The sequence below is a fragment of the Staphylococcus sp. AS1337 genome (genome assembly GCF_051408735.1).
Classification (GTDB): Bacteria; Bacillota; Bacilli; order Staphylococcales; family Staphylococcaceae; genus Staphylococcus; species Staphylococcus xylosus_B.
On record NZ_JBOIHZ010000009.1, the window covers coordinates 1 to 57,671 of the forward strand.

The window sequence follows — 57,671 nt, forward strand, 5'->3', positions numbered from 1 at the left end:
TTCCCATGCCGAACACAGAAGTTAAGCTCTTTAGCGCCGATGGTAGTCGGACTTACGTTCCGCAAGAGTAGGACGTTGCCAGGCAATTAAATTATTCCACAGTAGCTCAGTGGTAGAGCTATCGGCTGTTAACCGATCGGTCGTAGGTTCGAGTCCTACCTGTGGAGCCATATGGCCCCGTGGTCAAGCGGTTAAGACACCGCCCTTTCACGGCGGTAACACGGGTTCGAGTCCCGTCGGGGTCATTACATATTTGGAGGATTAGCTCAGCTGGGAGAGCATCTGCCTTACAAGCAGAGGGTCGGCGGTTCGAACCCGTCATCCTCCACCATTTTTAATTAAATAGTACGGAGGGGTAGCGAAGTGGCTAAACGCGGCGGACTGTAAATCCGCTCCTTCGGGTTCGGCAGTTCGAATCTGCCCCCCTCCACCATTTATGGGCTATAGCCAAGCGGTAAGGCAATGGACTTTGACTCCATCACGCGCTGGTTCGAATCCAGCTAGCCCAGCCATTAGAGCCATTAGCTCAGTTGGTAGAGCATCTGACTTTTAATCAGAGGGTCAGTGGTTCGAGCCCACTATGGCTCACTAGTAAGCACTTCTCACAAGAGAAGTGCTTTTTTTATATAAAATTATATTTCACTTTTAAAATAAATACTTATGTTATTTACTCAATTTTGCTTATATAAAGTAATAATATAAGCATGAAGTACAAATCCCTATTACAAATCCCTATTATAGTTAGAACTTTGAATAAAGTTTGTTTTTTTATTTATACATTTTACTGTTTAGTAAAATAATAAAAATCGATACTAAAAGGATTTGTTTTGAATGATAAATCACTATATTGATTTTATATGTAAAAAGACTGAAATGAAGAGAAAAAGCTATTTTAACAACGCTTGAAATGTTAATGTCTTTAGATTATTCTAGAAACATATAACAACAAAGGGGTTTTAAAAATGAATAAAACAGTAGAAATTATTGGAGTACCAGCAACATTTGGGCAAAGGAAATTAGGGGTAAACCTTGGTCCAGATGCGATTCGATATGCTGGAATTGAGGACCGTATTAAAGCAATTGGTCTATCTGTTAAAGATTCTGGTAATATTGCAGTACCTAAATTAGATTTAGAAAAGTTTAATTCAGAGCAAGAGGGCTTACGTAATATAGAGGAAATCATAGAAACATCAAATATATTAAGTGATGCGGTATCAACTAGCATTGAACATAATCATTTTCCATTAGTGCTAGGGGGAGACCATTCAATTGCAATTGGTTCTATATCAGGTGTTAGTAAGTACTATGAGAATTTAGGTGTTATTTGGTATGATGCACATGGCGACTTAAATGTACCTGAAGAATCACCTTCAGGAAATATTCATGGTATGCCGTTACGGGTGCTTGCAGGTGATGGTGATGAGCGTTTGGTTGATATTTCGGATTATTCACCGAAAGTTAAACCTGAAAATATTGTGCTTATTGGTATGAGAGATTTAGATGAGGGCGAAAGACGCTACATAAAAGAACATAATATTAAAACGTTTACGATGGCTGAAGTTGACCGATTTGGTATTAAAAAAGTGATTGAAGAAACAATAGCTTATTTAAAACCTAAAACAGATGGCATTCATTTATCACTTGATGTTGATGCCTTAGATCCTGTTGAAACACCAGGAACAGGTACTAGAGTGCTTGGAGGTTTAACGTATAGAGAAAGTCATTTTGCATTAGAGTTGTTACATAATTCTAATCTCATTACTTCTATGGATTTAGTGGAGGTTAATCCACTAATCGATCATAATAATGACACGGCAGAGCAAGCAGTAGGTTTAGTAGGTAGTTTCTTCGGGGAAACATTACTATAATTCAGTTGAAATTATGTCTATAACATAGAGAAATAAGCCAAGTACTTAACTACAATGTAATATTGGAATAGCTGACTGCTATCAGAAAGTATTTTTTATGTTTTGTGTCAGTCAGTTTTGTTGGGGCGAGATAATGAAATCATATTTTTAAAATATGATTTCAATTTCGCTCCTTTTGATTTTGCTAAAAATTTAAATACTAAATATGACAGTTAGTGTTATGATTGGTATAATATATAACATGGGAACAGATAACCGGAGGAGATGTTATGGAATTATCCAACTTTTTTGATAACTGGAGTACAGTTAAAATAATTGCAAGTGTACTCGACTTACTCATAGTATGGTATGTACTTTATCTTCTCATTACAGTTTTTAAAGGTACCAAAGCCATTCAACTATTAAAAGGTATTGTTGTAATAGTAATTGGTCAACAATTGAGTAAAATGCTGAACTTAACAGCTACATCCCGTCTTTTTGATTTAGTTATTCAATGGGGGGTGTTAGCTCTAATCGTGATATTCCAACCAGAAATTCGCCGTGCCTTGGAACAACTTGGTAGAGGTAGCTTATTTAAACGTTATTCAACGAATTTAAATAGTGATGAAGGCAAGTTAATATCTTCTGTATCAAAAGCAGTACAATATATGGCTAAACGCCGTATAGGTGCATTGATTGTATTTGAAAATGAAACAGGGTTACAAGATTATATTGAAACAGGCATCGCAATGAATTCAGAAATATCACAAGAACTATTAACAAATGTTTTTATACCAAACACGCCATTACATGATGGTGCAATGATAATTCAAGAGAATAAGATTGCTAGTGCTGCGAGTTATTTGCCGTTATCTGATAGCGCTAAAATTGCTAAAAGTTTAGGGACAAGACATAGAGCTGCAGTAGGTATATCAGAAGTATCAGACGCTTTTACTGTTATCGTTTCAGAAGAAACTGGATCTATTTCTGTTACGTTTGACGGTAAATTAAGAAAAGATATTTCAAACGAAGCATTTGAAGAATTATTAGCTGAACATTGGTTTGGTACACACTTTCATGAGAAAGGTGTGAAGTAATATGTTAGAAAGTAAATGGGGATTGAGATTAATCGCCCTTGTGTTAGCCCTTGTGTTTTTCCTATCAGTTAACAATATGTTTGGAAATATATTTAATGCTGATAACTTAGGCCAAAAGTCTTCCGAAACGATTCAGGAAGTTCCGGTGCAAGTTAAGTATAATAATAAATCATTATATGCTAGTGAAGTGCCTGATAAAGTTGATGTGGAAATTTCAGGTCCTCAATCACAGGTTTTAAAAGCTGAGAATGGTGAAAATATTAAAGCAGTCTTAGATTTAAGTGGTGAAAAAGCAGGAAAGCATACGACGCAATTCCAGGTCAATGGATTGAATAAAGACATTGATTATAGTGTTAAACCGAAAGAGGCCACTGTAAATCTTGAAGAACGTGTGAGCAAAACATTAAAAGTAGAACCGGATGTAAGTAATAATGACTTAGATTCAGACTATAAAATTAGTGAGCAAAGCGTTTCACCAGAGACAGTTAAAGTGACTGGTGGACAAGATCAAATTGATAAAATAGCATATTTAAAAGCAACATATAAAAATAAGAGTAAAATTGCTAAAAATACTACAGATGTAGCAAAAATTACTGCGTTTGATAGAAATCTTAATAAAATTGACGTTTCAATACAACCGAATGAGGTAAACTTGAGCGTTAAGGTAGAAGATTATAGTAAAAAAGTTAAAGTAAAAACAAAAGCAGTAGGATCATTATCAAATAATCGTGAATTAGACAATATAAGTTTAGAAGATGAAGAAGTAGAAATTTATGGTAATAAGGATGACTTAGAAGATATTGATGAAATTACTGCAAATGTAAATTTAGATAATATCTCAGATACTACTGAAAAAAATGTGAAGTTTAAAGTACCTAAAGATGTGACAAAAATTAATCCAAGTGGTACTACAGCTAAAATTACAGTTAAATAGATTTGTATAAATAAAGGAGATATAAATAATGGCAAAATATTTTGGTACAGATGGCGTAAGGGGAGTAGCAAATAAAGAATTAACACCTGAACTTGCGTTTAAACTAGGGCGCTATGGCGGCTATGTTTTAGCACATAATAAAGATGAGAAGCACCCTAAAGTACTAGTTGGTAGAGATACTCGTGTTTCAGGAGAGATGTTAGAATCTGCTTTAATTGCAGGACTAATTTCCATCGGCGCAGAAGTTATGCGTTTAGGCGTTATTTCAACGCCAGGTGTAGCATATTTAACACGAGAAATGGAAGCCGAATTAGGTGTCATGATATCTGCTTCTCATAACCCAGTTCCAGACAATGGTATTAAATTCTTTGGTTCTGATGGCTTCAAATTATCAGATGATCAAGAACAGGAAATAGAAGAATTATTAGACCAAGAAAATCCTGATTTACCTCGACCTGTTGGCGAAGATATTGTACCTTACTCTGATTATTTTGAAGGTGCACAAAAATACATTAGCTATTTAAAATCAACTGTTGATGTGAACTTAGATGGAATGAAGATTGCATTAGATGGTGCAAATGGTTCTACATCTTCTTTAGCACCGTTTTTATTCGGTGATTTAGAAGCTGATACAGTGACAGTTGGCTGTAAACCAAATGGTTATAATATTAATAAAGATGTTGGTTCTACGCATCCTGAAACATTAGCTAAAGAAGTTGTCGAATCAGAATGTGACTTTGGTTTAGCTTTTGATGGTGATGGTGACAGATTAATTGCAGTAGACGAAAAAGGTAATATTGTCGATGGTGACCAAATCATGTTTATTATTGGTCAAGCGATGAGCAAAAATCATGAGTTAAATAATAATATGATTGTTTCTACTGTAATGAGTAACTTAGGGTTCTATAAAGCTTTAGAAAACGAAGGTATCCAATCTAACAAAACTAAAGTTGGAGATCGCTACGTTGTAGAAGAAATGAGAAGAGGTAACTACAATTTAGGTGGAGAACAGTCAGGCCATATTGTATTAATGGATTATAATACGACTGGAGACGGTTTGTTAACAGGTGTTCAACTAGCTAGTATTATAAAAATGACTGGTAAAAGTTTAAGTCAACTTGCAAGTCAAATGAAAAAATATCCACAATCATTAGTTAATGTTCGTGTAACAGATAAATATCGTGTGGAAGAGAATATTGATGTGCAAGAAATAATGACTAAAGTAGAAGTAGAAATGAATGGTGAAGGTCGTATTTTAGTAAGACCTTCTGGAACAGAACCATTAGTGCGAGTAATGGTTGAAGCATCAACTGATGAAGATGCGCAGCGATTTGCCAATACAATTGCTGATGTAGTTCAAGATAAAATGGGATTAGATAAATAGTTATTAATTAAATATAATCAAGACCTAAATATTTAATTCAAGTCGCCCAGCACATCATATAAAAACGATGCGCTGGGTTATTATTATTGTTTTAAAACATAAATTAATAAACATTTAATTATGTAAAAAAGCAATAGCTCAGACTGTCGACAGATTCTTTGACTTTGTTGCAGTTTTTTATTCACGTTTCCCACGGACACTGCCTAAGTCTGAAGTATTTGGCTAGTGCTCTTCCCACAGTAGTCGATCCAAATATTACACTGAAAAGAGTATAGTATATATAAATTAAACAGTGGTGGCGTTTACTATGTTGAATAACTCAATTGATATAAGTAGAACTTTGCTCTAAAAGACCCATGCTATTTTGAAAAATAAATATACAAATATAAATAAACAAACCTTAGGTGATAGTTGAACTGACCCCAAATAACGGGAATAAAATAAAAACACTTTCGTTGAATTCATTTAAAATGAATCATACGGAGGTGTTTTTTCTATGAAAATAATGTCTTATTCAATAGAAACAAAATATAAAACTATTGAAATGAAAGAAGATGGATATACTGTAAAAGAAATTATGGAAGCATTAAATATCAAAAACAGAACACAGGTAAAAACTTGGTGGTAATGGTATAAAAATGGTGAAACTTATAGATTTTATCAACAAAGAGGCAAGCAATATGCTTATGGCAAAGGAGTGGAAGAATTATCAGAAGTAGAACAATTAAAGTTAGATAATAAGAAAAAAGATATTGAATTAGATATTTAAAAAAAGTACAAGGAAGTGGTACCAAAAGTAATTGTAGAATTAGTTGATCAATTAAAGCATAAGTATTCAATCAGAATGATACTGGATGTTTTAGAAATACCTAAATCGACATACTATAGATGGAAACATAAGAACAATGAAAAAGATAAAGTGACTCAAAAGGTTATTGAATTATGTGAAGAAAATAATTTCACCTACGGTTATCGCAAAATTACAGCATTGATTAATCAATTGTATTCAGTATCAATTAATCATAAAAGAGTTCATAGAATCATGCGAGAGTATAATCTGAACTGCCGAGTTAGACCTAAAAAATCTAAAAAAATTGGTGAACCTTATTATAAAACAGATAATTTATTACAAAGACAGTTTAAAGCTAACCAACCAATGGAAGTATTAACAACTGATATTACTTATTTACCTTTCGGTAATACAATGTTGTATTTATCTTCGATTATGGATGTTTATAACGGAGAAATTGTAGCGTATAAAATAGATAACAAATAGGACTAAAGTTTAGTTAATGATACATTAAATCTAATTGATATACCTGAGGATTGCATACTACATAGTGATCAAGGTAGTGTTTACACGTCGTATTCTCACTATCAATTATGCGAAGAAAAAGGCATTATCAGAAGCATGTCCCGAAAGGGAACACCTGCTGATAATGCCCCGATAGAAAGTTTTCATTCCTCGCTAAAGTGTGAAACCTTCTACATCAACAATGAGCTTAATAGCTCTAATCACATTGTAATAGATATTGTCGAAAATTACATTAAAAACTATAATAGTAATCGAATTCAACAAAAACTAGGCTACTTAGCCCCTGTAAAATACAGGGAATTAGCAGCCTAGAACATAGTGTTTTTATTAAGTTCCCTCTTTAGGGGTTCAGTTCAAGTACCACCTAAGGTTTGTTTATGTTCTGAACCGTTACTATTTTAATAGCGATGCCTTCTTACATTTATAATACATTGTATGCTTGAACGATTTCTTGAGTTAATTGTTCATCTGTTTTAGCAAATTCTTTTAAGAATGCTTCAAGACCATGTTCTTGAATATAATCATTTTTTTCTACTGTTTCTTGATCATTTGCATCATCATATTTTAGTAATAAAGCAGCAGTTTTAACTAATGCATCATGTTTTAAATTATTTTGATATAAATAATTTAACGGTTTAATGATTCTATCTTGTGGCCCGATTTTACGCATTGTACCTCGTCCTACACGTGTAACTTCATCAGATAAGTTTGGATTTTTAAAACGCTCAATAATTTTTTGGACATATTGAGCTTGTTCGTTTTCGTTAAAATCAAACTGTTTGGTAATGTATTGACTGGTTTCTTTAAGAACACGTTCTAAATCATGTTTAATGTCTGCATCGTTAACCGCATCTAGAATAGTTGGTTGTCCAAAATATCTACCTGCATAAGCAAGGTAAGCATGACCAGTATTCACTGTAAGTAACTTACGCTCAATGTAAGGAGTTAAATTATCTACATATTTAATATGATTAAGTTCTGGACCAAACCAAGCGTCTTTCTCTATTACCCATTCATAGAAAGGTTCAACGACCACATCTAAAAGGTTATCATTGGTTTGTAATGGAACAATACGATCAACTGCAGAATTAGCAAAATGAATGTGTTCAGGTAGTGGACCTGTAATATCTAAAATTGCTTTTTCTAAAGTATTGGTTGCCATAATTGCATTCTCACATGCAACAATATTAACAGGTGTTTCTTTTTCTGTTAAATAAGTAGCAAATGATTTTGCGATTATAGGCAAGATGTTGACACCAACTGCAGTTGTAATTAAATCGGCTTCTAAAACTGCTTGTTTTAAACTTTCTGAAGGTGCACCAGAGTTGATCGCATCTACATTATGCACACGTGTTGTTGTTTTAGATTCATCAGCTAAAATGACATCGTATTCATGATGTTGATCCAAAGCAGTGATGATTTCAGTATTAACATCTGCAAAAGTTACTTTTATATCATTATCAGCAAGAATATAACCGATAAAACCTCTACCTATATTTCCAGCACCAAAATGTAAAGCTTTCATTATGCATCAGCCTCCTCAAAGACTTGTTTGATTTCCTCTGCTGATGAAGCTTGAATAATACGTTCTACGTTTTCTTCTTCGCTAAACGTAATAGCTATTTTAGAAAGTAAGTCTAAATGTTCACCATCTTTACCTGCAATACCTACGACAACTTTAACAACTTCGCCGTCCCAGTCAACACCCTCAGGTATTTGAATTAAAGTTAAACCTGATTTTAAAACACTAGCTTTAGCTTCATCAGTACCGTGAGGGATAGCTAAACCATTGCCCATAAATGTTGTTACTACTTGCTCGCGATCTTTCATTGCTTGAATATACGCTTCTGTTACAGCACCACTTGATACTAAAGCTTGGCCTGCTTTTTCAATTGCTTCGTTTTGATCTTTAACTGTTTGGTTGATAAAAATGTTTTCATTGCTAAATAATTCGCTCATTTTACTTCACTCCATATTTAATAATTTTTGTAATTGCATAAGATAACTTTGCTTAAGTAATGCTTGAAGTTGTTCTGGTTGTTCCATAAATCCATCAATATTATCTAGATGTTCGACCAATTTTCCTGAAATATCACTTACAAGTTGTGCCATTGTATCATCAGGGGGAACGAACATGCTTAACAAATATCTCACGGAAAGATTGTCATTTTGATTACTATTAAGCAAAATAGGTTCATTTAAAATGGTTATTAATATAAAAGGTTTTTTAATAATCTCACTTTTCAAATGAGGAATTGCGATTGGATAAGGGTCTAAAACAAACCCTTGTCGATCCATGTGTTGCTTAATCAGTTCAGCGAATGACTGGCCTTCCGTGATGATTTGATGTTCCAATAATGTGTTGGTTAAATAAGTTGTCCAGTTCGAAACTGAAGTATAATCTACATTTACAGAATCAATTATTTCTAGTCCTTTTCTGATGTATGTTAATTTTTCTTCAGGATTTAAAATGTTACTATTATTCGTTTCATATGTTTGGATCTTTGGTTGTTTGTGCTGTGTGTTTAAAAAAGCTGATACGTGATTTACATCTGCGTCAGGCAGTAAAGGATTTACCGTAATATATGGTAAGGCGATATCTAAATCTACAGTGGAAATAATCGCATCAAATTGTGTAGCATCAATATCATTTAAATCACCAACTGATGCTTGAGTAGTATTTTGTATATCACTAAATGTTTGTTGTAACCGTGTTGCCAGTAATCTACTAGTTCCAATGCCACTACTACATACTACGAGTACATTGTAAAAGGCGCTATTTTGATTTTGTAAAGCACCACCAAAATGAAGCACAATAAATGCAATTTCACTATCTGGAAAATTAAAATTTGGCCAGGTTTGTAGTAAGGCACGATGAACACTTTCAAATAGCCGTGGGTACTTATGTTGAATCATTTCAGTTAATGGATTATAAGTTTCAATATTAGCGTTTAAACGGTTAATTGCTGGTATAATGTGCAACTTTAATCCTTCACTAAGCGTTTTAAAATCTTTGAACGATTGTTGAGAAAAATGTGAAACAGAATGAATAAATTTCTCAATCTTTGATTCATCTTTACTATCTTTAAATACTTCGGCAGATTCTTTACGTTTCGCACCTCTGAGGTGAATAGTGATAAAAGTCACTTCAGCTTGGTTAAACTGGACACCATAAATATGTTCAAGGTGTAAGGCAAGGGCCTTTGCTACCTCGTGTTCAAAAGAATCTTTAACACTGTTATAAATGTCGTCATTTAAAGCAACATATTGATTATTAAGCATTCGTTCAATACTTAAGACAATGTGTACAGTTAAGGTTAAATAACTTGATTCTGTTAAAGAGTAGGGAAGTTGACCTAAGTGGTCCATTAAAATACGTTCAATTTGAAATATTTTGTCCATATCAACCATTGCCAATTGTGACTGGTTAATAGATTGATATACAAAATGATTTTCAATAACTGAATAGACACTGGTGCTGTTTAGATTATTGACCATCAACTGGCTCAATAGTTCACGTTTTTTTGATTCTGCACCATGTAATTGAATACCTTCACCACGCTTTTTTTGCAGCGTTAATTGGTATAGATCAAGTTCTGTTTCTAATTCATCTAAAAGTTTTGTTAATGTTTGATTAGAGACACCGATTTCTTGTGCTAAAACGTATTGTTTAATAGGAGTATCTGTTTGAATCAATGCATATAAAATGATTACTTTTTGTTCTTCTTGTGATAAATCTATGGTATTTTCATTTAATAATGCATGTTTTAGTGAATTTAACGCCATCTCCGTCGTTTTCAGTTGTATACCTTTTTTCGTAACTCTTTCAAGCTCGATATCAAATGTCGATAAAAAAGATTCAATAGATTTTAATTCCCTATGAATAGTACGAGAGGATACAGCTAGATGTTGAGCAATGTCGTAAATAGTGACATATTGACCGTGATATTTAATTAACATTTCGATAATTTCTTTTTCACGCGTACTCAAAAACATAGCCATACCCTCCAGTATTGTTCTATATAGTGATTGTTTAATTATTTAAGATTTTCAAGTAATTCATCATATCTAGGTGAATTTAAGAAATTATCAACTGAGATATGAATTGCATTTGGTACTTGTTTAATCGCTCTATCAGTAAGTTTCTTTTGTGTAATAACGAGTTGTGCATCGCTTGGTAATTGATTGATTGCAGTATTGGTTACATCTACGTCTTGTATATCAGCTTTTTTAAATTTATTGCGTAGCATACTTGCTCCCATAGCGCTTGATCCCATACCAGCATCACAAGCGAATATTACATGGTTTACTTTACTATAATCATGAGCATCTACATTTTCAGTATCGTAATTGTCTAGTAAATCTTCTTCAGATTGTGTGTCTGTACTATCTGTATCAGCAGTAGTTGCAGTAGCAGCAGTTGTTGAAGTCGTATTACTATCTTCATTCCCTTTTAACTTAGAAGATACACTTGATTTTTTCCCTTTTGAAGCTTCCATTTTTTCAGTAGCAGCCTCTAGGTCTTCTTCAGGCTCTTTTGTGAATTTTAAAATAATCGCAGCAACGATAAATGAAACAATTGCTGCAAGTAATACACCGATTATCATGTGTAAAAATTCGCCCTTAGGCGCGTTTAACATATAAACGATGAATGATCCTGGTGAAGCGGGACTCTTGAATCCAAAATCAAGTAGAGAATATGTTGCTACACCTGTCATACCACCTAAAATTACAGCTATGAATAATAAAGGACGCATTAACACGTATGGGAAGTAAATTTCGTGAATTCCCCCCAAGAAGTGGATAATACCAGCACCATATGATGTTGCTTTAGCTGTCCCAGTGCCGAAAATCATATAAGCGACTAAGATTCCCAGACCTGGACCAGGGTTAGATTCTATTGTGTATAGTATTGATTGTCCTGCAGAAGATGCTTGGTCTGCACCAAGTGGTGTAAACACACCGTGATTAATTGCATTATTTAAGAATACAATTTTAGCAGGTTCTACAATAATACTTACTAGTGGTAGTAAATGTGCATGTACTAAAGCTTCTACAGCTAAAGATAAAACATGCATAATAAATTCCATTATTGGAGCTAATATTTTAAATCCAACAATTGTCATAATAAAACCTAAAATACCAGCTGAGAAATTATTGAATAACATTTCAAAACCTTGTGGCGTTCTTGGTTGTATAAATTCATCGGTTTTCTTCATTAACCAGCCAACGAGTGGTCCCATAATCATGGCGCCAAGTAACATTGGCGTATCAGGTAAAGCAACGATTACACCCATAGTTGCTACAGCTGCGATAATACCCCCACGCATTTCATGTATTAAACGTCCACCACTATAAGCAATCAGTAATGGTATTAAATACGAAATCATTGGTCCAGCCAATTGACTTAAATCTTTATTTGGCCACCAACCCCCATCTATGAATATAGCGGCGATGAAGCCCCATGCGATAAAAGCACCGATGTTCGGCATAATCATACTACTTAAAAATGATCCGAACGCCTGTACCTTACGACCAATCCCATTATTTTCTTTAGTCTCTGTTTGTGACATATTATTGCACCTCTTTTTCTCTTTTTATTTATAACTTAATTGTAGGTGGCAGTAATGAATTAAACAATATAAACTAATTTCAAATTTGTCACATTATCTTTGACAATTATGACAATATAGAAATTACTATTACTGCCTTTTTTAAAACTAAGAATTAACATAAACAATGATTAAATATATTATAAATATAGGAGATTATTTTATATATCATATGGTTAATGCAAGTACTTAGGTTATGCTCATTTATGTTAAAGGAGAATTATTGGTATCAAAGAAAGCATGATACTTTTAACTAATGCTCAACTTTATTTTTGTGTTTGTAAATATATTGTTAATAAATTGTTTGCATTACAGATCAATAACATTGTACAATTAATGTTATTGAGAGGAAGGAGGAAAGTTAGAGTTTTAGTCAATTATAGCGCCTGTACAAACGATGAGGTTACGTATTAACAATTTAAGTTTTAAAACAGAAAGCTTAATAGGTATGTTAATCGAAGTTTGTAGACGAGGAGGATAGTTATCGAACCATCGGCGGATGCTATCCCGGATGTGGCTCATTCGTGAACTTATTAAGGAAAACATTAGGGCAACCTAGTGCACAAAGTTAATAAGATAGCCAAAATTAAATAACTATTATTATAAGGTGATTGAGATAACCGTTATTATCAGAAGACCTATCACTATTGATTTAAATAGGGATTAGTCTGTCTATAAGGGTTTTAAATACATTGAACAAGTTCGTATGCGCTAGACGTTCAATTATCTCAATGCCATTACATTGGAGGAAATTTATATGTGTGGAATTGTCGGCTATATTGGTCAAGATAATGCGAAAGAATTATTATTAAAAGGATTAGAAAAATTAGAATACAGAGGTTATGACTCAGCAGGTGTTGCAATCGTTAATAATGAGGGCACATCAGTATTCAAATCAAAAGGTCGTATTGCAGAATTAAGAAAAGTTGCAGATGGTGAAGATACTGATGGTAATGTGGGAATTGGTCATACACGTTGGGCAACACATGGTGTACCTAATCATGAAAACTCACACCCACATCAGTCTGCAACTGAACGCTTTACATTAGTTCATAATGGAGTAATTGAAAACTATGAAGAACTAAAAAATGAATACTTAAGTGACATTACTTTCATTTCAGAGACAGATACAGAAGTTATAGTACAATTAGTTGAATATTTTTCAAATACTGGTCTAACTAGTGAAGAAGCATTTACAAAAGTTGTATCTTTATTAGATGGTTCATATGCTTTAGGACTGATTGATAATGAAGATAGAGATACAATTTATGTTGCTAAAAACAAGTCACCGTTATTAATTGGTGTTGGTGATGGTTTCAATGTAATTGCGTCAGATGCAATTGCAATGTTACAAGCTACTAATCGGTATAAAGAGATTCATGACCATGAAATTGTTATAGTTAAACGTGATGAAGTAATTATTAAAGATCAAGATGGCAATGTTCAAGATAGAGAAGCTTATACAGCACAAATTGATGCAGCTGATGCGGAAAAAGGCGTATACGATCACTATATGTTAAAAGAAATTCATGAACAACCAGCAGTTATGCGTCGTATCATTCAAGAGTACCAAGACGAAGAAGGTAACTTGAAGATGGATCCAGAAGTGATTAAAGATGTAGCTGAAGCTGATCGTATTTATATAATCGCAGCAGGTACAAGTTATCACGCTGGGCTTGTTGGTAAAGAATTCATTGAAAAATGGGCTGGTGTACCTACAGAAGTACATGTTTCTTCAGAGTTTGTATATAATACACCGTTACTTTCTGAAAAACCATTATTCATCTATATTTCTCAATCAGGGGAAACAGCAGACAGTCGTGCAGTATTAGTTGAAACAAATCGTTTAGGACACAAGTCTTTAACTATCACTAACGTGCCAGGTTCTACTTTATCACGTGAATCTAATCATACGTTACTGTTACACGCCGGTCCTGAAATTGCAGTAGCTTCTACAAAAGCTTATACAGCACAAATTGCAGTATTATCTATTCTGTCACAAATCGTTGCGAGAGAACACGGCAGAGATGTAGAAGTAAGTTTATTACGTGAATTAGCAAAAGTTACAACTGCTATCGAATCAATTGTTGATGATGCAGATGTTATGGAACAAATTGCTACTGATTTCTTAAGAACTACACGTAATGCATTCTTTATTGGTCGTACAGGAGACTATAATGTAAGTTTAGAAGGTGCATTAAAACTTAAAGAAATTTCATATATCCAAGCTGAAGGTTTTGCTGGTGGAGAATTGAAACACGGAACAATTGCGTTAATTGAAGAAGGCACTCCTGTTATTGCTTTAGCTACGCAAGAAAAAGTAAACTTATCTATCCGTGGTAACGTAAAAGAGGTCGCTGCACGTGGTGCCAATCCATGTATTATTTCAATGGATGGATTGAATAAAGATGGTGATTCATATGTCATCCCTCACGTACATGAATTATTGACACCACTTGTTTCAGTAGTAGCATTACAGTTAATTTCATATTATGCTGCATTGCACAGAGACTTAGATGTAGATAAACCACGTAACTTAGCAAAATCAGTTACAGTTGAATAAATCAATCTAAATCAAATGTGGCAAACTTTATACTTTGTCATTAATATAAGGACTTATCATTAGCATCTATCGCTATTGATAAGTCTTTTTTAATTTATAAGTTTCATCAAAGGGCATAATATTAGTACATCAATTTAATTGTTAAAATATCATTTGTCGAAAGGATAGAATTGAAATGAGAGAAAATAATATAAATTATTTTATAGGTGAGCATTGTGAAACTACGGCAACTGGAACACTACTAAAGTTTATAAATATAGAGTTGTCAGAACCGATGTTATTTGGTATTGGAGAAGGGCTGGGCTATATTTATTGGGATATGAAAAATATGGAATTCCCTTTTCTTGGTGGACGTATTAAACCAGATTATTTAACAAAAAACATCGTAAAAAATTTAAATTTAGAAATCCAATTAGAAGAAACTACATCTATTAAAAAGGCATGGCAAAATGTCAAAAAGGCAATTGACGCTGGCCAGCCAGTTGGTTTGAAATTAGATAGTTATTATTTAGATTATTTTTCTAGCAAAGTGCATTTCGCAGGTCACTATGTAGCAATGTATGATTATGATGATTTATACGCCTATTTAATTGATACGAAACAACAGGGAAGTAATGTTAAAACAACGCTAAATAGTATAGAACAAGCTAGGAATGCTAAAGGGCCAATGTCTTCTAAGAACCTTTCATATACAATTAAGCAAGTGACACCAATGCCGGATATGAGAACAGTCGTTTTAACAGCTATACAAAATAATGCGAAGGATTATTTAAATCCGCCAATAAAGAATATAGGATATAAAGGAATAAAGAAAACAAGTGAAAAAGTGAAAACCTGGTTTGAAAGAAGTACTAATATTGAAGCTGATTTATTGCTTGTAGCTAATTTAATGGAAAATGGGGGAACTGGTGGTGCATTGTTTAGGAAAATGTACAAATCATTTTTGAAAGAAGCACAGTTATTGATTGAAGATGAAGCTTTGAATCGAGCCTACCATATGTTTACAGATATAGTAGTAAACTGGGAAAATGTTATTAAATTAATAAAAAAGGCAGGACTAACACAAAACAAGACGTTTTTAAATGAAGCTTCGACGATACTAGATAAACTAGCAGAACAAGAATATGAAGCAATGAACTTATTATTAAAAATTAAAAACTAAAAATTAATATGAGTAGCAATCATTTGAAAATGATTAGAATCAAAATATTTTTAAACATGTTATATCTTTATTATTCTAAATGAGACAGTATATGATTGTATAAAGTTAAAGGAGGGATGCATTGATGACAAAGCCTAAAATTTATACAATGTCGTTTGCTACGATATATCCATATTTAATAGAAAAAGTTGAGAAAAAAGGTCGAACAAAAGAGGAAGCGGATGAAGTCATTCGTTGGATGACAGGCTATTCGCAAACACAAATCAATCAATTAATCAAAGATGGTACGGATTATGAAACTTTTATTAATCAGGCACCAAAATTAAATCCCAATAGAACTAAGGTAACAGGTATAATTTGTGGTACTCGTATTGAAGAAATGGAAAATTCAATAATGAAAGAAATTAGGTATTTAGATAAAATGATTGATGAATTAGCAAAAGGAAAATCTTTGAATAAAATATTTAGAAACGACGTTTAGCATACTAACATAGACAATAGTTAGTATATCATCACGTATCAGAGAGGAATATTATATGCTTATTGATCTAAAAAATATTGCACGCAGAAAACAGGGGAAAGAAATTATTAAAAATATAAGTTGGCGTATCAACGAAGGTGAAAAATGGATGCTTTATGGACTTAATGGTGCAGGGAAAACTACATTGCTTAATATTTTAAATGCTTATGAACCAAATACGTCTGGGGAATTAACGCTTTTTGGTATGCAACCTGGTAAAATTGGGTATTCGGCAGACGAAGTGCGCAATCAGATTGGTTTTGTGTCTAGTAGTTTAATGGAACGTTTTCAAGATGGGGAAATCGTACGTGATGTAGTAATTAGTGGAATCTTTAAATCGATTGGTATTTTTAAAGAAGTAGAAGGCCACCATGTTGAAATGGCACGTCATTATTTAACACAGATGGGTATGAGTGAATTTGAATCACAGTATTACGGTTATTTATCCACAGGTGAACGTCAAAAAGTACTTATTGCTCGAGCGTTGATGGGGAACCCTAAGTTACTTATTTTAGATGAACCTGCTTCAGGATTAGATTTTATTGCTCGTGAAGATTTGTTAGATGCGCTTGAGCAATTATATCAACGGCAACCTGAATTATCAGTTATATATGTTACACACTTTGTTGAAGAAATTACAAAAGATATACAAAAAGGATTTTTATTAAAAGATGGTACGTGTTATAAACAAGGTGAAATAAAAAATGTATTAAATAGCGATACATTGAGTGATTTTTTTAATCGTAGGGTGAGTGTGTTACATCAAAATGAACGTTATTCATTATTTTTAAAGCGTTAGTACATTGCTTAAAACTTTAGATAGTGACATAATTTAAAATGAGAATAAGTGATGGAGGCTTTTATAAATGAAAAATGTTAAAGCGATATTTTTAGATATGGATGGTACAATTTTACATAAAGACAATCAAGTTGATATGGAAACGACAGAAGTAATACATCAATTAAGGGCAAACGGATATAAAGTCTTTTTGGCTACTGGACGTGCTCATAATGAAATTCATTACTTAGTTCCGTCATCATTTGAAGTAGATGGCATTATTAGTTCAAATGGTACGTTAGGAATGATTAATGATGAAAAGTTATTTACTCATAGCTTATCGTTTACAACTGTCAATGACATTGTGAAACGTGCTCAACAACAAGAGATTTATTACGAAGTTTTTCCATTTGAAGGTAATCGTATTGTACTTAAAGAAGATCAATCATGGGCAACGGCACTATTTAATGCAGAAACACCTCCAGGTAATGTAGGTGTCTCAGAATGGACTTCTAGGAAAGCGTCACTTAAAGACAAAGTAGATTGGGCAACGACAATTCCTGAAACGACGTTTTCAAAAATATATCTATTTTCACCAAATTATGACAAAATAACAAACTTCCGTAATCAGTTGATTGAAGAACAACAAGATTTAAAAATTAGTGTATCTAATTCATCTCGTTATAATGCAGAGACGATGGCTTATCAAATTGATAAAGGTACAGGTATTAAAGAAATGATAGAACATTTCGATATCAAACAAGAAGAAACACTAGTTATAGGTGATAGTGATAATGATCGAGCGATGTTTGCTTTTGGTCATTATACGGTAGCTATGAAAAATGCTAGGCCAGAAATTAAAGAGCTGACTATGGATGTTACAGCATATACAAATGAAGAAAACGGTGCAGCACAGTACTTAAAAGAACATTTTTTAAAGTAAAAGTTTTTAATATATTTTGCCTAGCTATTCATGTAAATAAATTATAAAGACAAAAAGAAAGCCAGACATTAAAAATGTCTGGCTTTCTTTAATTTTGTGTAAAAAGTTATTTATCAGATTGATTTAAATTGTTTTTTAAATTCTTTGATTCATCTTTTGCTTTATCTTGAAGTTGATCTGATTTTTGGTCTATGTTTGCTTTTGCTTTTTCAGTAGTATTAGTTACGCTACTATTTACTTTTGAGTCTTGATTGTCTGTAATATTTGTGTTTTTTTGCTTATCTTTTTTTGATTTATTATGATTAGTTGGTTCGCCATTACGGTTATAATATTGAATGATAGCTAGTGTATTTGTATAATAAACAGCTAATCTAACAATGATAACAATAATATGAACAATATAAATTAAAATCGTAGCCATATTTTGAGAAATACCACCCGTTAAGATGGAAATCAATTGACTGACTGGGCTAGCTAAGATAATAACTATTAAGTTTAATAGTAATAAACTAATGTAGAATTTAAACCATGTTTTTTGGCCATTTTTTATTCCTTTAAATCCTCGTTTCACGGAATTCCATGCACCATTTTTAGGCTCTTTAATAAATGCTACAGTATAGTTAATAATAATTATAGCTAAAAGCCAATAAATAAATGATTTAATGAAAAGCGTTAAAGTCCCCGCAATTATTTGGAATGTTAGTGAATATCCAAGAGCGTGATCTGTATTGCTGAGTGGGCCTTGTATTGCTTGATACAATTGAATGATTCCTAATTGAAGCAATTGCGCAATTAATTCTCCTAACACCAATCCGATAATGATAAACAATACCGTAATTAATGAAAGTTTTACTGCTTTTAGATATTTACCTTTTGCGAACACTGAAAATAAATCTTTAAAATTAACCTTGTCTTTATTTACTGCTTTGTCTATAGTGTAGATAGTTCCAGCAATTAATGGATAGCCTACAAATAAAAATACTAGTATAGGTACAATTACTGCAAGGACGATTCCAATTATTGGACCAACCACAGATTGTTGCATAGCCATTGACATCATTAATTTATAAATAGCTGGTTGTAATGGCATAAACGTTAAAATAGTTAAAGCGAATAGTATTATAAAACTTACGATTGTAAACAGTAATACTTTAGCATTTTGGGGTTTTGCATTTTGTAATGCTAATTTATGGAAATTAAACAAATTTTAAGCACTCCTTTTTCGTCATAAGCATACGATATCAAAAATTTGAAGATTTTAAAATAAATAGGTAACAAAATCGATATAAAATGTTAAAATGTCCTAATGAGAAAAAGTTGAAAGGAGATATCATCATGAAATTTGCAATTATAACTGATGTTCATGGTAATTTTGATGCATTAGAAACTGTTTTGGATGATATTGATAGAAGAGAAGATATCAATAAAATATTTAACCTAGGTGATAATATTGGTGTTGGACATGAAACGAATAAAGTACTTGATGAAATCTTTGATAGAGATGATATGGAAATCATTGCAGGTAATCATGATGAAGCGGTAATGTCAATTGTAAACGGTACACCTTATCCTGAAGACTTAAAAGATAAATTCTATGAACATCATCAATGGATAGAGAGCCATTTAGATGAAGATTACTATGACAGATTAAATGAGTTACCTCGTGTTATTGAGAAAACATTTTGTCATAAGAAAGTATTATTTATTCATTACGAAATTCCTAATAATCAATTAAATACGCCAATTGATGGGCAACCATTCAGCCCAATTGTTGAACCAAACGAAGAGAATATGAAAGAACTTTTTGAAGATAAAGATGCCAATTTAATTGTCTTTGGGCATAATCATACGGTGCATTTATTTGATGATAAATCGACAGTTTATTTCAATCCTGGTTCTGTTGGTTTAAATAATGGCGCTTATGCAGTTTATGGAATTGTAACTGTAGATGAAAATGAATTTTCATTTGAACGTGTGAAAATACCGTACGATAATGAAGAATTTATTAGAGGATTCAATGAGAAGCAAGTTCCTGCCAAAAAGCTTATTTTTGATAAATTTTTATAATTACGATTATAAAAAAGCTGATAGTTATATCCTAAGTATGTATTCCTCAAAGTTTTAACTTTGAAAGGAAAGGTAACTTATGGAAACTATCAGCTTTTTATTGTTATACGATAATAGTTAATGGCTATGTGCATGATGATGAGACTTTGATGTATCATGTGCTGAACAAAGAGTATCATTATCATGTTTGTGGTTTATAGTTTCTAATTGGATAGTCATGTGCTGAATGTTCAAATGTTGAAGTTTGTGTTCTAGTTTATCTAGTAAATTTTCACACTGTTCAACAGACATATCGCTAGGAACAACAGCATGACAACTTAATGCATTCATTTCATTAGAGATAGTCCATATATGACAGTCATGTACATTTTCAATTTCATTTTCTTCAGTAATTGTAGAAATCACTTCATTCATATTAACATCAGATGGTGTGCCTTCCATTAAGATATTTAAGGAAGATTTCGTTATACCTAAGCTACTTTTTATTATAAGAATAGAGACGATAATACTTGCGATAGGGTCTGCAATCGTTAGATTTAAAGTCCATATGAGTATAGCAGCGATGATTGCACCTACGGAACCTAATAAATCACCCATAACATGTAGGAAGGCGCCACGCATATTAATGTTATTGGAAGTGTCACCGCCTTTAAACATAAATAAAGCGACAATGATATTAACTATAAGTCCAATTACACTTATTACGAACATCTCTGTTGACTTAACGTCTTCCGGATTGAAAAAACGACCAATCGCTTCTACTATGATAACAACACCGATAATAAAGAGTGTTACACCATTAAATAATGCAGCTAAAATCTCAAATCTTTTATATCCAAAAGTTTTACTTTTGGTAGCATTTTTTTCAGCATAGATAAAAGCCACTAAGGCTACGCCTAAAGATATTGTATCGCTAAACATGTGCAAACCATCAGATAAAAGCGCCAAACTATTTGATACAAATCCTCCAATAATTTCTACAATCATAAAGATTCCAATAATTAGAAAACTGATGAGTAATATTTTTTTATTATTTGTGTGTACATGACCATGTGCATGATTGTGACCGTGATGTTCAGACATATTTAGCGTCCACCTTTCAATTATTGTTTATGACTAGCATGATGAATTGCTTGTTTAAGTAATGTTGTAACATGTGTATCATCGATTGTATAAATCATAGATTGTCCATCTCGATTTCCTTTTACCAAATGAGCTTGTTTAAGTATGCGTAATTGATGAGAGACGTTAGATTGGCTTAAATCTAATACGTGAGCAATATGACCCACGCTACTTTTTCCTTGGATTAATAAATGCATTATACGTAGACGATTGCCGTCACTAAGCGCCTTAAAGATATCAGTTACTTGCTCAATCGTTTGTTCGTTAAATGATTCTTCCAAAATGAAGCCCTCATTTCTAATTATTGATTTTAATATATGAATATATGTTCATATATTAATGTATTTTTTAGAAATTGTCAAAGCCAAACAGATTTCGTTTCAAAATAAGGCAAAAGTGGTAAAGTCTAATTAATAATTTTTTAAGGAGGCTATAAAATATGAGTACATTAGTTATTGGAGCAAACGGTGGCGTAGGCCAATATTTAGTTAAACAATTAAAAGAGCATGGAGAGTCATTTACAGCTGGTGTTAGAAAAGAATCTCAAGTTGAAGCATTAGCCTCAGAAGGCGTTGAAGCAATTTTAATCGATGTTGAAGCAGATGATATTGATACTTTAACAGAAAAAATTAACGGCTTTGATAAAGTTGTATTTTCAGTTGGTTCTGGTGGTAGCACTGGTGCAGACAAGACAATTAGTGTTGATTTAGATGGTGCAATTAAATCGATTAAAGCGAGTGAGGCAAATAATGTTAAACAATATGTAATGGTCTCAACTTATGATTCAAGAAGACAAGCATTTGATGCAAGTGGTGATTTGAAGCCTTACACGATTGCAAAACACTACGCTGATGAGTATTTAAAACAAGCAGATATTGGTTATACTATTGTACATCCTGGTGGCTTAACAAATGATCCTGCCAAAGATAAAATAGAGGTTGGTGCATTCTTCGAAGGTAGAGGAACGATTCCTCGTGAAGATGTAGCATCTGTTATTAGAGAAGTATTAACTAGTGATAATCTTTTAAATACTGAATTCCAAATTATTAGTGGGGATGCCTCCATACCTGAAGCATTAGCAGATTTTAGTAAATAATTAAGACTCAAGTAATGGATAACTGAAAGATATCCAAAGTGTTATAAAAAAAAGAAGCGACTGTTGGGCGACTGATGGATGATTGCTAAAGGTACTGAGTACAATCTTATAGCTTTTTATAGCGTGGGTTAATGAAATCTTATGATAAAAGATTAGGTTTCATTAGCAAACGCTTTTTTTATAGCCATTTTATAGTATATATTAGCAAAAATTTGATACAATGATAGATATCGTTTGGAGGTAATTATGAAAATTTCAAACACGAAAATCTATGAGCAAGTCGCAGATATTATTTTAGAGCAAATTAAAGCAGGCGATTACCAAGTGGGCGACAAACTGCCTTCTATCCAAAAGCTTGGAAAGCAGTATGGCGTGAGTGTAGCTTCGGTAAGAGAGGCATTGAATGCTTTAAGAACAATTGGAATTATTGAAATGAAACAAGGTTATGGCACATTTATTAAACAGATAGAGCCTACCTTTTTTGAACTTGGTGACAAATTCACGTCGCTAAGTCAAATCAAAGAATTATTAGAGTTACGTGAAATTGTTGAAAGTGCTACTGTAGAAAAAGCAGCTTTATATCGAACTGAAGAAGATTTGGTGGATCTGAAGCAAGCACTAGTTGAAATGGGGCAAGCTGTAACAGATGGTACTTCTGGTGAAGAAGCAGATTTAGAGTTTCATCTCTCAATTGCGAAAGCTACCCAAAATACATTATTAGTTGAGTTATTAAATAATATTTCAGAACTAATGCGAAATTCTATGGAAGAAACAAGGAAGATTTTTATTTATAGTAAACAAAAAACTATGAATAAATTATTAGAGGAACATGATGTGATATATCAAGCCATTTTACAGCAAAATGATGTCGAAGCTGTAGATGCGATGCGCGCACACCTGCTAGAGGTTAAGGAAACCATATTGGCTAATTTCAAAGCATAATAGTATATATGGTGCATGATAAATAACTTTCAAATGGTTAAGATAGGATTCATTTAATATTGTAAGTAAAAGAGGTAGAATATCCAAATAAATTTGGATAAAATAAAAGCCCAAACTTTTCCGAAGTTTGGACTTTATCGCAAATTAACTGCGTTGAAAAAGTAATCAACAATTTCAACTAAATCATAATTAATACATTACCTTATATGTAAAAAAACAGATAGAGTACATTGCTGTAACTCTACAGTTAATTATAAAATCAATTACTGCTAATTAGCAAGTATTAATTGATTAAAAATCAGAAAGATAAAATAACTGTTCAATAAAATGTCATAAAATGTTATTGAACAAAATATAATGGGGTATCGATTTTTACAAAGCATTGATATAATTAAAAGTGGCTCTTAAGTAGTAGGGTTGTGATTTAAGCGTTTATTCTAGTAGGATGAATATGATACAATCACAATGGTTCTGAAAATTTTGAAATGATACGTGTATGATCATCATGAAAAAGTATATGAGATAAATACAATAATTAAATTACAACTTAAGAATTTGGAGGTGTGAGTATGCCGTTATTTTTAAAGCCAGTATTTCATGAGAAAATTTGGGGTGGCAATCGTTTAAAAGATTATGGATATGATTTACCCAGCGATTATGTAGGAGAAGTATGGGGGATATCAGCACATCCAAATGGTAAGTGTGAAATATTGAATGGTCTATATCAAGGACAAACTTTGGATCAAGTTTGGAGTGAGCATCGCGAGTTATTCGGTGACTTTCCAAGTCAAGAGTTTCCCTTGATGACTAAAATTGTAGATGCAAGAGAATCATTATCGATTCATGTTCATCCTGATGACGCCTATGCATATGAAAATGAAAAAGGACAATATGGCAAATCAGAATGTTGGTACATCATTGATGCTGAAGAAGACTCAGAGATCATCTATGGATTAAATACAGAATCAAAAGACATCGCAATAGATAAACTTGACGAAGAAGATTACGAAGCATTGTTAAATAAGGTGAAAGTTAAGCCGGGTGAGTTTTATTTTATACCTGCTGGAACAATTCATTCTATAGGAGAAGGTATACTTGTTTATGAAACAATGCAATCTTCAGATGTTACATACCGGGTGTATGATTATGAACGCACGCACGATACTGGTGATAAACGTGTGTTAAATAAAGATAAAGCTAAAGACGTCATTGAACTTTCTAATGATAATATTAATATACCGACAGATACAGAAATTATCGAAAATCATAAAAGAACCCAACTTGTGTCTAGTGACTTTTTTACCATTGTAAAATGGAAAATTTCTGGAACTTTAAATTATATGAAACCGAGAGAGTTCGTATTAGTTTCTGTACTTAAAGGTGAAGGACAAGTCATTATAGATGGAGAAGTATATACCTTAAACCAAGGACAGAATTTTATCCTAACTTCAGATGATTTAGACACTATATTTGAAGGCGATTATGAATTAATTGTAAGTTATCTATAGTTAAAATAGTGGGAGAGTATGAGTGTGTACAAATTTTTATATGTTTCTTTAATTTGTGGCCTATTAGCTGGTGCTGGCACGTTTTTAAAATTACCTGTGTTTCCCTCAATGGCTTTTCCAATTATAATCGGTGCGCTTGGTATTATTTCAGCATTAATTACGCTTCCAGATAAAGAGATAAGCGGTATGTTGAAATTTGGTGGTGTATTAATTAATTTGATGCCTATTATGGGGGCGCTAACTTTAGCGCAATGATTTGTGAATTTGAGGCTGAGACATAATTAATGTCTCAGCCTCAAATATGATGTCATAAATATTTAGATAACATAGAATAGTTATATAGTACATTTTAAAGAAACAGGTTAGATTGTTATGCAAATAACGAAATTAGTGATTTTACATCTAGACTGAAAGGCGATCTGACATCTTTATATAAACTGTTAAAATTTACTAAATCCATTTAAACTTTCAAAGTTTACCGATGAATAAATATGTTAAAATAGAATTTAAATTGGGGGTGACAAGGTTGGATAAAGTAAGAGGGATAATTATGACATTGGTTATAGCGATGGTAGCTACAATTATGGGGAGTAAGTTTCCAATAATTGGAAGTGCTATTTTTGCTATAATAATTAGTATAATAATCAATAACGTAATATTAATTCCCAAAAAATATGAAGCAGGTATCAAATTCAGCAGTAAGAAAATACTGCATTATAGTATTGTAGTGTTAGGATTTACACTAAGCTTTCAATCAATTGGTATCATTGGCTGGAAGTCATTGCCAATTATTATTGTTACATTATGTGCGGCGTTTTTAGCAGTATTCTTATTGATGAAGATATTTAAAATAAATGAGCATCTTAGTATATTGATTGGGGTTGGTACAGCGATATGTGGTGGTTCTGCCATCGCAGCAACTAGCCCAGTTATCAAGGCGAAAGAAAGTGAAGTTGCTTTTGCAATTTCAACTATTTTTTTATTTAATTTATTAGCTGTTTTTATCTTTCCGCCTTTAGGTCACATTATGCATATGAGTCAAAGTACATTTGGCTATTTTGGCGGAACTGCAATTAATGATACTTCAAGTGTAATTGCTGCCACATCAAATTATGGTAAAACATCATTAGAAACTGGTGCAGTTGTAAAATTAACACGTACATTAATGATTATCCCAGTCGTATTATTTTTTACATATAGAACGATACGAAAAGAAAGAGAAGCACAGACCGATACATCAATTGCTAAAATCTTCCCGTGGTTTATTGTATGGTTTGTTGTAGCTTCCTTAATTAGTACTATTTTCAATTTTTCGCCTATGGTCATAAGCTTTTTCCAACAAGTAGCACTATTTTTAATTACAATGGCTATGGCAGGTATTGGTTTAAATGTTAACTTTAATCAATTTAAACAGGCTGGCTTTAAACCAGTATTACTTGGTTTAGTTACATGGATTGTAGTGATTGTTACAAGTTTGATAACAATGAAATTAGTTAACTTACTATAATGTTTGTTCTAAATGATTTTTTTGAATATAATAGGAAAAATAGAATTTTATATGAGATAAGGAGTATCTAAATGGTAGAGGAAACAAGTTATTTTTGGTTAAACTGCGGTTATAATCGCTGGAATCATAATGAACCAATGGTAGGGCAAACGACATTATTTGAATCAGGTGCACAATTTAATCCTTCACAAGGTTTCCGATCCTTTAAACAAGCTAAAGTAGGAGATCGAGTTGTCTTCTATCAAGTACAAATGGATACTGGCTTATTAGGTTTTGGGGAAATTACAAGTGTTCAAACTGGTGCACAAAATAAAATTCGTGTCCATTTTCAATTACAAGAACAACTGAACCCTTTAACAGCTGATTATTTAAAGAGAAGTGACCAATTAGAATTTAGAATGAGTAACATGAAAGAAACACTTTTTAATCAAATTACAAAAGAAGAATTTGAATTAATTGTTAGTTTAGGTAAAGGGGAAACTAAAATACCTAGATACTTTTTTGTATCGGAAGCACAAGATTTTGAATCTAATTCATATAATACAATTTACACACATACTTACAATGGTATTAAACGCAATGGCTACCATTTTTATACGCAACTTGAGATTGGAGATAAAATCATTTTTTATAATAAAAAACGAGATCAATCTGTTATTGGTGTAGGAGAAGTCAGTAAACATATACATGAAAAGGCACCGATACCTGGTAGGACTAATAGTACCGCTATTGAAGTTTACTTTGAAAAAGAAATTGAACCTGTATCACTTAGTACATTGAACAAACATCCTAAACTAAAAAATATTTACTTTTTACAAGAAAATGCTAAACAGGCTATTGCTAGCTTGTCTCAAGTACAATTTGAAGCAATTTTTGATATGAGTGCAAATGATGGTCTGAAATCACAATTTGAGTCCGTTCCTACTGAAAATGTCATTGATAAAGCACAAGAAGAATTAAAACCATTCATTTTGCTAGTTGTAGATAAGGGTGAAGGTCTAAAAGCAGCAGAAGACTTATTACAGAAGACAAACGCGAATCCTGTCATAACAACAGGACACCCTGACTTCAATGAAGATATGCTCTATGGTAAATATTTACCAAATGAGACAGGAGCACTGTATTATAGAGAAGGATTTATTACTAACCTTATGCCTCGAAAAGATAAAAGTTATTTAGTGATAGATAACTTTAATCGAATTGATCCAGATGTATTTCAAGCTTACATTAATGTATTAGAAGGGTATGAAGTGACGCTACCACGCTATAATAAAGATGGTACAATGGTAAAATGGTCTAGAAAGAAAGATTCATACTACCACTTTAATCCTAACTGGCATATTGTGGGTGTAACTTATGATAACTTAAATGATATTAAACAAAAATATACTGAACAATTTTTGAAATACACTAGAATTGTGAAGGTGAACCAAGACTAGTATAAACTAGTATCACAAATCACGAATAAGATACCGTCAATATTTCAACCGTCTATGTGCATAAAAGCATGTTAATCACTGTCCTTAGACTTGTCTTTAAAAATGTTTTAATTATATTAACTATGATTCAATATCATGTTTAAGTTTTAGATATTCACATATTTTTTATCGCGGAAATTAGCTTACAATCGTCTTATTTATAGATGAGGTAAGCTTTTTTTATTATGATTATCCATTTTATATTGAATAATATATTATTTGTAACCAGTAGCAGTATGATTTATTTTATGTAATTTAGGTTATAATAATGTTAGGAGAATTTTAATTTATGAATAATTAACTATAAAGTTATATAATATAAGGAGTGTTAAATATGCCAATAGTTTATTACGATAGCAATTGTGTTTATTGTTATAATTATGCAATATGGCTGATACAAAAAGGTTTGTCTAGACGCTATCAATTCGCATCATTACAAGGCGAAACAGCACAGAACCTATTATCAAACTATCCTGAAACTCAACAATATGATAGCGTTATATTACAAGAAGGGGATCATTTAGAATATAAATCAGATGCAATTACAACGCTGATAACGTCATTGACTAATTATAAATGGATAGGGATACTATTACATTTAACACCTAAATTTATTAGGGATTTAGGTTATCAATTATTTGCTGACAATAGAAATCATATGTGGAAAACACATTGGCATCAACCAAATGATTATGAAAAATCTTTTTTTATTGATTAATGAATTTCAACTGAAACTACGGAGGATACAGACATGGGAAAAATTATAGTGATAGGTAGCGCATCAATTGATTTGGTAGTACAAACAGAAATCTTACCTGAAGCTGGAGAAACAGTAATGGGGGAATCATTCTTTACTAATCCAGGAGGTAAAGGTGCAAATCAGGCAGTCGCAGCAGCTCGATTAAGTAATGAGGTTTATATGATAGGTGCTGTCGGTGACGATGATAATGGTAAACAAATTCTATCAAATTTAGAACAGAATAATGTTAATACAACTTATATGGATATTATCGAAAATGAAAAATCTGGGACTGCCCACATTACTTTATTTGATGATGATAACCGTATCATTGTAGTACCAGCATCAAACAACTATGTAACAGCAGAAAGTGTTCTACCAAAACTTGAAAATTTTAGTGCAGGAGACATTATTGTAATGCAACACGAAATACCTGAATCAACAATAAAAGACGTTGTTGATTATGCTATTGACCATGATATGAAGGTTATATTAAATCCAGCACCATATCGAAAATTGGATAACACAATAATTGGAAAAGTAACGTGGTTAACACCGAATGAGACTGAAAGTGAGCTGCTATTTGATAATCAAGTTGATGATGCATTAAAAGCATACCCACATAAATTGATTGTTACTAAAGGTGCTTCTGGTGCAATGTATTATAGCGATTCTCAACAATTAGTTGAGGGGTACAAAAAGCAAGTAGTTGATACAACAGGTGCAGGTGATACATTTAATGGTGCATTAGCAGTTGCACTAATTGAGAATAAGCCATTAGAACAGGCAGTTGCTTTTGCTAATTTAGCAGGCAGTTATTCAGTGACTGGATTAGGAGCTCAGGGTGCAATGCCATACAGAAAAGACCTGGAATAAACGCTACCTTATTGTTATAATATAAGTGGCTATTTTAATCTGTATACAGATTAAAATAATTCTAATTTATCGGGCTATAACTCTTTACAGATTATAATTATTATTATATAATATTTATTGTAATTAAAGATTTGTGTCGTCATTTGTGACGATAATAAATTTTAAAAGGAGAGATTTTTTATGGCAAAAAGTAATGAAGAAGTAGTAAAAGTATTAAATCAACAAGTAGCAAACTGGACAGTAGCATTCACCAAATTACACAATTTTCATTGGTATGTAAAAGGGCCTAATTTCTTCTCACTACACACTAAATTTGAAGAATTATACGATGAAGCAAGCCAATACATTGATGATTTAGCTGAACGAATTTTGGCAGCAGGTGGTAATCCAGTAGCAACTTTAAAAGAAAGTTTAGAACTTTCAATTATCGAAGAAGCTGGAAAAGGTTATAAAGCTGAAGAAATGGTTGAAGAGCTTGCAAAAGACTTCGATAATATATCAAAGCAGTTAGAACAAGCAATTGAAGTTGCTTCAAATGCAGAAGACGACGTAACTGAAGATATGTTCATTGGTATGCAAACAAACATTGATAAACATAACTGGATGTTAAAATCATATTTAGGTAGATAATCTATTCAGGCTAAAATATAAATAAATATAAAAAGAAGCTTTTCAGACATTTGGTGTACTGAGAAGCTTTTTTTGTTTATCTCAAAAAATAAAAGGTATACTGTAAATGGTCTATTTCAGTATACCTTAAGAGTAAGGTTTAATATTGAGTTATTCTGCGATTTCTAATGCAATTTCCATCATTTGAGTAAATGAGTTTTGACGTTCTTCAGCTGTTGTAGCTTCATCGCGTAAGATATGATCACTTACAGTAAAAATACCTAAGGCTTTTTTATTTGCATAAGTGGCATTTAAATATAATGCTGCAGATTCCATTTCAATACCTAAGACGCCCATACGTTGCCATCTTTCATTGAATGTTTCGTCAGCATTATAGAATGTGTCAGATGATAAGATATTACCAACATGAGTTGTTGCACCAATATCGTCTGCTTTTTGTTTTGCTTTTAATATTAAGTCAAAATCTGCCAATGGTGCAAAATGGCCAGGGATATTATATTGCTCAACATAACTGGAATTTGTTGAAGCGCCTTGGGCAATAATAACGTCATAAAGGTTTACATTTTCTTGTAATGCACCGCAAGAACCGATGCGAATAATTGTTTCAACATTAAAGAAATTATAAAGTTCATAAGAATAAATACCAATACTTGGTACGCCCATTCCAGAGCCCATTACTGATACTTCCTTACCATTGTATGTACCTGTATAACCAAACATATTACGTACTTCGTTAAACTGTTCAACATTTTCTAAATAATTATCAGCAATATATTTTGCGCGAAGCGGATCGCCTGGCATTAATACAGTTTTAGCGATTTTAGTCCCATTAGGTTGAATATGAGGTGTTGCTTTTGTCATAGTCATCTTCTCCTTTAAATTCTTTATCAAATTAAAGATAACATTTGTTTATTATTTTTGCTAATTTTTGTAATATAGAGATAAAGAAAAGTTATTTATTAAGGATATGTTATTAATTTTGCTTTATAATTATAAGTGGTATGAAAACATATAGATAATTAGGAGGATTTAATATGAATTACGCAAAATATATAGATCACACATTACTTAAACCTGAGTCTACGAGAGCTCAAATTGATAAAATTATTGAGGAAGCTAAGTCATTTAGCTTTAAATCAGTCTGTATCAATCCTACACATGTTAAATATGCTGCAGAACAACTTAAAGGTTCTGATGTATTAGTATGTACGGTTATCGGGTTTCCTTTAGGTGCAGCTACAACAGAAACAAAGATATTTGAAGTTGAAGATGCGATTAAAAATGGTGCGTCTGAAGTAGATATGGTTATCAATATTGGAGCACTAAAAGACGGTCGTTTTGATGAAGTTCAAAAAGATATTGAAGGTGTGGTAGGCGCTGCTAATGGAAAAACAGTTAAAGTTATTATTGAGACATGCCTGTTAACAGATGAAGAGAAAGTTAAAGCATCAGAATTAAGTAAAGCAGCAGGTGCTGATTTTGTTAAAACTTCAACAGGTTTTGCAGGTGGAGGCGCTACTCCAGAAGATGTAAAATTAATGAAAGATACTGTAGGAGAAGACTTAGAAGTTAAAGCTTCTGGTGGCGTAAGAAACTTAGATGACTTTAATCAAATGATTGAAGCTGGCGCTACACGTATTGGTGCAAGCGCTGGTGTTCAAATCGTTCAAGGTTTAGAAAGTAATTCTGACTATTAATTACTCATTAACCACGGGAATATCAATGTTTTTAACGTCTTTATTTGAAAAGGGAGGCCAACTCATATGAGAATGGTAGATATTATTGAAAAAAAACGTGACGGACAAGTATTGACTAAACAAGAAATTGAGTACTTTATTGAGGAATATACCAATGGTAATATTCCAGATTATCAAGCATCAAGTATAGCTATGGCGATATATTTTCAAGACATGAATGATGATGAACGTGCAGCATTAACAATGGCTATGGTGAATTCTGGCGATGTTATAGACTTATCCAATATCGATGGGATTAAAGTAGATAAGCATTCAACTGGTGGTGTGGGTGATACTACTACGCTAGTATTAGCGCCTTTAGTAGCATCAGTAGGAGTACCTGTCGCCAAAATGAGTGGACGTGGTCTAGGACATACTGGTGGAACGATTGATAAATTAGAATCTGTAGCAGGTTTCCATGTAGAGATCAGTGAAGATAAATTTGTTAAATTAGTCAATGAAGCAAAAGTAGCAGTAATAGGTCAAACTGGTAACCTCACACCAGCAGATAAAAAATTATATGGTCTTCGTGATGTTACAGGGACTGTAAATTCAATTCCATTAATTGCGTCATCAATCATGAGTAAAAAAATTGCTGCAGGTGCAGATGCCATTGTTTTAGATGTAAAAACAGGTAATGGTGCGTTTATGAAGACAATCGAAGAAGCTGAAGCGTTGGCGCACGCAATGGTTAGCATTGGTAACAATGTAGGTAGAAATACGATGGCTATTATTTCTGATATGGGTCAACCGTTAGGCAATGCCATTGGAAATGCTCTAGAAGTCAAAGAAGCAATTGAAACTTTACAAGGTAAAGGTCCAAAAGACCTTACAGAATTAGTGATGACACTAGGCTCACAAATGGTCGTTGTAGGTGGTAAAGCTAAGGACTTAGACGAAGCACGTCAATTGTTAGAAAATGCAATTCAAAATGGTTCAGCATTAGAAACTTTTAGAACATTTTTAGAAAATCAAGATGGTGATGGTTCAGTTGTAGATGATGTAAAAAAATTACCACAAGCTAAATATCAAATTCAATTACCATCACCAAAGACGGGTGTTGTAACTGAAATCGTTGCAAATGAGATAGGTATTGCTTCGATGATGTTAGGTGCAGGTAGACAAACAAAAGAAGATGATATTGATTTAAGTGTTGGTCTCGTACTGCATAAAAAAGTAGGAGACAAGGTGAATGAAGGAGAAGCACTATTAACCATTCATAGTAATAAAGAGCAAATTGATGACGTCAAAGACAAACTCAATCAAAATATTACGATAAGTCAAACTGGTACCGAACCGACATTGATTCATAAAATTATTACTGAATAGGAGTGAACGTCATGACTACACCATTCAAACGTGTACATTTAATTGTTATGGACTCAGTTGGTATTGGAGAAGGACCTGATGCCAAAGCCTTTAATGATGAAGGCAGTCATACATTAAAACACACATTAGCAGGATTTAATCAAAACTTGCCTAACTTACAAAAGCTGGGGTTAGGTAACATTGATCCTTTGCCAATTATTGGACAAGAGTCACAACCACAAGCGTTTTATACTAAAATGAGTGAAGCGTCAGTGGGTAAAGATACAATGACTGGTCATTGGGAAATTATGGGTCTAAATATAATGCAGCCCTTCAAAGTATATCCAGAAGGCTTTCCTGAAGAACTCGTTAGTGAAATAGAGTCATTAACTGGTCGTAAAGTTGTAGCAAATCGTCCTGCCTCAGGAACGCAGATTATTGATGAGTGGGGAGAGCATCAAATGAAAACTGGTGATTTGATTGTATATACATCAGCGGATCCTGTGCTTCAAATTGCTGCGCATGAAGATATAATACCTTTAGAAGAGTTATACGATATATGTGAGAAGGTTAGAGAGTTAACTAAAGATCCAAAATATTTGATAGGTAGAATTATTGCTAGACCATATATAGGTGAGCCTGGTTCGTTTAAAAGAACTTCCAATAGACACGATTATGCCTTGAAACCGTTCGGAAGAACAGTAATGAATGAATTAAAAGATAACGGTTATGATGTGATTGCCCTAGGTAAAATAAACGATATCTTTGATGGAGAAGGCGTGACAGAATCAATTCGTACTAAAGATAATATGGATGGTATGGATAAATTAGTTGAAACAGTACAACGAGACTTTAATGGTATGAGTTTCTTGAATCTTGTTGATTTCGATGCCTTATATGGCCATCGTCGTGATAAAGGTGGTTACGCACAAGCCCTTAAAGAGTTTGATGAGCGTCTGCCAGAACTTATTAATCATTTGCAAGAAGACGACTTAGTGATTATTACAGCCGACCATGGAAATGATCCGACTGCAGACGGCACAGATCATACAAGAGAGTTTGTACCAGTATTGATGTTTAGTCCGAAAATTAAAGACTACCATGAATTAACAGTCGATAACACATTCAGTTCTTTAGGAGCGACGATTGCTGATAACTTTGGTGTGAAATTACCAGAGTTTGGCAGAAGTTACTTAAAAGAAATGGGTGTTGAAAAGTGAATAAAATAACGAGAGTGATTTTTGGCATTGTTTTTAGTATTGCTGGTATTTTGCATTTTAAAGACGAACAAAAATTTAGAGCAATTATACCAACATATCTTCCATTTAGAAAGGCGGCAGTATTAATTACTGGTGTGTTTGAAGTGATTTTTGGTTTGTTATTGCTGACTCGCAAACCTTCGTCATGCTTGAAAAAGGCTATCATTGCTTTTTTATGGGCGGTGTTTCCAGCTAATATTTATATGGCGCGTAACAATATTCCATTAGGTGGTCAAGAACTGCCTAAGTGGGCATTGTATGGTAGACTTCCGCTACAGTTTGTCATGATTAAAATGATAAGTAAACTATAAGTCATTAGTTTGAATAAATAGAAACGCTTCAAAGTGTACATTAAAGAATGTCTGCTTCGAAGCGTTTTTTGCGTAGCGATAAGATTGTTATATTTACTATTAATAAATTTATGATTTATAAAAAAGAAGAGGTTAGGCATGAAAGTGCATGCTTAACCTCTTCTTTTTTGTTGATAATAAGTAATTGCTTATGTTCTATCTTTTGTAGAGACTTCAGTTTAAAGTTACTTACTTTCACCATAAATATCATGCCATTCATCTTTTTTATCTAAAAATGTTTGCGCGATTTCTTTTGCGCCTTCTAATGAATGACTTGCTGCCCAACCACATTGTACTTCATTACAAGCCGGTACCTCTGTAGCATTTAATACGTCTTGAATTGTTTTTTCGATGATTTGTAGCACTTCTCTATAATCATCGTGGTTGATGAACGAAACGTAAAAGCCAGTCTGACATCCCATTGGACTGATATCAACGACTTTATCTGAATGATTACGGATATTTTCAGCCATAAGATGTTCTAGTGAATGTAATCCTGGCATATCCATATGCTCTTTATTTGGTTGTTTGAAGCGAATGTCATATTTATGAATAACATCTCCGTTTGCGCCTTCCATTTTTCCTGCGAGTCTTACAAATGGCGCAGATACAATTGTGTGGTCTAAATTGAAGCTTTCAACATTCATTTTTGGCATGGTGTTATCCTCCTAATATTTTACATAAACTAATTGTAACAAGACCAAACAGTATTTACAATTTCTGTATTTGGGTAAAGTCATAGAATAGCTAACAATTATTATAAATTTCAGAAAATTAATGACAGAATCCAACAAACCCGATAGAATAAGTAATAATTAAAACAGGTTTTGTACATTATGAATTATAAATTGTGTTATTAAATAAATTACTTATTGCGTTTCACTTTAGTGTACATCGCTATAAAGGCAATATTAGGAGGGCGTATTTATACTATGGAAAACAAACAAATTATTTTAGATTACATAGAAAATGATAAATATAAATTTTTGGAAATGAGCCATCAAATACATCAAAGACCTGAATTAGGAAATGAAGAAATTTTTGCATCTAGATCACTAATTGAAATGTTAGACAGCAATGATTTTGAAGTTGAAACGGATATCGCTGGTCATGCTACTGGTTTCATAGCTAGATATGAATCAGATTTACCGGGTCCTACAATAGGATTCTTAGCAGAATATGATGCATTACCAGGTTTAGGTCATGCTTGTGGTCATAATATTATTGGAACGGCAAGTACTTTTGCGGGTATTGCGTTGAAACAACTCATAAATAAAATTGGAGGAAAAGTTATTGTACTTGGATGCCCAGCTGAAGAAGGTGGGGAAAACGGGAGCGCTAAAGCAACTTATGTTAAAGAAGGTGTTATTGACGAATTAGATATTGCGTTAATGGTGCATCCCGGTAATGAAACTTATAGAACGATTAATACATTGGCTGTAGATGTTTTAGATATTAAATTTTATGGTAAAAGTACACATGCTTCTGAAAATGCTGATGAAGCTAGAAATGCATTAGACGCAATGATTTCTTATTTTAATGGTGTAGCACAATTAAGACAACATATTAGAAATGGACAACGTGTACATGGTGTCATATTAGACGGTGGTAAGGCGGCTAATATTATCCCGGACTATACTCATGCACGTTTTTATACAAGAGCAACTTCGCGTCAAGAATTAGATATATTAACAGAACGAGTAGGACAAATTGCAAAAGGTGCAGCCATTCAAACTGGATGCGACTATGAATTTGGACCAATACAAAACGGTGTAAATGAATTTATAAAATCTTCTAAGCTAGATGATTTGTTTGCAAAATATGCAACTGAAATGGGAGAAGCTGTTATAGATGATGATTTTGGATATGGTTCAACAGATACGGGGAACGTAAGTCATATTGTACCTACAATACATCCTCATATTAAAATAGGATCCCGTAATTTAGTTGGCCACACGCATAGATTTCGTGAAGCTGCAGCAAGTACACAAGGTGATAATGCCTTAATTAGAGGCACAAAGATTCTTGCCTTAATGGGTTTAGAATTAATCACTAATAAAATGTTGTTTGATGAAATTATCGAGCAACACCGATATATAAAGGAGCATAAAAAATGACTAATCAAAGCTCTCTGCATCCTCAATTAACACTTAGTGATCTATATGATTCTAGTATTGTCTATACTTCACGGCCATCATATGTTTCGAACCCTTGGTTAGAACCTGAAGAACATCAGTCCAATTTTCTAACTGGTAGAGAGCTCATCATTGCTAACCAAATGCCTGTAATAGTACATGAGGCATGTGTTACAAATAAATTGAAAATTTTGTTTGAAGCTGTGGATAAAGCCATGCCTACAAACATTATTCAATTTAATAATCGAAGAAGTTATGAACAAGTGATCCAAGATTTAGCATTGAATGACAATAAAAAAATATATTTCCAATATATTCATGGTGAAGATATTGTAAACAAAGCGTATTATGCATTAAATAAAGATGTTTTTATGGCTTTAAATAATAAAGCACGTATCCCAGAGTGGACTAATTACAAATATTTACCTAAAAGAGAAGTTGTAGCAATTGATGATTTTTGCCACGCAGTTTCTTTTTGGGAATTTCCATTTGTATTAAAACCAGGCGACGACTTACCTACAGCAGGTGGATATGGCGTTATGATTTGTAATGATGAAAAAGATTTAGACCAAGCTAAAATCCGAATTGATCAAGCAAAAAGCGAAACAGACACAATTATTATAGAACAAAAAGTAGAAATAGTTACGAATTATTGCGTGCAATATGCATATTCTAAATATACAGGTATTCAATATATTGGTACATCTGACCAAATTACAGATGATTATGGTTCTTACAAAGGTAATCAAAACACACATGATGTTCCACAATCAGTGATTCAAGCTGGCAGAGAGATAATGGAAATAGGTGTAGCGAAAGGGTATTTTGGTATCGCTGGATTCGATTTGTTGTTAGATAAGAATGGTGAAGTATTTGCCATAGATTTAAATTTTAGACAAAACGGTTCAACGAGTATGTTATTACTAGAACCTATGTTGCAAGGCAAATATCATAAATTCTTTAGTTATATAGCGCCAGATAATTGCGATAATGAACATTTTTTTAAAGTAATTGAGAAATATGTAAATAAAGGCGTATTGTTCCCATTATCTTATTATGATGGTGACTGGTATAAGAATGAAGTTGTTCAATCAAGGGTTGGTTGTATTTGGCATGGAGAAAGCAAAGCCTTAGTGGAATCTATGGAGCGACAGTTTTTAGAAGAACTGAAAAATAACCTATAGGCGCATTGATTGATGAATGCATGTAATTTTATTTGTGATTGTAACCAGCTAATGTATCTATAATAGTAAGTTTAAGACGCCATTGTAGTAGCAGTTGTTTGTTGTCACATTTCTATCATGAATGTCTATTGTATAATGTCTCGTTTATTATCGGCGATTGACTAGAGCCATGCAGTCCTTTATATTCTTAATATAGGTAAATTATTATGAATGGATTGAAGGTGTTTTGATGTCTTATAAAGAAAGTTCATTTTTTAAAGAAATATTAATTAATGAAGTGTTTTATGTAGCAACGGAAGCAAAGGAATTAATCAGACAAGAAGTAGATGAAAATAAAGTCGTATGTACTTGGACTGATAAAGAGACTGCCGAAGCTTACTTGAAAAAGCAAAAAATTGATTACGATAAAATTAAAAAGATAGATATCGATCGTTTTGTAACTTATGAAATCGATAATGTCTTTAGCGATAACGAACAAGTATTGATGAACCCTACTTCTGAGAAAGATGGTGAACTTATACCAATCGCAGAAGCTACGGATGAATTAATGTCTGATTTAGATAATATTCGTTTGAAAGAATTTGTTAAGGATGTTGCAAAAGAAGACGCAGTGTTTGGTTTGACAAATAAAAACGTTAAGCAATTCCTTATGATTAGTGATGAATCACATCAAAGACCTAATATCATGCCTGTATGGAGTATCAAAAAAAGAGCTGAGAAGGTAAGAGATGAAGATTTTGAAGAGTGTGACATTATAGAAGTAGAAGGTGAAGTATTCGCTGAATGGTTAGATGACTTACGAGATGATGATAACGCAGTTGCAATCGATTTGAAACCAGGCGTTTTAGGTAGTGTAGTACCTGCACAAAAAGTATTGGATCAGCTTCCTTTTTAAAATAAAAGGGCTCTAAGACATGAAAATATGTCTCGGGGCCCTTTTAACTTTATAGACAGTAAAGAACTTAAATGAAAATAAGCTTATAAATGAATAGCACCTAGAGCGCCTGAAAAGGCACCGTGTTCGATATAATACGGTTTGAAGCCTCTTAATACTGTATAGTCTTTAACGACCTCTTTTAATAATTCATTATTATGAAATGATGAACCGATATATGCAACGTTTTCTGTGTTATGCTCTCTAGCTACAGTAATAGACATTGTAGTAATAACTTCACCGACGACACCTATAACAGAGGCCAGTTTATCTGCTTCTGTAAAGTTAGTATCTAAATTATGTAAGACATTACCAAAGTTTGCTGCTGTTAAATCACCAGAGATTGGTGGCTCACTATCTTTGTAAATGTGTTTTACTTTCAAGTCAATGATATCTCTATTACCATTTTGAGCAGTATCAGTTAAAATTTTATAGTCTTTGATTCCAGTCAATAAGTAACCTAGGCCTTGTATCATACCTCCACCCGTACCAACGCCCCCAACTCGCTGTTGACTGTTTCCGTTAGAAAAATGTATAGAAGTACCTGTACCTACATTTGTGAAAATGTAGTCATCTAAAAAGTGTCCTTGTTCTTCAAGTAGTATTTCCAGCCCTTTAGCAGCGGCATCAAACTCAACAAATATACGTGCATCAAAATTTAATTTTTCATTTATGAGTGCAGCTTGACCGCCTGTCAAACTAATACTTTCACAGTCTTGTTGGTTCAACCATTTTATGACATCATCGATTTCCGTTGTTAATCTTGTATTATATTCACGTTTACCGGCATAATCTTGAACAATTTTAATAAGCGTCCCACCAGCATCGATGCCAATTTTCATCTAAAATTCCTCCTAAAAAATTTCATTTTAACTAATAGTATAATAAAATTTAAGAAAATCAACTATGAATTTGCTAGAGTGCCAATTTCTTCACTTTTCTTCACTTGAAGTAAGTATTATATTATAAAAGTAGACATGCAAAAGATATATGCAAATATTTTATTTTTTCAATAGATATTTCGATGGTTAAAATACTAATTATTAATAGAGCAATGAATAGCTTTTTAAATTAAATCCAGATTTATAGATTATTTTATGTGTAATAGTGGTATTAATAATTACTACTACGTTTTAAATAGGGGATATTAAAATGGTGATTAAGCAAAATTTTGAAAATATTATAGTACAAGAGTTTGAAGAGAAGTATAGACAGGCTCTTTATGAGTTTAATTTAAATGAGCGTCAACAAATCTATTCTTCTTTACCGAAAGATGTGTTAGATGATGCAATAAATGATGAGGATAGGATTGCCAATATTGCACTAAATAAAGCGGGAAATGTTGTTGGTTTTTTTGTGCTACATCAATATTATCAGCATGAAGGATATGATACACCTAGCCAAGTTATTTATGTTAGGTCTTTATCTGTAAATGAAGATTACCAAGGTTATGGCTACGGCACAAAGATGATGATGTATTTGCCTCAATATGTTCAAGATTTATTTCCGAATTTTAACCACTTATATCTTGTGGTTGATGCAGAGAACAAAGGTGCATGGAATGTATATGAACGTGCAGGTTTTATGCATGCTGCAACGAAAGAAGAAGGGCCAATTGGTAAAGAGCGATTATATTATTTAGATTTGGATTCTAAGCATGTCTCATCTTTAAAGTTAAAGCCAAATATAGATGAACAACCCTTTAACATACACATCATAGACTTAATAAAAGATGGGCAAAAAGTTGGCTTTATAGCTATAGAGAGACATGATGGACGAATGAATATTTCTAAGATTGAAGTAAATAAAGATAAAAGACATCATGGTATTGCAGAAAGTGCTTTGAGACAACTAGCAACATATGTTAGAAAGCATTTTAAAGATGTAGAACTTTTGACAATTACTCTCTATGGAGAGAATAATGAATTAAAACCATTATGTATAAATAGTAATTTTGTTGAAATTGAGGCGGCTGATGACTTTATTGTCTTTGAAAAATATATAAATTACTAAATGCGATTGCGAAATCAAGCATTGTCATTTATAATTTACATTTGTTATTATTACTTATGATAAACTTAGTACTGATTTGGATAAATGCCTTTGAAAGGAAGAATAAATAATGAGAATTCAAGATTATACAAAAGAAATGGTTGATGAGAAATCATTTATCGATATGGCTTACACATTATTAAACGAAAAAAATGATACGATGAATTTATACGATATCATTGATGAATTTAAAGCGCTAGGTCACTATGAAGATGAAGAAATTGAAGATAGAATTGTTCAATTCTATACGGATTTAAACACAGACGGACGTTTCTTAAACGTTGGAGAAAACATTTGGGGCTTACGTGATTGGTATTCAGTTGCTGATATCGAAGAAAAAATTGCTCCTACAATTCAAAAATTCGACATCCTAGATGACGATGCTGAAGAAGATAAAAACTTAAAATTACTTGGTGAAGATGAAACTGAAGATGATGATGATATTCCAGCAGTAACCGACGACCAAGAAACATTAAATGACCCAGAAGATCCTGAAGAAGACGATGTAGATGAAGATCTTAATGAATCAGATATCGTTATCGATGAGGACGACGAAGATTTTGATGATGAAGAAGACGAAGAAGAAGAAAAAGAAGAAGATGAAGAGGATTTTGAAGAATAATTCTTCGAGATTTAATTGACTTTTTTCAAGAACATGATAAAATTTTATTCGGGCTCCTTTAAATAGGACGACGTGTATAAATAATATACGCTCCCCCTTACAACCATGTGAGAGGGAGCGATTTTTTTATTTAAATTACTATATAAGCTTTATAATATTTTTAATTTAGGTGATTGTTTGTAAAGGCAATTCGTATGTATAAATAATTTGCTATGTAAAAGCTATCTCACAAATTAATTAACTACTGAATTAGAAATGTGTTTGTCAATCATAGGTATTGAAGGAAATTACTGTTTTAATAATAGGAGGCAGAACATGACAAAATTTATTTTTGTAACTGGTGGAGTTGTTTCTTCATTGGGTAAAGGTATCACAGCAGCATCTTTAGGTAGATTATTAAAAGATAGAGGATTGAAAGTAACTATCCAAAAATTTGATCCTTATTTAAACGTAGATCCAGGTACGATGAGCCCGTATCAACATGGTGAGGTATTTGTAACGGATGATGGTGCAGAAACAGACCTAGACTTAGGACATTACGAAAGATTTATTGATATAAATTTAAATAAATATTCAAATGTAACTGCAGGTAAAGTCTATTCTCATGTATTGAAAAAAGAGCGTCGTGGTGATTATTTAGGTGGTACTGTACAAGTTATTCCACATATTACGAATGAAATAAAAGAACGTTTACTTTTAGCAGGAGAAAGTACAAATGCAGATGTTGTTATCACTGAAATCGGTGGTACAACTGGTGATATTGAATCATTACCGTTTATCGAAGCAATTAGACAAATTCGTAGTGATTTAGGCCGTGAAAATGTGATGTATGTACATTGTACGTTACTTCCTTATATTAAAGCTGCTGGTGAAATGAAAACAAAACCAACACAACATAGTGTGAAAGAATTGCGTGGACTTGGTATACAACCAGACTTAATTGTAGTTAGAACAGAATACGAACTGACACAAGATTTAAAAGATAAAATTGCCTTATTCTGCGATATTGATAAAGCAAGTGTTATCGAATGCCGTGATGCTGAATCACTATATGAAATTCCATTACAACTAAGTAATCAAGATATGGATGACATTGTGATAAAACGTTTAGAATTGAACGCGAAGTATGAAACTCAACTAGATGAATGGCAATATTTATTAGATACTGTAAATAGTTTAGATGGTAAAATAACAATAGGTTTGGTAGGAAAGTATGTAAGTTTACAAGATGCTTATCTTTCAGTTGTTGAATCATTGAAACATGCTGGATACCCATTGAAAAAAGATATTGAAGTAAGATGGATTGATTCTAGCGAAGTAACAGATGAAAACGTCTCAGAAGTTCTAGCTGATGTAGATGGCATTTTAGTACCAGGTGGATTTGGTTTCCGTGCAAGTGAAGGGAAAATATCTGCGATTAAATATGCACGTGAAAATAATGTACCTTACTTTGGTATTTGTTTAGGTATGCAACTTGCCACTGTTGAGTTTGCCAGAAATGTAATTGGTCTTGATGGTGCACATTCTGCTGAATTAGATCCTAGTACACCACACCCAATTATTGACTTATTACCTGAACAAAAAGATATCGAAGACTTAGGTGGAACTTTACGTTTAGGATTATACCCTTGTCATATTCAAGAAGGTACTTTAGCTCATGATATTTACAACGAAACGAATATTGAAGAAAGACATCGTCATCGTTATGAATTTAATAACGATTATAGAGAACAGCTTGAAGCGAACGGCATGGTATTCTCTGGTACAAGCCCAGATGGTCGTTTAATTGAAATGGTAGAGATTCCTGAAAATGACTTCTTTATTGCTTGTCAATTCCATCCAGAATTTTTATCAAGACCTAACCGTCCTCAACAAATTTTCAAAGCATTTATTGAAGCATCTTTAAAATATCAACAAAGTAAATAATATAGATTTAACGCGATATCAGAAACTTAGTGTTTAGCTAATTTCTAAATATCGCGTTTTTTATAGTTGTATTAAAATATAAAATTCAAATCGGTATATTTATATAAATAATGGTATAAATTATAAGATTTTCACTTTTCGAATAAAAAATGTGAAATAAAAACGCTTACAATTATATAGAAGAATGCAAAAGTGATATTACTTTGATATAATTAGATTGTAAAAATATGTGCTTAAAGCACCAAGGAGGAACTTTCATGCCTTTAGTTTCAATGAAAGAAATGTTAATAGACGCAAAAGAAAATGGTTACGCGGTTGGTCAATACAACTTAAATAACTTAGAATTTACACAAGCGATTTTAGAAGCTTCTCAAGAAGAGAACGCTCCAGTAATCCTAGGTGTATCTGAAGGTGCTGCTCGTTATATGGGTGGTTTCTACACAGTTGTTAAAATGGTTGAAGGATTAATGCACGACAAAGAAATTACTATTCCTGTAGCAATTCACTTAGACCACGGTTCAAGCTTTGAAAAATGTAAAGAAGCAATTGATGCTGGTTTTACTTCAGTAATGATTGATGCTTCTCATGGTTCATTTGAAGATAACGTTGAAATCACTTCAAAAGTTGTTGAATATGCACATGAGCACGGTGTTTCAGTTGAAGCAGAATTAGGAACTGTTGGCGGACAAGAAGATGATGTTGTTGCTGAAGGCGTTATCTATGCAGACCCTAAAGAGTGTCAAGAGCTTGTTGAAAAAACAGGTATCGATACATTAGCTCCAGCCTTAGGTTCAGTACACGGACCTTATAAAGGTGAACCTAAATTAGGATTCAAAGAAATGGAAGAAATTGGTGCTTCTACTGGTTTACCATTAGTACTACATGGTGGTACAGGTATCCCAACTAAAGACATCCAAAAAGCAATTCCTTTTGGTACAGCTAAAATCAATGTAAACACTGAAAACCAAATTGCTTCTGCTAAAGCTGTTCGTGAAGCGTTAGATAACGATAAAGAAGTTTACGATCCTCGTAAATACTTAGGACCGGCTCGTGAAGCGATTAAAGCTACAGTAATTGGTAAAATTAAAGAGTTTGGTACATCTAATAAAGCTAAATAATTTAACTGTTATATAGCAAAAGTTGACTAGGTTATAATTACAATTTAAGCTACTGCTAAGTGGTTCAACCATAAGAACTGCAATTGTCTAATTACTAAATAAGCTTTTAGATATCTAGTCGTTTTCTGGGGCGAGAATAAGAAATCAAAATTGAATTTTTGATTTCTGTTTCGCCCCTTTTTTTATGTTATAATTTGTTAGGCTTTGAAAGCTGATAAATAGAATTACAGTGCTTTACATAATTTTTATAAACAAATCTTAAAAAAATGATTTAAATTGTAAAATATTGGGAATTAAAAATTATAGTAAAAAATTATATGCATTATGCAGCACTTAATTAAATTTGAAATAGATTTTATGAAACTGTTGTGCTTTGCAAACTGTAATCATTTAATTTATAATGCAAATGATATATTAGAATAGAATATCGATTGAAAGGCAAAGGAGAACAAGCGAATGGCTCAAGAAGTGATTAAAATTAGAGGTGGGCAAACACTTAAAGGTGAAGTGAATAACCACGGTGCTAAAAATAGTGCAGTAGCAATTATACCAGCAGCAATATTGGCTGAAGACAAAGTAACAATTGAAGGCCTTCCAGAAATCTCTGATGTAGAAACTTTAGTAAGTTTACTTGGAGATCTAAACATTGAGACAGATTTAGAAGGTATGACATTACATGTTAACCCTGAAAATATTGAAAATGCACCATTACCAAATAATAAAGTAGAATCATTACGTGCTTCTTATTATATGATGGGAGCAATGTTAGGTAGATTTAAAAAATGTGTCATTGGTTTACCTGGTGGATGTCCTTTAGGGCCAAGACCGATTGATCAACATATTAAAGGGTTTAAAGCATTAGGTGCAAAAGTTGATGAATCAAGTAGTACTTCTATGAAGATTGAAGCAGATAGATTGGTCGGCGCAAATATATTTTTAGACATCGTAAGTGTAGGCGCTACGATTAATATCATGTTGGCAGCAGTACGTGCTGAAGGACATACAGTTATTGAAAATGCTGCAAAAGAACCAGAAGTGGTTGATGTAGCTAATTTCTTAATGAGCCTTGGAGCTGATATTAAAGGTGCAGGTACAAGTACAATCAAAATTAATGGGGTAGAACGATTGCATGGTTCACATCATCCAGTAATTCCCGATAGAATTGAAGCAGGTACATATATGTGTATTGCAGCTGCTTGCGGTGAGAACATCAGAATTAATAATATTATCCCAACGCATGTAGAGCCACTTACAGTTAAACTGAAAGAATTAGGTGTAGGCATCCAAGTTGATGATGACAGTGTACTTATTAGACGTAGTATGCCTTATTCAAGTGTGGATATTAAAACATTAGTATATCCTGGTTTTGCCACTGACTTACAACAACCAATAACACCTTTATTATTTATGGCTGATGGTGTGTCGTTTGTCACTGAAACGATATATCCAGCTCGTTTTAAGCATGTAGATGAACTGAAAAATATGGGTGCGAATATTTCTGCAGACAATGGTACAGCAACTATAAAACCATCGAAATTAACTGGTGCTGATGTTTACGCTAGTGATTTACGTGCAGGTGCTTGCCTTATTGTAGCTGGATTGTTAGCAGAAGGGGTTACAACTATTTATAATGTGAAGCATATTTATCGTGGTTACACAAACATCGTAAAAACTCTAAAATCACTTGGTGCAGATATTTGGACTGAAGAAGTTTAAAAAATGTGGTATACTAAATATACTAAGTAAAAAGTTGTGTATTTAGTGATATGTGTTTTAGAATAAAATCGATAATGAGGTGATGGCCATGGAGATTTGCCCTTATCTAGAAGAAACCTTTAAAATCGTAGGTAGAAGCTGGAATGGTCTTATTATTAATTATTTATCTAGATGTACGGAAAAATCTGCTCACTTTTCAGATATGAAGCGTGATTTGAAGACGATAACACCACGTGCACTTAGTATAAAATTAACTGACCTAACGGAATGGGGACTAGTAGAGAAAAATGTAGTATCTACAAGCCCAATGAATATTTTGTATCAGCTTACAGATAAAGGTGATGCTTTAGCGGCAGCGTTAGTACCAATGGAAGAATGGGCACAAGAGTATATTGAACTTGAAAACAAGTAACTCAATACCTTGTACAATCGAGTCTGAGACGTCAATATGATGTTTTAGGCTCGTTTTTTATGTATTAGCAGCTGTGAGCAGTTATGTTTAAAAATACAAAATCTCGGTTAGAATATAATTATCAACATAACTTAAGGAGTGAATATATATAATGAGAAATTTCACTAAACAATATATCAACGGTGAATGGATTGAAAGTGCAAGTGGCGAAACAATAGAAGTTATCAATCCTGCAACAGAAGAAGTAGCGGGTACAATCGCGAAAGGTAACAAAGAAGATGTTGATAAAGCAGTAGATGCAGCAGAAAATGTATATTTTGAATTTAGACACAGTTCAGTTCAAGAAAGAAAAGAACTATTAGATAAAATTGTGCAAGAGTATAAAAATAGAAAAGAAGACCTTGTAGAAGCTATTACTGATGAACTAGGTGCGCCATTAGACGTATCGGAAAATGTCCATTATCAAATGGGGTTAGATCACTTTGAGGCAGCACGTGATGCATTAGATAATTTTGAATTTGAGGAGCGCCGTGGCGATGACTTAGTTGTCAAAGAAGCTATTGGTGTGGCTGGTTTAATCACACCTTGGAACTTCCCTACAAACCAAACATCACTTAAATTATCAGCGGCATTTGCAGCAGGAAGTCCAGTAGTTTTAAAACCATCGGAAGAGACTCCGTTCGCAGCAATTATTTTAGCTGAAATTTTTGATAAAGTAGGCGTGCCAAAAGGTGTATTTAACTTAGTCAATGGTGATGGTCAAGGCGTAGGAAATCCTTTAAGTGAACATCCTAAAGTTAGAATGATGTCATTTACTGGTTCTGGTCCAACAGGCTCAAGCATTATGAAAAAAGCTGCGGATGATTTCAAAAAAGTATCACTTGAACTAGGCGGTAAATCACCATATATTATCCTAGATGATGTAGATATAGATGAAGCAGCAAGTGCAGCAACTGGCAAAGTTGTTACAAATACTGGTCAAGTATGTACAGCAGGTACTAGAACACTCGTACCTGAAAGTATAAAAGAAGATTTCTTAACAGCTGTAAAAGAGAAGTTTAGTCAAGTTAAAGTAGGAGACCCACGTGCAGAAGGCACTGAGGTAGGACCTATCATTAGTAAAAAACAATTTGACCAAGTTCAATCATACATTGATAAAGGTATAGAAGAAGGTGCAGAATTATTTTACGGTGGACCAGGTAAACCAGAAGGTCTGGAAAAAGGATACTTTGCACGCCCAACAATCTTTAACAATGTAGACAATGATATGGTAATTGCTCGAGAAGAAATATTTGGTCCTGTTATGTCAATTATCACTTATAATGATGTAGACGAAGCTATTAAAATCGCAAATGATACAGAATATGGTTTAGCAGCATATGTATATGGTGAGGATCAAGAAACGTTGCACAAAGTAGCGCGTTCATTAGAAGCAGGTACAGTTGAAATTAATGAAGCAGGACGCAAACCAGATTTACCATTCGGTGGCTACAAACAATCAGGTATTGGTCGTGAATGGGGAGACTATGGTATTGAAGAATTCCTAGAAGTTAAATCAATTGCAGGTTACTATAAATAATTTATTTTTAATAGGTTAATTATTTGAAGATGAGGCATATAATTTATGCTTCATCTTTTTTCTGATTTTAGAAAATTGAAATACGTTTTGTAATTAAAAAGGAAATTTGCTATAGTTATAAAAGTAAGTAGCGTAGTTACTACGTTATTTAAAAACTTATTTATGAAATGGGTGCAAGATAATGCCTGAAAAAGTACGGACATCACCTCAGTATGAATCGTTCCACGAATTATACAAAAATTACACTACAAAAGATCTCACTCAAAAAGCCAAATCTCTAAAATTAACAAATTATAGTAAATTGAATAAAAAAGAACTTGTTCTAGCCATTATGGAAGCACAAATGGAAAAAGACGGAAATTATTATATGGAGGGTATTTTAGATGATATTCAACAAGATGGTTATGGTTTCCTAAGAACAGTTAATTATTCTAAAGGTGAAAAAGATATCTATATTTCTGCTAGTCAAATTCGTCGTTTTGAAATTAAACGTGGAGACAAAGTGACTGGCAAAGTGAGAAAGCCTAAAGATAATGAAAAATACTATGGTTTATTACAAGTTGATTTCGTAAATGGTGAGAATGCAGAAGAAGTTAAAAAACGTCCGCATTTCCAAGCTTTGACACCATTATATCCTGAAGAGCGCATTTTATTAGAGACAACAAAACAAAACTTCTCAACGCGTATTATGGATTTAGTAACACCAATCGGTTTAGGACAACGTGGTTTAATTGTTGCCCCGCCAAAGGCTGGTAAAACATCATTGCTTAAGGAAATTGCAAATGCAATTGCGATAAATAAACCAGATGCAGAGTTATTTGTGTTGCTTGTTGGAGAAAGACCTGAAGAGGTTACAGATTTAGAAAGATCAGTTGAATCTGCAGAAGTAGTGCACTCTACATTTGACGAACCACCACAACATCATGTGAAAGTTGCGGAATTATTATTAGAACGTGCAAAACGTCTAGTAGAAATTGGTAAAGACGTCATCATTTTAATGGATTCAATTACTAGGTTAGCTCGTGCTTATAATCTTGTGATTCCACCTAGTGGTCGTACATTATCTGGTGGTTTAGATCCTGCATCCTTACACAAACCTAAAGCTTTCTTCGGGGCTGCTAGAAATATTGAAGCGGGTGGTAGTATGACAATTTTAGCTACTGCTCTAGTAGATACTGGGTCTCGGATGGATGATATGATTTATGAGGAATTTAAAGGGACAGGAAATATGGAATTACATCTAGATCGTAAGTTAGCTGAACGTCGTGTATTCCCAGCAATCGATATTGGTCGTAGTTCCACTCGTAAAGAAGAATTGCTAATAGATGCAAAAGAGCTTGAGTCATTGTGGCAATTACGTAATATGTTCACAGATTCTACAGATTTTACAGAAAGATTTGTGCGCAAATTGAAACGTACAGATAACAACAAAGAATTCTTTGAGCAGTTACAAAAAGCTGCTAAAGAAAGCACTAAGACAGGTAAACCAATTATTTAATTTGAAATAATTCTGTATATATCTAAGCAATATTTGATTTGGGGTTGCGTTTTATATTTAAAGCCATTATAATTATCAAGTATTGGGTAAAAACTCACAAAAAACTCTGTGCCAGATGGTTCAGGGCAAAGGAGCTGAAAAGTAATGAGACAAAATATTCATCCTGAATATCATAAGGTTATCTTTTTAGATACTACTACGGATTTTAAATTCTTAAGTGGTTCAACTAAATCTTCATCAGAAACTATGACATGGGAAGATGGTAATGAATACCCAGTTATTCGTTTAGACATTTCATCTGATTCACACCCATTCTATACAGGACGTCAAAAATTCGCTGCTGCGGATGGTCGTGTGGAACGTTTCAACAAAAAATTCGGATTCAAATCAAGCAACGAATAATTGTTGTTTTAAAGCATTCTCATATTATGAGGATGCTTTTTTACTTTTACATAAATTTAAATTAAAAATGACATGGCGATATTCAAGAAACTCAGACATAAATAAACGCAATTACTTGAAGATATATCATATTTTAACTTAAAAAATATGATATAATAAACCGATTATGTTTTGAAAAAGGTGGAACGCATAATGTATGAAACTTATCATTCCGGGTGGATTGAATGTATTACTGGAAGTATGTTTAGTGGTAAATCTGAAGAGCTAATACGTCGGTTAAGACGTGGCCTTTACGCTAAACAAAAAGTAGTTGTGTTTAAACCAGCTATAGATGACCGTTATCATAAAGACAAAATTGTTTCTCATAATGGTAATGCGATAGAAGCAATTAATATATCAACAGCAGCAGAAATTTTTAAACACGATTTATCAGATGTAGATGTAATCGGTATAGATGAGGTACAATTTTTTGAAAATGGTATCGTCCATATCGCTGAGCAATTAGCTGAAAAAGGACATAGAGTTATAACAGCTGGTTTAGATATGGATTTTAGAGGCAAACCTTTTGAGCCTATACCAGAGCTATTAGCAGTGAGTGAAGATGTAACGAAATTACAAGCTGTTTGTGCAGTTTGTGGTGCATCTTCAAGTCGTACTCAAAGGTTAATAGATGGTAACCCAGCAAAAATAGATGATCCAGTTATATTAGTTGGTGCAAATGAAAGTTATGAACCGAGATGTAGGGCACATCATATCGTCGCACCGAGTAATGATGAGAAGGAGGAAATGTAGTGTTTGATCAATTAGATATTGTAGAAGAAAGATATGAACAATTAAATGAATTATTAAGTGATCCAGATGTTGTGAGCAACCCAGATAATTTGCGTAATTATTCAAAAGAACAAGCAGACTTACAAAAAACGGTAGAAGTTTACCGTGACTATAAACAAACAAAAGAAGATTTAGCAGAAGTTGAAGAAATGTTACGTGATACAAAGGATAGTGAAGAAATTGAGATGCTAAAAGAAGAGCATCAAACGCTTCAAAATAAAGTCCCTAAATTAGAAGAAGAACTTAAATTCTTACTTATTCCTAAAGATCCTAACGATGAGAAAGATGTTATTGTAGAAATTCGTGCTGCCGCAGGTGGAGATGAAGCTGCTATCTTTGCAGGGGATTTATTTAGAATGTATTCTAAATACGCTGAAGCGCTCAATTACAAGACTGATATTGTAGAAATTACAGAGAGTGATCATGGCGGATATAAAGAAATCAGTTTCTCAGTTTCTGGAAGTGGTGCGTTTAGTAAATTGAAGTATGAGAATGGGGCGCACCGTGTACAACGTGTTCCAGAAACAGAATCTGGTGGCCGTATTCATACTTCAACAGCTACTGTGGCTGTTTTGCCAGAAGTAGAAGATGTGGAAATTGAAGTACGTAATGAAGACTTGAAAATTGATACTTATCGTTCTAGTGGTGCAGGTGGTCAGCACGTAAATACGACAGATTCAGCAGTACGTATTACGCATATTCCAACGGGCATTATTGCGACTTCATCAGAAAAATCTCAAATCCAAAACCGTGAAAAGGCTTTAAAAGTATTAAAAGCACGTTTATTTGATATGAAATTACAAGAAGAACAACAAAAATATGCAGCCCAACGTAAATCTGCAGTCGGTACAGGAGACCGTTCAGAACGTATTAGAACATACAATTATCCTCAAAGCCGTGTAACCGACCACAGAATTGGTTTAACATTACAAAAGTTAGATCAAATTATGGAAGGTAAATTGGATGAAATTATAGATGCTTTAACATTAGCTGAACAAACTGATAAATTGAAAGAACTTAACAATGGTGAATTATAAAACTATTTTAAGCAATGCTAAAGAAAAATGCGTCGACAGAAATATTGAGACGGCTCGAGCTGAATGGTTGATGCTTGATTTGTTTGATTGGTCCAAGGCGCATTATCTAATGCACATGAATGATGAAATATCAGTGTCACATTTAAAAATGTTTGATGAAGCAGAGCGTAGAATGCTAAATGGTGAACCGATACAGTATATTACGGGTAAACAAACTTTTTATGGTGAGATTTTTAATGTGAATAAAAATTGTTTGATCCCTAGACCTGAAACAGAAGAAGTTATGTTACATTTCTATCATCAACTTGAAAAAGGCGATACTGTAGTAGATGTAGGTACAGGAAGTGGTAATATTCCAATTGTACTAAAAAAATTAGATAGCACGCTCAATGTGTATGCAACTGATTTATATCAAAATGCATTAACAGTAGCTGAAGCAAATGCTGAACATCATCAAGTTGAAGTTAAGTTCTTACATGGAGACGGTTTAACACCACTTATAGAACAAGGCGTAAAAGTAAACGGATTAATCTCTAACCCACCGTACATTGATAATGATGAAGCAGAAATGATGGAAGATACAGTGCTGAAATATGAACCACACTCTGCCCTATTCGCAGCAGATAATGGTTACAAAGTTTATGATACAATTTTAGATAGCTTACCAGAAGTCTTACTACCGAATGCCAAAGTAGTATTTGAAATAGGGTTTGCGCAAGGTCCTAAATTAAAAGAAAAGATTATCGCAAAATATCCAACATTAGATGTTCAAATTATAAAAGACATTAATAATAACGATCGTATAATTGCTTTCGTATGGTAAAAAAGTTATGCACTGAACATGGACAATCATGAAAGTGCATAACTTTTTATTTTGCTTTAAAATGAATAATAAGATGAAAGGATGTGCCTAAATGAAAACGCGTATATGGGATTTACGTCAATATGAATATAATTTGACTGCTTATGATGGGATTGAAGATATAAAATCAATTTTTGAAAAGGGTGGATTAATCGCAATTCCAACTGAAACAGTTTATGGATTAGGTGGAGACGCACGTAATAATCAAGCGATTGAAAAAATTTATGAAGCTAAAGGTAGACCTTCTGATAACCCTTTAATTGTTCATATACATGAACTTAATCAATTAAAGTCATTTACTGCTGACTTAGAACCAGAAGTTGAACTATTAATGAATGCGTTTTGGCCAGGACCTATATCCTTTATTTTACCGTTAAGAAAAGGGTACTTATGTAATCGTGTAAGCGGTGGGCTAAATTCTATTGCTGTGCGAATGCCTAGTCATCCTATAGGCAGAGAGTTACTTCAATTAATTGATATTCCTGTTGCTGCGCCTAGTGCAAATTTAAGTGGTAGACCTTCGCCAACGACCTTTGCTCATGTATATCATGATTTAGATGGTCGTATAGATGGGATTGTTAATGGTGACCAAAGTGAAGAGGGGTTAGAAAGTACAGTGTTAGACTGTACACAATATCCTTTTAGAATAGCAAGACCTGGATCAATTACAAAATCAATGATTGAAAAAGTATTACCTAACAGTATTGCCACAGATGTATCGTTGAATACTGACAAGCCGATTGCTCCAGGTATGAAATATAAACATTATTCACCAGACACACCTATAAAAATATTAGAAAATTTTCATAAGAAACCTTCATCAGCTAAGAATTGGAGTAAGGTTGCCTTTATTGTCCCACAAAGTCATCGAGAAATAGTTCCAAATCAAGCAAAATTTATACCATTATGTAAAGATGGTAATGATATTAAAGGCGCCAACCATAACCTTTATCATATATTACATCGATTAGATCAAGATTGCGAAATAGAGCGTGCTTATATCTTTGGCTTTCCATTGAACGATGATACTACTGCAATTATGAATAGAATGATGAAAGCAGCTAACCAAACTGTTATAAAAGGAGACGAATTATGAGAATCGTTTTTGTATGTACAGGGAATACATGTAGAAGTCCTTTAGCAGAAAGTATAGCGAAAGCCAAATTACCTAATCATACTATAGTATCAAGAGGTATTTATGCTATGGATGGTCAACCTATCTCTAAATATTCATTAAATATAATAGAAGAAAAAGGATTGCCAGTACCAGAACATGCGATGTCGTTTACACATAAAGATTTAAATGCAGATTTGATTTTGACCATGAGCCGTTCGCATAAATTAGCTATTCAACAAATGGGTCATGATGCAGCACATGTTTTTACCTTGAACGAATATGTTGGGCTGCATGGAGAAGTCTCAGACCCATTTGGCGGTAATAAAGATGACTACATTAAAATATTTAATGAATTAAATATACTGATAGATAGTTTAAAAAATAAAATATAAAAAAATTAAATTTGTGAAATGAGTATGAGAGCGTTCCTAAATACGTTATAATGATAACGTGTAGCAAATTTGCTGTCAGTCAATTTTGTATGTTGTTAAAGCACCTTGGTATTTACATACTTTTATTCAACTTAATTAAAAGGGGTGGAAGAATGGAAGACTTAAAGTTACTGTTAAACGAGTTAAAAGCACAATCATTTTTTAAAGCTGGTGAGTTATGTCTCATTGGTTGTTCTACATCTGAAGTAATTGGTGAACGTATCGGTAGCGTTGGATCAATGGAAATTGCTCAAGAAATATTTGAAGCATTAAAAGAAATTGAAAACGAAACAGGCGTTTCGTTTGTATTTCAAGGTTGTGAACATATTAATCGTGCAGTGACCATTGAGAAATCAAACTTTAACCCACTGACAATGGAAGAAGTTACAGTTGTGCCAGATGTTCACGCTGGTGGAAGCTTAGCAACTTATGCGTATCAACATATGGTTGATCCAATGGTTGTTGAGCATATTTCTGTACCTAAAGGTATTGATATCGGACAGACTTTAATTGGAATGCATATCAAACATGTGGCTATTCCAGAGCGTACGAGTGTCAAGCAAATTGGTGAAGCAATTGTTACAATCGCTTCTTCAAGACCAAAAAAAATTGGTGGCGAAAGAGCAAAATACAACTAATACAGAAACGAGGGAATTACCAAATGTCATTTATTCAAGAGCAAGATAAGGAAATATATGAAGTGATTCAAAATGAATTTAACCGTCAAAACAACAATATCGAGCTGATTGCTTCAGAAAACTTCGTATCAGAAGCAGTTATGGAAGCGCAAGGTTCAGTATTAACTAACAAATATGCTGAAGGCTACCCAAACAGAAGATACTATGGTGGTTGTGAATTTGTGGATGTTTCAGAAGCTTTAGCGATTGATCGTGCCAAAAAATTATTTGGTGCAGAACATGTTAACGTACAACCACACTCAGGTTCTCAAGCAAATATGGCTGTTTATCTCGTAGCATTAGAACACGGTGATACTGTATTAGGTATGAATTTAAGTCATGGTGGACACTTAACACATGGCGCGCCTGTTAACTTTAGTGGCCAATTTTATAACTTTGTTGAATACGGCGTAGACGAAGAAAATGAACAAATTGACTATGATGAAGTATTAAAAGTAGCCAAAGAACATCAACCTAAATTAATCGTTGCAGGTGCTTCTGCGTATTCAAGAACAATTGATTTTAAACGCTTTAAAGAAATTGCAGACGAAGTAGGCGCAAAATTAATGGTAGATATGGCTCATATTGCAGGTTTAGTAGCAGTTGGTTTACACCCAAATCCTGTAGAACATGCTGATTTTGTAACTACTACAACTCATAAAACATTACGCGGACCTCGTGGTGGAATGATTTTATGTAAAGAAGAATATAAAAAGCAAATCGATAAAACAATCTTCCCAGGTATCCAAGGTGGTCCATTAGAACACGTTATCGCTGCTAAAGCTGTGGCATTTGGGGAAGCATTGCAAGACGACTTTAAGGCATATCAACAACAAGTAATTAACAATGCTAAAACTTTAGCAAATACATTGACTGACGAAGGATTTAGAGTTGTTTCAGGTGGTACTGATAATCATCTTGTTTCTGTAGATGTCAAAGGTTCAGTAGGCATAACTGGTAAAGTTGCTGAAGAAACATTAGATGCTATAGGTATTACATGTAATAAAAATACAATTCCATTTGATCAAGAAAAGCCATTCGTGACAAGCGGAGTTCGTTTAGGTACACCAGCAGCAACAACACGTGGATTTGATGAAGCTGCTTTTGAAGAAGTTGCAAAAATCATTAGCTTAGTTTTAAAAGATCCAGAAAATGAAAAAGTGTTAGAAGAAGGAAAAGAAAGAGTTAAAGCTTTAACTACTAAACATCCTTTATATAACTAAAATTGGAGGAAATAAATTATGGGCAAAGTACATGTTTTTGACCACCCACTTATTCAACACAAATTAAGTTACATTCGAGACGTACATACTGGGACTAAAGAATTTAGAGAGTTAGTAGATGAAGTTGGTATGTTAATGGCATACGAAGTAACAAGAGATTTAGAATTACAAGATGTAGAAATAGAGACACCTGTTACTAAAATGATAGCTAAACGCTTAACAGGCAAAAAATTAGCTTTCGTACCAATTTTAAGAGCTGGTTTAGGTATGACACAAGGCATATTGAACTTAGTACCAGCAGCTAGAATTGGACATGTGGGACTATATAGAGATCCTGAAACACTTGAAGCTGTAGAATACTTTGTAAAATTACCGCAAGACATCGAAGAGAGAGAAATTGTAGTTGTTGATCCTATGTTGGCAACTGGAGCATCAGCTATAGAAGCAATTAACTCACTTAAAAAACGTGGAGCCAAAAATATCCGCTTTATGTGCTTAATTGCAGCGCCTGAAGGTGTGGAAAAATTACAAGAAGCTCACGAAGACGTAGACATTTTCATCGCAGCATTAGACGAGAAATTAGATGAACATGCTTATATTACACCAGGCTTAGGTGATGCAGGAGACCGTTTATTCGGTACAAAATAGTTTCGCCTAGGAGTGGAATAAAATGAAAAAAATAATGACTGTATTTGGGACACGTCCTGAAGCAGTAAAAATGGCGCCTCTTGTACAAGCATTGAAAAATGATGATGAACTAGAGCCGATTGTTGTAGTTTCGGCTCAACATAGGGAAATGCTTGATTCAGTGTTGGAAAGTTTTCATATCACGCCAGATTATGATTTGAATATTATGAAACAAGGGCAATCTTTATCAGAAATTACATCGCGTATTTTACAACGGTTAGAGCATGTCATTCAAGAAGTGAAACCAGATATGATACTGGTTCATGGCGATACTATGACTACTTTTGCTGGAAGTTTAGCTGCTTTATACAATCAAGTACCTATTGGGCATGTTGAAGCTGGCTTACGTACATGGGATAAATATGCGCCATTTCCTGAAGAAATGAATCGACAAATTGTAGGAGTAATGGCAGATTTGAATTTTGCTCCTACTAATAATGCTGCAAATAATCTTA

54 protein-coding genes, 6 tRNA genes, 1 rRNA gene and 1 pseudogene (1 of these 62 running past the window's edge) are annotated in these 57,671 nt (G+C 33.2%); 52 read left to right on the forward strand and 10 right to left on the reverse strand.

Annotated elements, in window-relative coordinates; all coding sequences use genetic code 11:
* The 12 genes and pseudogenes from rrf to ACSUE0_RS12250 form a co-directional block, all read left to right on the forward strand.
* Nucleotides 1–84 (forward strand): 5S ribosomal RNA (rrf, locus tag ACSUE0_RS12195); the annotation flags it as partial.
* An 11-nt stretch (nt 85–95) separates the two neighbouring features.
* Nucleotides 96–170, forward strand: a tRNA-Asn gene (locus ACSUE0_RS12200).
* A gap of 3 nt (nt 171–173) precedes the next feature.
* A tRNA-Glu gene (locus ACSUE0_RS12205) sits at nt 174–245 on the forward strand.
* A 10-nt stretch (nt 246–255) separates the two neighbouring features.
* Nucleotides 256–331, forward strand: a tRNA-Val gene (locus ACSUE0_RS12210).
* A gap of 18 nt (nt 332–349) precedes the next feature.
* Nucleotides 350–433, forward strand: a tRNA-Tyr gene (locus ACSUE0_RS12215).
* 4 nt (nt 434–437) lie between these two features.
* Nucleotides 438–512 (forward strand) — tRNA-Gln (locus ACSUE0_RS12220).
* A gap of 3 nt (nt 513–515) precedes the next feature.
* A tRNA-Lys gene (locus ACSUE0_RS12225) sits at nt 516–588 on the forward strand.
* Between the two features lie 374 nt (nt 589–962).
* Entirely contained in the window at nt 963–1,868 is a 906-nt protein-coding gene (gene rocF, locus ACSUE0_RS12230) for an arginase (RefSeq protein ID WP_119615052.1), read from the forward strand.
* Nucleotides 1,869–2,137: 269 nt separating this feature from the next.
* The gene (cdaA, locus tag ACSUE0_RS12235; RefSeq protein WP_017722031.1) at nt 2,138–2,944 is read left to right on the forward strand and encodes a diadenylate cyclase CdaA; all 807 of its coding nucleotides are present in this window, start codon (nt 2,138–2,140) and stop codon (nt 2,942–2,944) included.
* A gap of 1 nt (nt 2,945) precedes the next feature.
* A complete protein-coding gene (locus ACSUE0_RS12240; RefSeq protein WP_436957561.1) occupies nt 2,946–3,878 on the forward strand; it encodes a CdaR family protein in 933 nt (310 codons plus the stop codon).
* 28 nt (nt 3,879–3,906) lie between these two features.
* A complete protein-coding gene (glmM, locus tag ACSUE0_RS12245) occupies nt 3,907–5,262 on the forward strand; it encodes a phosphoglucosamine mutase (protein WP_119615054.1) in 1,356 nt (451 codons plus the stop codon).
* 496 nt (nt 5,263–5,758) lie between these two features.
* Nucleotides 5,759–6,889: pseudogene (locus ACSUE0_RS12250) on the forward strand (IS3 family transposase).
* Nucleotides 6,890–6,998: 109 nt separating this feature from the next.
* Here the strand turns inward: ACSUE0_RS12250 and ACSUE0_RS12255 are convergent.
* Genes ACSUE0_RS12255 through ACSUE0_RS12270 form a run of 4 tightly spaced genes read right to left on the reverse strand, consistent with a single transcriptional unit; the run spans nt 6,999 to nt 12,150 of the window.
* Nucleotides 6,999–8,102 carry a mannitol-1-phosphate 5-dehydrogenase gene (locus ACSUE0_RS12255; RefSeq protein ID WP_119614981.1) on the reverse strand — a complete coding sequence of 368 codons (1,104 nt, stop codon included), beginning with the start codon at nt 8,100–8,102 and terminating at the stop codon, nt 6,999–7,001.
* Nucleotides 8,102–8,536 carry a PTS sugar transporter subunit IIA gene (locus ACSUE0_RS12260; protein ID WP_017722036.1) on the reverse strand — a complete coding sequence of 145 codons (435 nt, stop codon included), beginning with the start codon at nt 8,534–8,536 and terminating at the stop codon, nt 8,102–8,104. Before ACSUE0_RS12260 ends, ACSUE0_RS12255 begins: the two co-directional genes overlap by 1 nt.
* A gap of 6 nt (nt 8,537–8,542) precedes the next feature.
* Nucleotides 8,543–10,573 carry a BglG family transcription antiterminator gene (locus ACSUE0_RS12265; protein WP_119614980.1) on the reverse strand — a complete coding sequence of 677 codons (2,031 nt, stop codon included), beginning with the start codon at nt 10,571–10,573 and terminating at the stop codon, nt 8,543–8,545.
* A gap of 41 nt (nt 10,574–10,614) precedes the next feature.
* Nucleotides 10,615–12,150 carry a PTS mannitol transporter subunit IICB gene (locus tag ACSUE0_RS12270; RefSeq protein WP_119614979.1) on the reverse strand — a complete coding sequence of 512 codons (1,536 nt, stop codon included), beginning with the start codon at nt 12,148–12,150 and terminating at the stop codon, nt 10,615–10,617.
* Nucleotides 12,151–12,946: 796 nt separating this feature from the next.
* Between ACSUE0_RS12270 and glmS the strand changes: the two genes are divergently transcribed.
* The 5 genes from glmS to ACSUE0_RS12295 all read left to right on the forward strand — a co-directional run bounded on the left by glmS (nt 12,947) and on the right by ACSUE0_RS12295 (nt 18,155).
* Nucleotides 12,947–14,752: a glutamine--fructose-6-phosphate transaminase (isomerizing) gene (glmS, locus tag ACSUE0_RS12275; protein ID WP_119614978.1), complete on the forward strand. Its 1,806-nt coding sequence runs from the start codon at nt 12,947–12,949 to the stop codon at nt 14,750–14,752.
* A gap of 175 nt (nt 14,753–14,927) precedes the next feature.
* Nucleotides 14,928–15,914, forward strand: coding sequence for a BtrH N-terminal domain-containing protein (locus tag ACSUE0_RS12280; protein ID WP_119615191.1), 987 nt, complete (start codon nt 14,928–14,930; stop codon nt 15,912–15,914).
* 124 nt (nt 15,915–16,038) lie between these two features.
* Complete coding sequence (locus tag ACSUE0_RS12285; protein ID WP_119615192.1) at nt 16,039–16,395, forward strand: DUF2200 domain-containing protein; 357 nt, start codon at nt 16,039–16,041, stop codon at nt 16,393–16,395.
* A gap of 55 nt (nt 16,396–16,450) precedes the next feature.
* A complete protein-coding gene (locus ACSUE0_RS12290) occupies nt 16,451–17,233 on the forward strand; it encodes an ABC transporter ATP-binding protein (RefSeq protein ID WP_119615194.1) in 783 nt (260 codons plus the stop codon).
* Nucleotides 17,234–17,300: 67 nt separating this feature from the next.
* On the forward strand, nt 17,301–18,155 hold the full coding sequence (locus ACSUE0_RS12295) for an HAD family hydrolase (protein WP_436957566.1): 855 nt from the start codon (nt 17,301–17,303) through the stop codon (nt 18,153–18,155).
* A gap of 106 nt (nt 18,156–18,261) precedes the next feature.
* Here ACSUE0_RS12295 and ACSUE0_RS12300 read toward each other — a convergent pair whose 3' ends face one another.
* Nucleotides 18,262–19,359 carry a hypothetical protein gene (locus ACSUE0_RS12300; protein WP_436957568.1) on the reverse strand — a complete coding sequence of 366 codons (1,098 nt, stop codon included), beginning with the start codon at nt 19,357–19,359 and terminating at the stop codon, nt 18,262–18,264.
* Between the two features lie 131 nt (nt 19,360–19,490).
* Between ACSUE0_RS12300 and ACSUE0_RS12305 the strand changes: the two genes are divergently transcribed.
* Complete coding sequence (locus ACSUE0_RS12305) at nt 19,491–20,222, forward strand: metallophosphoesterase family protein (RefSeq protein WP_119615007.1); 732 nt, start codon at nt 19,491–19,493, stop codon at nt 20,220–20,222.
* Between the two features lie 117 nt (nt 20,223–20,339).
* Here ACSUE0_RS12305 and czrB read toward each other — a convergent pair whose 3' ends face one another.
* A complete protein-coding gene (czrB, locus tag ACSUE0_RS12310) occupies nt 20,340–21,305 on the reverse strand; it encodes a CDF family zinc efflux transporter CzrB (RefSeq protein ID WP_107555661.1) in 966 nt (321 codons plus the stop codon).
* A 20-nt stretch (nt 21,306–21,325) separates the two neighbouring features.
* On the reverse strand, nt 21,326–21,625 hold the full coding sequence (locus ACSUE0_RS12315; RefSeq protein WP_119615008.1) for an ArsR/SmtB family transcription factor: 300 nt from the start codon (nt 21,623–21,625) through the stop codon (nt 21,326–21,328).
* Nucleotides 21,626–21,783: 158 nt separating this feature from the next.
* Between ACSUE0_RS12315 and ACSUE0_RS12320 the strand changes: the two genes are divergently transcribed.
* The 9 genes from ACSUE0_RS12320 (at nt 21,784) to ACSUE0_RS12360 (ending at nt 30,120) form a co-directional block, all read left to right on the forward strand.
* Entirely contained in the window at nt 21,784–22,440 is a 657-nt protein-coding gene (locus ACSUE0_RS12320) for an SDR family oxidoreductase (protein ID WP_119615009.1), read from the forward strand.
* A 246-nt stretch (nt 22,441–22,686) separates the two neighbouring features.
* Complete coding sequence (locus ACSUE0_RS12325; protein ID WP_119615010.1) at nt 22,687–23,382, forward strand: FadR/GntR family transcriptional regulator; 696 nt, start codon at nt 22,687–22,689, stop codon at nt 23,380–23,382.
* Nucleotides 23,383–23,951: 569 nt separating this feature from the next.
* Nucleotides 23,952–24,890, forward strand: a complete 939-nt coding sequence (locus ACSUE0_RS12330) for a type I phosphomannose isomerase catalytic subunit (RefSeq protein ID WP_119615011.1) — start codon at nt 23,952–23,954, stop codon at nt 24,888–24,890.
* Between the two features lie 18 nt (nt 24,891–24,908).
* Nucleotides 24,909–25,145: a hypothetical protein gene (locus ACSUE0_RS12335; protein WP_430459426.1), complete on the forward strand. Its 237-nt coding sequence runs from the start codon at nt 24,909–24,911 to the stop codon at nt 25,143–25,145.
* Between the two features lie 271 nt (nt 25,146–25,416).
* Nucleotides 25,417–26,397, forward strand: coding sequence for a YeiH family protein (locus tag ACSUE0_RS12340; protein ID WP_436957572.1), 981 nt, complete (start codon nt 25,417–25,419; stop codon nt 26,395–26,397).
* 71 nt (nt 26,398–26,468) lie between these two features.
* Nucleotides 26,469–27,836: an EVE domain-containing protein gene (locus tag ACSUE0_RS12345; RefSeq protein WP_436957574.1), complete on the forward strand. Its 1,368-nt coding sequence runs from the start codon at nt 26,469–26,471 to the stop codon at nt 27,834–27,836.
* A gap of 373 nt (nt 27,837–28,209) precedes the next feature.
* Nucleotides 28,210–28,593, forward strand: a complete 384-nt coding sequence (locus tag ACSUE0_RS12350) for a thiol-disulfide oxidoreductase DCC family protein (protein WP_017722057.1) — start codon at nt 28,210–28,212, stop codon at nt 28,591–28,593.
* A 33-nt stretch (nt 28,594–28,626) separates the two neighbouring features.
* Nucleotides 28,627–29,490: a ribokinase gene (rbsK, locus tag ACSUE0_RS12355; RefSeq protein WP_119615125.1), complete on the forward strand. Its 864-nt coding sequence runs from the start codon at nt 28,627–28,629 to the stop codon at nt 29,488–29,490.
* Nucleotides 29,491–29,670: 180 nt separating this feature from the next.
* Nucleotides 29,671–30,120, forward strand: a complete 450-nt coding sequence (locus ACSUE0_RS12360) for a Dps family protein (RefSeq protein WP_436957576.1) — start codon at nt 29,671–29,673, stop codon at nt 30,118–30,120.
* A gap of 150 nt (nt 30,121–30,270) precedes the next feature.
* Here the strand turns inward: ACSUE0_RS12360 and deoD are convergent, their stop codons facing one another.
* Entirely contained in the window at nt 30,271–30,981 is a 711-nt protein-coding gene (gene deoD / locus ACSUE0_RS12365; RefSeq protein ID WP_017722060.1) for a purine-nucleoside phosphorylase, read from the reverse strand.
* Between the two features lie 173 nt (nt 30,982–31,154).
* Between deoD and deoC the strand changes: the two genes are divergently transcribed.
* The 4 genes from deoC (at nt 31,155) to ACSUE0_RS12385 (ending at nt 34,734) form a co-directional block, all read left to right on the forward strand.
* Nucleotides 31,155–31,817, forward strand: a complete 663-nt coding sequence (gene deoC, locus ACSUE0_RS12370) for a deoxyribose-phosphate aldolase (protein ID WP_119614623.1) — start codon at nt 31,155–31,157, stop codon at nt 31,815–31,817.
* Nucleotides 31,818–31,883: 66 nt separating this feature from the next.
* On the forward strand, nt 31,884–33,185 hold the full coding sequence (locus ACSUE0_RS12375) for a pyrimidine-nucleoside phosphorylase (protein ID WP_119614622.1): 1,302 nt from the start codon (nt 31,884–31,886) through the stop codon (nt 33,183–33,185).
* An 11-nt stretch (nt 33,186–33,196) separates the two neighbouring features.
* On the forward strand, nt 33,197–34,384 hold the full coding sequence (gene deoB / locus ACSUE0_RS12380; protein WP_436957579.1) for a phosphopentomutase: 1,188 nt from the start codon (nt 33,197–33,199) through the stop codon (nt 34,382–34,384).
* Entirely contained in the window at nt 34,381–34,734 is a 354-nt protein-coding gene (locus ACSUE0_RS12385; RefSeq protein WP_119614620.1) for a DoxX family protein, read from the forward strand. The genes deoB and ACSUE0_RS12385 overlap by 4 nt, the downstream gene beginning before the upstream one ends.
* A 224-nt stretch (nt 34,735–34,958) precedes the next feature.
* Here the strand turns inward: ACSUE0_RS12385 and ACSUE0_RS12390 are convergent, their stop codons facing one another.
* Nucleotides 34,959–35,429, reverse strand: a complete 471-nt coding sequence (locus ACSUE0_RS12390; RefSeq protein WP_119614619.1) for an S-ribosylhomocysteine lyase — start codon at nt 35,427–35,429, stop codon at nt 34,959–34,961.
* Nucleotides 35,430–35,705: 276 nt separating this feature from the next.
* Between ACSUE0_RS12390 and ACSUE0_RS12395 the strand changes: the two genes are divergently transcribed.
* The 3 genes from ACSUE0_RS12395 (at nt 35,706) to ACSUE0_RS12405 (ending at nt 38,987) form a co-directional block, all read left to right on the forward strand.
* Nucleotides 35,706–36,890, forward strand: a complete 1,185-nt coding sequence (locus ACSUE0_RS12395; RefSeq protein WP_119614618.1) for a M20 family metallopeptidase — start codon at nt 35,706–35,708, stop codon at nt 36,888–36,890.
* Nucleotides 36,887–38,092, forward strand: a complete 1,206-nt coding sequence (gene ldmS, locus ACSUE0_RS12400) for an L-aspartate--L-methionine ligase LdmS (RefSeq protein ID WP_436957582.1) — start codon at nt 36,887–36,889, stop codon at nt 38,090–38,092. The genes ACSUE0_RS12395 and ldmS overlap by 4 nt, the downstream gene beginning before the upstream one ends.
* Before the next feature lie 229 nt (nt 38,093–38,321).
* Nucleotides 38,322–38,987, forward strand: coding sequence for a DUF2750 domain-containing protein (locus ACSUE0_RS12405; RefSeq protein ID WP_119614616.1), 666 nt, complete (start codon nt 38,322–38,324; stop codon nt 38,985–38,987).
* An 83-nt stretch (nt 38,988–39,070) separates the two neighbouring features.
* On the opposite strand, the gene coaW is transcribed toward ACSUE0_RS12405, so the two are convergent.
* Nucleotides 39,071–39,868, reverse strand: a complete 798-nt coding sequence (gene coaW, locus ACSUE0_RS12410; protein ID WP_436957584.1) for a type II pantothenate kinase — start codon at nt 39,866–39,868, stop codon at nt 39,071–39,073.
* Between the two features lie 310 nt (nt 39,869–40,178).
* Between coaW and ACSUE0_RS12415 the strand changes: the two genes are divergently transcribed.
* The 18 genes from ACSUE0_RS12415 to wecB form a co-directional block, all read left to right on the forward strand.
* Complete coding sequence (locus tag ACSUE0_RS12415; protein WP_119614614.1) at nt 40,179–41,039, forward strand: GNAT family N-acetyltransferase; 861 nt, start codon at nt 40,179–40,181, stop codon at nt 41,037–41,039.
* A 109-nt stretch (nt 41,040–41,148) separates the two neighbouring features.
* On the forward strand, nt 41,149–41,700 hold the full coding sequence (gene rpoE, locus ACSUE0_RS12420) for a DNA-directed RNA polymerase subunit delta (protein ID WP_119614613.1): 552 nt from the start codon (nt 41,149–41,151) through the stop codon (nt 41,698–41,700).
* 315 nt (nt 41,701–42,015) lie between these two features.
* Nucleotides 42,016–43,626 carry a CTP synthase gene (locus tag ACSUE0_RS12425; RefSeq protein WP_119614612.1) on the forward strand — a complete coding sequence of 537 codons (1,611 nt, stop codon included), beginning with the start codon at nt 42,016–42,018 and terminating at the stop codon, nt 43,624–43,626.
* Nucleotides 43,627–43,883: 257 nt separating this feature from the next.
* The gene (fdaB, locus tag ACSUE0_RS12430) at nt 43,884–44,744 is read left to right on the forward strand and encodes a class IIb fructose-bisphosphate aldolase FdaB (RefSeq protein WP_017722073.1); all 861 of its coding nucleotides are present in this window, start codon (nt 43,884–43,886) and stop codon (nt 44,742–44,744) included.
* 456 nt (nt 44,745–45,200) lie between these two features.
* Entirely contained in the window at nt 45,201–46,460 is a 1,260-nt protein-coding gene (locus tag ACSUE0_RS12435) for a UDP-N-acetylglucosamine 1-carboxyvinyltransferase (RefSeq protein ID WP_119614931.1), read from the forward strand.
* Nucleotides 46,461–46,548: 88 nt separating this feature from the next.
* Nucleotides 46,549–46,872 (forward strand): winged helix-turn-helix transcriptional regulator, encoded by a 324-nt coding sequence (locus ACSUE0_RS12440; RefSeq protein WP_119614930.1) that lies wholly within the window; start codon nt 46,549–46,551, stop codon nt 46,870–46,872.
* Between the two features lie 151 nt (nt 46,873–47,023).
* Nucleotides 47,024–48,451 (forward strand): aldehyde dehydrogenase family protein, encoded by a 1,428-nt coding sequence (locus tag ACSUE0_RS12445; protein ID WP_119614929.1) that lies wholly within the window; start codon nt 47,024–47,026, stop codon nt 48,449–48,451.
* 181 nt (nt 48,452–48,632) lie between these two features.
* Nucleotides 48,633–49,949, forward strand: coding sequence for a transcription termination factor Rho (rho, locus tag ACSUE0_RS12450; protein ID WP_017722077.1), 1,317 nt, complete (start codon nt 48,633–48,635; stop codon nt 49,947–49,949).
* Between the two features lie 144 nt (nt 49,950–50,093).
* Nucleotides 50,094–50,351: a type B 50S ribosomal protein L31 gene (locus ACSUE0_RS12455; protein WP_017722078.1), complete on the forward strand. Its 258-nt coding sequence runs from the start codon at nt 50,094–50,096 to the stop codon at nt 50,349–50,351.
* Between the two features lie 192 nt (nt 50,352–50,543).
* A complete protein-coding gene (locus ACSUE0_RS12460) occupies nt 50,544–51,143 on the forward strand; it encodes a thymidine kinase (RefSeq protein ID WP_017722079.1) in 600 nt (199 codons plus the stop codon).
* On the forward strand, nt 51,143–52,219 hold the full coding sequence (prfA, locus tag ACSUE0_RS12465; RefSeq protein ID WP_017722080.1) for a peptide chain release factor 1: 1,077 nt from the start codon (nt 51,143–51,145) through the stop codon (nt 52,217–52,219). Before ACSUE0_RS12460 ends, prfA begins: the two co-directional genes overlap by 1 nt.
* Complete coding sequence (gene prmC / locus ACSUE0_RS12470; RefSeq protein WP_119614927.1) at nt 52,206–53,042, forward strand: peptide chain release factor N(5)-glutamine methyltransferase; 837 nt, start codon at nt 52,206–52,208, stop codon at nt 53,040–53,042. The genes prfA and prmC overlap by 14 nt, the downstream gene beginning before the upstream one ends.
* 91 nt (nt 53,043–53,133) lie before the next feature.
* Entirely contained in the window at nt 53,134–54,177 is a 1,044-nt protein-coding gene (locus ACSUE0_RS12475) for an L-threonylcarbamoyladenylate synthase (protein ID WP_436957588.1), read from the forward strand.
* Nucleotides 54,174–54,590, forward strand: a complete 417-nt coding sequence (locus ACSUE0_RS12480) for a low molecular weight protein arginine phosphatase (protein WP_436957590.1) — start codon at nt 54,174–54,176, stop codon at nt 54,588–54,590. The genes ACSUE0_RS12475 and ACSUE0_RS12480 overlap by 4 nt, the downstream gene beginning before the upstream one ends.
* A 152-nt stretch (nt 54,591–54,742) precedes the next feature.
* On the forward strand, nt 54,743–55,267 hold the full coding sequence (locus ACSUE0_RS12485) for a TIGR01440 family protein (protein ID WP_119614801.1): 525 nt from the start codon (nt 54,743–54,745) through the stop codon (nt 55,265–55,267).
* 23 nt (nt 55,268–55,290) lie between these two features.
* Entirely contained in the window at nt 55,291–56,529 is a 1,239-nt protein-coding gene (gene glyA / locus ACSUE0_RS12490; RefSeq protein WP_119614802.1) for a serine hydroxymethyltransferase, read from the forward strand.
* Between the two features lie 18 nt (nt 56,530–56,547).
* Nucleotides 56,548–57,177: a uracil phosphoribosyltransferase gene (upp, locus tag ACSUE0_RS12495; protein WP_017722086.1), complete on the forward strand. Its 630-nt coding sequence runs from the start codon at nt 56,548–56,550 to the stop codon at nt 57,175–57,177.
* Between the two features lie 22 nt (nt 57,178–57,199).
* Nucleotides 57,200–57,671 carry the 5' end (the start) of a non-hydrolyzing UDP-N-acetylglucosamine 2-epimerase gene (gene wecB, locus ACSUE0_RS12500; protein ID WP_119614803.1) on the forward strand. The gene runs 659 nt beyond the window's last position, so 472 of the gene's 1,131 nt are visible here — the first part of the coding sequence; its start codon is at nt 57,200–57,202; the stop codon falls past the right edge of the window.

Excerpts from the sequence above, each read along its gene's own strand:
- ACSUE0_RS12335 (WP_430459426.1), top strand. The coding sequence starts at position 24,909 with ATGAGTGTGTACAAATTTTTATATGTTTCTTTAATTTGTGGCCTATTA.
- rpoE (WP_119614613.1), top strand. The coding sequence starts at position 41,149 with ATGAGAATTCAAGATTATACAAAAGAAATGGTTGATGAGAAATCATTT.
- upp (WP_017722086.1), top strand. The coding sequence starts at position 56,548 with ATGGGCAAAGTACATGTTTTTGACCACCCACTTATTCAACACAAATTA.
- ACSUE0_RS12330 (WP_119615011.1), top strand. The coding sequence starts at position 23,952 with ATGCCGTTATTTTTAAAGCCAGTATTTCATGAGAAAATTTGGGGTGGC.
- ACSUE0_RS12485 (WP_119614801.1), top strand. The coding sequence starts at position 54,743 with ATGGAAGACTTAAAGTTACTGTTAAACGAGTTAAAAGCACAATCATTT.
- coaW (WP_436957584.1), bottom strand. The coding sequence starts at position 39,868 with ATGAAAATTGGCATCGATGCTGGTGGGACGCTTATTAAAATTGTTCAA.
- deoD (WP_017722060.1), bottom strand. The coding sequence starts at position 30,981 with ATGACAAAAGCAACACCTCATATTCAACCTAATGGGACTAAAATCGCT.
- ACSUE0_RS12455 (WP_017722078.1), top strand. The coding sequence starts at position 50,094 with ATGAGACAAAATATTCATCCTGAATATCATAAGGTTATCTTTTTAGAT.
- ACSUE0_RS12290 (WP_119615194.1), top strand. The coding sequence starts at position 16,451 with ATGCTTATTGATCTAAAAAATATTGCACGCAGAAAACAGGGGAAAGAA.
- ACSUE0_RS12325 (WP_119615010.1), top strand. The coding sequence starts at position 22,687 with ATGAAAATTTCAAACACGAAAATCTATGAGCAAGTCGCAGATATTATT.
- ACSUE0_RS12415 (WP_119614614.1), top strand. The coding sequence starts at position 40,179 with ATGGTGATTAAGCAAAATTTTGAAAATATTATAGTACAAGAGTTTGAA.
- prmC (WP_119614927.1), top strand. The coding sequence starts at position 52,206 with ATGGTGAATTATAAAACTATTTTAAGCAATGCTAAAGAAAAATGCGTC.
- ACSUE0_RS12285 (WP_119615192.1), top strand. The coding sequence starts at position 16,039 with ATGACAAAGCCTAAAATTTATACAATGTCGTTTGCTACGATATATCCA.
- ACSUE0_RS12390 (WP_119614619.1), bottom strand. The coding sequence starts at position 35,429 with ATGCCAAAAATGAATGTTGAAAGCTTCAATTTAGACCACACAATTGTA.
- ACSUE0_RS12305 (WP_119615007.1), top strand. The coding sequence starts at position 19,491 with ATGAAATTTGCAATTATAACTGATGTTCATGGTAATTTTGATGCATTA.
- ACSUE0_RS12435 (WP_119614931.1), top strand. The coding sequence starts at position 45,201 with ATGGCTCAAGAAGTGATTAAAATTAGAGGTGGGCAAACACTTAAAGGT.
- glyA (WP_119614802.1), top strand. The coding sequence starts at position 55,291 with ATGTCATTTATTCAAGAGCAAGATAAGGAAATATATGAAGTGATTCAA.
- ACSUE0_RS12255 (WP_119614981.1), bottom strand. The coding sequence starts at position 8,102 with ATGAAAGCTTTACATTTTGGTGCTGGAAATATAGGTAGAGGTTTTATC.
- ACSUE0_RS12280 (WP_119615191.1), top strand. The coding sequence starts at position 14,928 with ATGAGAGAAAATAATATAAATTATTTTATAGGTGAGCATTGTGAAACT.
- ACSUE0_RS12295 (WP_436957566.1), top strand. The coding sequence starts at position 17,301 with ATGAAAAATGTTAAAGCGATATTTTTAGATATGGATGGTACAATTTTA.
- ACSUE0_RS12240 (WP_436957561.1), top strand. The coding sequence starts at position 2,946 with ATGTTAGAAAGTAAATGGGGATTGAGATTAATCGCCCTTGTGTTAGCC.
- ACSUE0_RS12405 (WP_119614616.1), top strand. The coding sequence starts at position 38,322 with ATGTCTTATAAAGAAAGTTCATTTTTTAAAGAAATATTAATTAATGAA.
- ACSUE0_RS12265 (WP_119614980.1), bottom strand. The coding sequence starts at position 10,573 with ATGTTTTTGAGTACGCGTGAAAAAGAAATTATCGAAATGTTAATTAAA.
- ACSUE0_RS12350 (WP_017722057.1), top strand. The coding sequence starts at position 28,210 with ATGCCAATAGTTTATTACGATAGCAATTGTGTTTATTGTTATAATTAT.
- deoB (WP_436957579.1), top strand. The coding sequence starts at position 33,197 with ATGACTACACCATTCAAACGTGTACATTTAATTGTTATGGACTCAGTT.
- ACSUE0_RS12475 (WP_436957588.1), top strand. The coding sequence starts at position 53,134 with ATGAAAACGCGTATATGGGATTTACGTCAATATGAATATAATTTGACT.
- ACSUE0_RS12320 (WP_119615009.1), top strand. The coding sequence starts at position 21,784 with ATGAGTACATTAGTTATTGGAGCAAACGGTGGCGTAGGCCAATATTTA.
- ACSUE0_RS12445 (WP_119614929.1), top strand. The coding sequence starts at position 47,024 with ATGAGAAATTTCACTAAACAATATATCAACGGTGAATGGATTGAAAGT.
- ACSUE0_RS12345 (WP_436957574.1), top strand. The coding sequence starts at position 26,469 with ATGGTAGAGGAAACAAGTTATTTTTGGTTAAACTGCGGTTATAATCGC.
- deoC (WP_119614623.1), top strand. The coding sequence starts at position 31,155 with ATGAATTACGCAAAATATATAGATCACACATTACTTAAACCTGAGTCT.
- czrB (WP_107555661.1), bottom strand. The coding sequence starts at position 21,305 with ATGTCTGAACATCACGGTCACAATCATGCACATGGTCATGTACACACA.
- ACSUE0_RS12460 (WP_017722079.1), top strand. The coding sequence starts at position 50,544 with ATGTATGAAACTTATCATTCCGGGTGGATTGAATGTATTACTGGAAGT.
- ACSUE0_RS12260 (WP_017722036.1), bottom strand. The coding sequence starts at position 8,536 with ATGAGCGAATTATTTAGCAATGAAAACATTTTTATCAACCAAACAGTT.
- ACSUE0_RS12270 (WP_119614979.1), bottom strand. The coding sequence starts at position 12,150 with ATGTCACAAACAGAGACTAAAGAAAATAATGGGATTGGTCGTAAGGTA.
- glmS (WP_119614978.1), top strand. The coding sequence starts at position 12,947 with ATGTGTGGAATTGTCGGCTATATTGGTCAAGATAATGCGAAAGAATTA.
- rho (WP_017722077.1), top strand. The coding sequence starts at position 48,633 with ATGCCTGAAAAAGTACGGACATCACCTCAGTATGAATCGTTCCACGAA.
- rbsK (WP_119615125.1), top strand. The coding sequence starts at position 28,627 with ATGGGAAAAATTATAGTGATAGGTAGCGCATCAATTGATTTGGTAGTA.
- ACSUE0_RS12360 (WP_436957576.1), top strand. The coding sequence starts at position 29,671 with ATGGCAAAAAGTAATGAAGAAGTAGTAAAAGTATTAAATCAACAAGTA.
- rocF (WP_119615052.1), top strand. The coding sequence starts at position 963 with ATGAATAAAACAGTAGAAATTATTGGAGTACCAGCAACATTTGGGCAA.
- glmM (WP_119615054.1), top strand. The coding sequence starts at position 3,907 with ATGGCAAAATATTTTGGTACAGATGGCGTAAGGGGAGTAGCAAATAAA.
- ACSUE0_RS12440 (WP_119614930.1), top strand. The coding sequence starts at position 46,549 with ATGGAGATTTGCCCTTATCTAGAAGAAACCTTTAAAATCGTAGGTAGA.
- ACSUE0_RS12375 (WP_119614622.1), top strand. The coding sequence starts at position 31,884 with ATGAGAATGGTAGATATTATTGAAAAAAAACGTGACGGACAAGTATTG.
- fdaB (WP_017722073.1), top strand. The coding sequence starts at position 43,884 with ATGCCTTTAGTTTCAATGAAAGAAATGTTAATAGACGCAAAAGAAAAT.
- ldmS (WP_436957582.1), top strand. The coding sequence starts at position 36,887 with ATGACTAATCAAAGCTCTCTGCATCCTCAATTAACACTTAGTGATCTA.
- ACSUE0_RS12425 (WP_119614612.1), top strand. The coding sequence starts at position 42,016 with ATGACAAAATTTATTTTTGTAACTGGTGGAGTTGTTTCTTCATTGGGT.
- ACSUE0_RS12395 (WP_119614618.1), top strand. The coding sequence starts at position 35,706 with ATGGAAAACAAACAAATTATTTTAGATTACATAGAAAATGATAAATAT.
- cdaA (WP_017722031.1), top strand. The coding sequence starts at position 2,138 with ATGGAATTATCCAACTTTTTTGATAACTGGAGTACAGTTAAAATAATT.
- ACSUE0_RS12480 (WP_436957590.1), top strand. The coding sequence starts at position 54,174 with ATGAGAATCGTTTTTGTATGTACAGGGAATACATGTAGAAGTCCTTTA.